Annotated in this window: 46 protein-coding genes; 29 read left to right on the top strand and 17 right to left on the bottom strand. The window is 74.0% G+C overall.

Going from position 1 to position 57671, the window contains the following annotated elements:
• Window positions 1-4 precede the first annotated feature (4 nt).
• The 4 genes from ABT092_RS22550 to ABT092_RS22535 all read right to left on the bottom strand — a co-directional run bounded on the left by ABT092_RS22550 (window position 5) and on the right by ABT092_RS22535 (window position 4072).
• Window positions 5-1183 (bottom strand): hypothetical protein, encoded by a 1179-nt coding sequence (locus ABT092_RS22550; protein ID WP_351246606.1) that lies wholly within the window; start codon window positions 1181-1183, stop codon window positions 5-7.
• Entirely contained in the window at window positions 1165-1947 is a 783-nt protein-coding gene (locus tag ABT092_RS22545) for an ABC transporter ATP-binding protein (RefSeq protein WP_351246604.1), read from the bottom strand. Before ABT092_RS22545 ends, ABT092_RS22550 begins: the two co-directional genes overlap by 19 nt.
• A 233-nt stretch (window positions 1948-2180) precedes the next feature.
• A complete protein-coding gene (locus tag ABT092_RS22540) occupies window positions 2181-3575 on the bottom strand; it encodes an aspartate aminotransferase family protein (RefSeq protein ID WP_351246602.1) in 1395 nt (464 codons plus the stop codon).
• Complete coding sequence (locus ABT092_RS22535; protein ID WP_351246600.1) at window positions 3560-4072, bottom strand: Lrp/AsnC family transcriptional regulator; 513 nt, start codon at window positions 4070-4072, stop codon at window positions 3560-3562. The genes ABT092_RS22540 and ABT092_RS22535 overlap by 16 nt, the downstream gene beginning before the upstream one ends.
• Window positions 4073-4252: 180 nt before the next feature.
• Between ABT092_RS22535 and ABT092_RS22530 the strand changes: the two genes are divergently transcribed.
• Complete coding sequence (locus ABT092_RS22530; RefSeq protein ID WP_351246598.1) at window positions 4253-5692, top strand: gamma-aminobutyraldehyde dehydrogenase; 1440 nt, start codon at window positions 4253-4255, stop codon at window positions 5690-5692.
• A gap of 124 nt (window positions 5693-5816) precedes the next feature.
• Here the strand turns inward: ABT092_RS22530 and ABT092_RS22525 are convergent, their stop codons facing one another.
• A complete protein-coding gene (locus ABT092_RS22525) occupies window positions 5817-6965 on the bottom strand; it encodes a serine hydrolase domain-containing protein (RefSeq protein ID WP_351246596.1) in 1149 nt (382 codons plus the stop codon).
• 234 nt (window positions 6966-7199) lie between these two features.
• On the bottom strand, window positions 7200-8231 hold the full coding sequence (locus ABT092_RS22520) for an adenosine deaminase (RefSeq protein ID WP_502968485.1): 1032 nt from the start codon (window positions 8229-8231) through the stop codon (window positions 7200-7202).
• A 135-nt stretch (window positions 8232-8366) separates the two neighbouring features.
• On the opposite strand from ABT092_RS22520, the gene ABT092_RS22515 reads away from it, so the two are divergent.
• The 9 genes from ABT092_RS22515 (at window position 8367) to ABT092_RS22475 (ending at window position 19417) form a co-directional block, all read left to right on the top strand.
• Window positions 8367-9101 carry a DUF4190 domain-containing protein gene (locus ABT092_RS22515; protein WP_351246592.1) on the top strand — a complete coding sequence of 245 codons (735 nt, stop codon included), beginning with the start codon at window positions 8367-8369 and terminating at the stop codon, window positions 9099-9101.
• A 316-nt stretch (window positions 9102-9417) separates the two neighbouring features.
• A complete protein-coding gene (locus tag ABT092_RS22510) occupies window positions 9418-10941 on the top strand; it encodes a gamma-aminobutyraldehyde dehydrogenase (RefSeq protein WP_351246590.1) in 1524 nt (507 codons plus the stop codon).
• A 146-nt stretch (window positions 10942-11087) separates the two neighbouring features.
• Window positions 11088-12329: a polyamine ABC transporter substrate-binding protein gene (locus ABT092_RS22505; protein ID WP_351246588.1), complete on the top strand. Its 1242-nt coding sequence runs from the start codon at window positions 11088-11090 to the stop codon at window positions 12327-12329.
• Window positions 12330-12413: 84 nt separating this feature from the next.
• Complete coding sequence (locus ABT092_RS22500) at window positions 12414-13565, top strand: ABC transporter ATP-binding protein (RefSeq protein WP_351246586.1); 1152 nt, start codon at window positions 12414-12416, stop codon at window positions 13563-13565.
• Window positions 13562-14482, top strand: a complete 921-nt coding sequence (locus tag ABT092_RS22495; protein ID WP_351246584.1) for an ABC transporter permease — start codon at window positions 13562-13564, stop codon at window positions 14480-14482. Before ABT092_RS22500 ends, ABT092_RS22495 begins: the two co-directional genes overlap by 4 nt.
• Complete coding sequence (locus tag ABT092_RS22490; RefSeq protein WP_351246582.1) at window positions 14482-15282, top strand: ABC transporter permease; 801 nt, start codon at window positions 14482-14484, stop codon at window positions 15280-15282. The genes ABT092_RS22495 and ABT092_RS22490 overlap by 1 nt, the downstream gene beginning before the upstream one ends.
• A 75-nt stretch (window positions 15283-15357) precedes the next feature.
• On the top strand, window positions 15358-16776 hold the full coding sequence (locus ABT092_RS22485) for an NAD(P)/FAD-dependent oxidoreductase (protein ID WP_351246580.1): 1419 nt from the start codon (window positions 15358-15360) through the stop codon (window positions 16774-16776).
• Window positions 16777-16938: 162 nt separating this feature from the next.
• Window positions 16939-17394 (top strand): hypothetical protein, encoded by a 456-nt coding sequence (locus ABT092_RS22480; protein WP_351246578.1) that lies wholly within the window; start codon window positions 16939-16941, stop codon window positions 17392-17394.
• Window positions 17395-17584: 190 nt separating this feature from the next.
• Window positions 17585-19417 (top strand): chitinase, encoded by a 1833-nt coding sequence (locus ABT092_RS22475; RefSeq protein WP_351246576.1) that lies wholly within the window; start codon window positions 17585-17587, stop codon window positions 19415-19417.
• Between the two features lie 50 nt (window positions 19418-19467).
• On the opposite strand, the gene ABT092_RS22470 is transcribed toward ABT092_RS22475, so the two are convergent.
• Window positions 19468-20061: a phosphatase PAP2 family protein gene (locus ABT092_RS22470; protein WP_351246574.1), complete on the bottom strand. Its 594-nt coding sequence runs from the start codon at window positions 20059-20061 to the stop codon at window positions 19468-19470.
• A 405-nt stretch (window positions 20062-20466) separates the two neighbouring features.
• On the bottom strand, window positions 20467-21801 hold the full coding sequence (gene gabT, locus ABT092_RS22465; RefSeq protein WP_351246572.1) for a 4-aminobutyrate--2-oxoglutarate transaminase: 1335 nt from the start codon (window positions 21799-21801) through the stop codon (window positions 20467-20469).
• Window positions 21802-22170: 369 nt separating this feature from the next.
• Here gabT and ABT092_RS22460 point away from each other — a divergent pair, with 369 nt between their 5' ends.
• The 11 genes from ABT092_RS22460 to ABT092_RS22410 all read left to right on the top strand — a co-directional run bounded on the left by ABT092_RS22460 (window position 22171) and on the right by ABT092_RS22410 (window position 38384).
• A complete protein-coding gene (locus ABT092_RS22460; protein ID WP_351246570.1) occupies window positions 22171-24363 on the top strand; it encodes an ATP-binding protein in 2193 nt (730 codons plus the stop codon).
• A gap of 98 nt (window positions 24364-24461) precedes the next feature.
• Complete coding sequence (locus ABT092_RS22455) at window positions 24462-26066, top strand: PucR family transcriptional regulator (protein ID WP_351246568.1); 1605 nt, start codon at window positions 24462-24464, stop codon at window positions 26064-26066.
• Between the two features lie 145 nt (window positions 26067-26211).
• Window positions 26212-27657, top strand: a complete 1446-nt coding sequence (locus ABT092_RS22450; RefSeq protein WP_351246566.1) for an aldehyde dehydrogenase family protein — start codon at window positions 26212-26214, stop codon at window positions 27655-27657.
• Between the two features lie 240 nt (window positions 27658-27897).
• Window positions 27898-29835 carry an acyl-CoA dehydrogenase family protein gene (locus ABT092_RS22445; protein ID WP_351246564.1) on the top strand — a complete coding sequence of 646 codons (1938 nt, stop codon included), beginning with the start codon at window positions 27898-27900 and terminating at the stop codon, window positions 29833-29835.
• Window positions 29836-29933: 98 nt separating this feature from the next.
• The gene (gene dxr, locus ABT092_RS22440; RefSeq protein WP_351246562.1) at window positions 29934-31211 is read left to right on the top strand and encodes a 1-deoxy-D-xylulose-5-phosphate reductoisomerase; all 1278 of its coding nucleotides are present in this window, start codon (window positions 29934-29936) and stop codon (window positions 31209-31211) included.
• A complete protein-coding gene (locus tag ABT092_RS22435; RefSeq protein ID WP_351246560.1) occupies window positions 31208-32509 on the top strand; it encodes a M50 family metallopeptidase in 1302 nt (433 codons plus the stop codon). The genes dxr and ABT092_RS22435 overlap by 4 nt, the downstream gene beginning before the upstream one ends.
• Window positions 32510-32662: 153 nt before the next feature.
• The gene (ispG, locus tag ABT092_RS22430; protein WP_351246558.1) at window positions 32663-33820 is read left to right on the top strand and encodes a flavodoxin-dependent (E)-4-hydroxy-3-methylbut-2-enyl-diphosphate synthase; all 1158 of its coding nucleotides are present in this window, start codon (window positions 32663-32665) and stop codon (window positions 33818-33820) included.
• 147 nt (window positions 33821-33967) lie between these two features.
• A complete protein-coding gene (locus tag ABT092_RS22425; RefSeq protein WP_351246556.1) occupies window positions 33968-34831 on the top strand; it encodes a siderophore-interacting protein in 864 nt (287 codons plus the stop codon).
• 100 nt (window positions 34832-34931) lie between these two features.
• Window positions 34932-35780 carry a GNAT family N-acetyltransferase gene (locus tag ABT092_RS22420; protein WP_351246554.1) on the top strand — a complete coding sequence of 283 codons (849 nt, stop codon included), beginning with the start codon at window positions 34932-34934 and terminating at the stop codon, window positions 35778-35780.
• A 228-nt stretch (window positions 35781-36008) separates the two neighbouring features.
• Window positions 36009-36590, top strand: a complete 582-nt coding sequence (locus tag ABT092_RS22415; RefSeq protein ID WP_351246552.1) for a GNAT family N-acetyltransferase — start codon at window positions 36009-36011, stop codon at window positions 36588-36590.
• A gap of 99 nt (window positions 36591-36689) precedes the next feature.
• Window positions 36690-38384, top strand: coding sequence for a proline--tRNA ligase (locus ABT092_RS22410; RefSeq protein ID WP_351246550.1), 1695 nt, complete (start codon window positions 36690-36692; stop codon window positions 38382-38384).
• A 42-nt stretch (window positions 38385-38426) separates the two neighbouring features.
• On the opposite strand, the gene ABT092_RS22405 is transcribed toward ABT092_RS22410, so the two are convergent.
• The 3 genes from ABT092_RS22405 to ABT092_RS22395 are packed head-to-tail and all read right to left on the bottom strand — an operon-like array spanning window position 38427 to window position 40405.
• Window positions 38427-39350, bottom strand: a complete 924-nt coding sequence (locus ABT092_RS22405) for an aminoglycoside phosphotransferase family protein (RefSeq protein ID WP_351246548.1) — start codon at window positions 39348-39350, stop codon at window positions 38427-38429.
• Between the two features lie 42 nt (window positions 39351-39392).
• Window positions 39393-39872 carry a ferritin-like domain-containing protein gene (locus ABT092_RS22400; RefSeq protein ID WP_351246546.1) on the bottom strand — a complete coding sequence of 160 codons (480 nt, stop codon included), beginning with the start codon at window positions 39870-39872 and terminating at the stop codon, window positions 39393-39395.
• Entirely contained in the window at window positions 39869-40405 is a 537-nt protein-coding gene (locus ABT092_RS22395; RefSeq protein ID WP_351246544.1) for a hypothetical protein, read from the bottom strand. The genes ABT092_RS22400 and ABT092_RS22395 overlap by 4 nt, the downstream gene beginning before the upstream one ends.
• A gap of 177 nt (window positions 40406-40582) precedes the next feature.
• Here ABT092_RS22395 and rimP point away from each other — a divergent pair, with 177 nt between their 5' ends.
• The 8 genes from rimP (at window position 40583) to ABT092_RS22355 (ending at window position 48900) form a co-directional block, all read left to right on the top strand.
• Window positions 40583-41131: a ribosome maturation factor RimP gene (gene rimP / locus ABT092_RS22390; protein ID WP_351246542.1), complete on the top strand. Its 549-nt coding sequence runs from the start codon at window positions 40583-40585 to the stop codon at window positions 41129-41131.
• Between the two features lie 2 nt (window positions 41132-41133).
• The gene (gene nusA, locus ABT092_RS22385) at window positions 41134-42129 is read left to right on the top strand and encodes a transcription termination factor NusA (RefSeq protein WP_351246540.1); all 996 of its coding nucleotides are present in this window, start codon (window positions 41134-41136) and stop codon (window positions 42127-42129) included.
• Window positions 42130-42224: 95 nt separating this feature from the next.
• On the top strand, window positions 42225-42527 hold the full coding sequence (locus ABT092_RS22380) for a YlxR family protein (RefSeq protein ID WP_351246538.1): 303 nt from the start codon (window positions 42225-42227) through the stop codon (window positions 42525-42527).
• A 146-nt stretch (window positions 42528-42673) separates the two neighbouring features.
• Window positions 42674-45772 (top strand): translation initiation factor IF-2, encoded by a 3099-nt coding sequence (infB, locus tag ABT092_RS22375; RefSeq protein WP_351246536.1) that lies wholly within the window; start codon window positions 42674-42676, stop codon window positions 45770-45772.
• 195 nt (window positions 45773-45967) lie between these two features.
• On the top strand, window positions 45968-46261 hold the full coding sequence (locus tag ABT092_RS22370; RefSeq protein ID WP_351246534.1) for a DUF503 domain-containing protein: 294 nt from the start codon (window positions 45968-45970) through the stop codon (window positions 46259-46261).
• Between the two features lie 91 nt (window positions 46262-46352).
• Window positions 46353-46841, top strand: coding sequence for a 30S ribosome-binding factor RbfA (gene rbfA / locus ABT092_RS22365; protein WP_351246532.1), 489 nt, complete (start codon window positions 46353-46355; stop codon window positions 46839-46841).
• The gene (truB, locus tag ABT092_RS22360; RefSeq protein WP_351246530.1) at window positions 46838-47743 is read left to right on the top strand and encodes a tRNA pseudouridine(55) synthase TruB; all 906 of its coding nucleotides are present in this window, start codon (window positions 46838-46840) and stop codon (window positions 47741-47743) included. The genes rbfA and truB overlap by 4 nt, the downstream gene beginning before the upstream one ends.
• Window positions 47744-47949: 206 nt before the next feature.
• Window positions 47950-48900 (top strand): bifunctional riboflavin kinase/FAD synthetase, encoded by a 951-nt coding sequence (locus ABT092_RS22355; RefSeq protein ID WP_351246528.1) that lies wholly within the window; start codon window positions 47950-47952, stop codon window positions 48898-48900.
• Between the two features lies 1 nt (window position 48901).
• On the opposite strand, the gene ABT092_RS22350 is transcribed toward ABT092_RS22355, so the two are convergent.
• The 6 genes from ABT092_RS22350 to ABT092_RS22325 all read right to left on the bottom strand — a co-directional run.
• Entirely contained in the window at window positions 48902-49909 is a 1008-nt protein-coding gene (locus ABT092_RS22350; protein ID WP_351246526.1) for an ABC transporter ATP-binding protein, read from the bottom strand.
• Complete coding sequence (locus ABT092_RS22345; protein WP_351246524.1) at window positions 49906-50991, bottom strand: ABC transporter ATP-binding protein; 1086 nt, start codon at window positions 50989-50991, stop codon at window positions 49906-49908. The genes ABT092_RS22350 and ABT092_RS22345 overlap by 4 nt, the downstream gene beginning before the upstream one ends.
• A complete protein-coding gene (locus ABT092_RS22340) occupies window positions 50988-51950 on the bottom strand; it encodes an ABC transporter permease (protein WP_351246522.1) in 963 nt (320 codons plus the stop codon). The genes ABT092_RS22345 and ABT092_RS22340 overlap by 4 nt, the downstream gene beginning before the upstream one ends.
• Entirely contained in the window at window positions 51947-52966 is a 1020-nt protein-coding gene (locus ABT092_RS22335; RefSeq protein WP_351246520.1) for an ABC transporter permease, read from the bottom strand. Before ABT092_RS22335 ends, ABT092_RS22340 begins: the two co-directional genes overlap by 4 nt.
• Window positions 52959-54824: an ABC transporter substrate-binding protein gene (locus ABT092_RS22330; protein ID WP_351246518.1), complete on the bottom strand. Its 1866-nt coding sequence runs from the start codon at window positions 54822-54824 to the stop codon at window positions 52959-52961. Before ABT092_RS22330 ends, ABT092_RS22335 begins: the two co-directional genes overlap by 8 nt.
• A gap of 341 nt (window positions 54825-55165) precedes the next feature.
• A partial coding sequence (locus ABT092_RS22325) for a MinD/ParA family ATP-binding protein (protein WP_351246516.1) occupies window positions 55166-57671 on the bottom strand: 2506 nt, incomplete at its 5' end.

Raw genomic sequence — 57671 nt, 5'->3', positions numbered from 1 at the left:
TCCGTCAGCGGGCCAGGGGAGCCGCGGCGAGTTCCGCGATGACCCAGGTCAACGGCGCGAACAGGGCGCACAGGGCGGCGGCGCGCAGCGCGGCGGCCGTGCGCAGGGCCGCCACCGGAGCCCCCTGCCGCAGCAGGGCCGCGGTCACCAGCGCCCGGTCCTGCCGGGCCTCGACCGCGGCGAGGGCGAGCGCGGCCAGGGTGCACCCCACCACCAGCCCCGCGCCGAGGGCGCTCAACGGACCGGTGTCGGGCTCCGACCCGGTGTACAGGGTCGCCGCGGCGAAAGCGCCGGCGACGACCGCGCACACCACCCCGAGCGGACGGCCCACGCGCTGCGCCTCCCGTTGCAGCACCCGCCCCGCCAGCAGCCGTACGGCGCCCGGGCGCAGCGACTGGAGGGCCCGCCCGCAGAGGTGGACCAGACCGGGGCCGGCCAGCGCCAGCCCCACCGCGGTGAGCGCCCAGCCCACCAGCACGCTCAGCGAGCCGCCGACCAGCCCGCCGGGCAGTCGCAGCCCGGGGGAGGGCGCCGATCCGCCGGCGTACGCCTCGACGGCCAGGCCCGCCGCGAGCAGGGCCACACCCCAGGGCAGGTCGCCGGGGGACCCGGCGTCGGGTGCGGCGCCCTCGGTGCCGTCGTCGTCATCGCCCTCGTTCGGGGCGCCCGCGTAGCTGGCCGGGCGCAGCAGCAGCGCGGCCGTGCTGGAGGCGGCGGCGGGCACCAGGGCGAGCAGGGTCAGCGTCCCGGCGAGGGGGAGGTCCCAGCCGGCGGCGAGCAACCCGGCGGCGGCGCCGGCGAACGGGAGGAGGTCGAGGTCCCCGCGCAGGTACAGGAAGAGGAGCAGGGCGAGGAGCGAGCCCGTGGTGGTGGCCGCGGCGGTGGACACCGCGGCGAGCGCCGCACGACGGCCCGGGCCGAGCCCCACGGCGTCCAGTCCGGCGCGCGGGCGGGTCGCCGGATCGGTGCGGGCCACCGCCACCGCCAGGTACACGGTGGCGGCGAGCGGCGCGGCGCACCAGGCCAGCCGGAGCGAGGAGCCGAGGGCGGCGGCGGGGTGCCCCAGTGCGTAGCCGAAGGTGCACAGCAGCAGGAGCCCGGTGCCGGTGGCCGCGGCGGTGACCAGGAGTCGGCGGGCCCAGACCGCGGGCCGGGCGCCCCGGGCTAGACGGAGAGCGAGCACGCGGCCCGACCTTCCGTGCTGTCGGGCGCCGTGCGGGCGCTCCGGGACAGCCGTCCGTCGACCAGCAGCACGGACCGGTCGGCGAGGGCCGCGGTGTCCGGATCGTGGGTGGCGAGGACGACGGTGATGCCGTGCGAGCGGGCGGCGGCGGTCAGGGTGCGCAGGACGTGCGCGCGGTCGGCGCGGTGCAGGGGCGCGGTCGGCTCGTCCGCGAACACCACGGACGGTTCGCCGATCAGTGCCCGGGCGAACGCCACCCGCTGGCGTTGGGCCCGGTGCAGGGCGTGCGGCCGTTTGCGGGCGAGGTCGGCGATGTCCAGCCGGGCCAGCCACTCCAGGGCGGCGGCCTTCGCCGCCCGCCGGGGGACCTTGGCCAGCAACAGCGGCAGGGCGGTGTTCTCCCAGGCGTTCAGTTCGGGGACGAGGCCGGGGCGCGGGTCGATCCAGCCGAACCGGTCGCGGCGCAGCCGCTCCCGGGCGAGGGCGCTCATGGTGTGCACGGGGGTGCTGTTGAACCACACCTCGCCGCCCTGCTCGGGGAGCACCTGGCCGGAGAGCAGGCGCAGCAGGGTGGTCTTGCCGCTGCCGCGGAGCCCGGTGACGGCGAGCACCTCCCCCTCGCGCACCCCGAGGGAGACGCCGGTGAGGGCGGGCGAGCCGTCGTGGGCGTAGCCGAGCGAGCGGGCCCAGAGCACGTCGTTGTCCGGTGGGGCGGACGAGCCCGAGGGGGGCGACGGGGGTGACGGGGAGGACAGGGCCGCCATGGTGTGCACCTCGGTTCAGTTCGGTTCCGTTCCCCCGTACGAGGGAACGAAGCCGGGGCCGATCGGTCACTGGGCACCGTAGGCGGGGCCGCCGCCGCTCTCCGTCCAGCACGCGGCCCGGGTGCCCCCTTCTCACTCGGAAGGGGGCACCCGGGCCGTATGACGTGCAGCTCATCGGAGGAGTGCGCCGATGGCGGGATGGTGAAACGAGTAACCGGATGCGGGGGCCGCGCCTACAGCAGGGTCCACGCCTCCTGGAGGACACCGCGGATGATCTGCTCCATCTCGTCGAAGGTGGACTGGTCGGAGGTGAGCGGCGGCGAGAGCTGGATGACCGGGTCACCGCGGTCGTCGGCGCGGCAGTACAGGCCGTTCTCGAAGAGCTTCTTGGAGACGTGGCCGTACAGGATGCGCTCGGACTCCTCGTCGTCGAAGGACTCCTTGGTGGCCTTGTCCTTGACGAGTTCGATGCCGTAGAAGTAGCCGTTGCCGCGGACGTCGCCGACGATCGGCAGGTCGTTGAGCTTCTGGAGGGTGGCGAGGAACGCGCTCTCGTTGTCGAGGACGTGCTGGTTGAGCTTCTCCCGCTCGAACAGGTCGAGGTTGGCGAGGGCGACGGCGGCGGAGACCGGGTGCCCGCCGAAGGTGTAGCCGTGCAGGAAGGTGTTGTCGCCCTTGTAGAACGGCTCGGCGATCCGGTCGGAGACGATGCAGGCGCCGATCGGGGAGTAGCCCGAGGTCATCCCCTTGGCGCAGGTGATCATGTCCGGGACGTAGCCGAACTTCTCGCAGCCGAACATCGTGCCCAGTCGGCCGAAGGCGCAGATGACCTCGTCCGAGACGAGCAGCACGTCGTACTGGTCGCAGATCTCGCGCACCCGCTGGAAGTAGCCGGGCGGCGGCGGGAAGCAGCCGCCCGCGTTCTGGACCGGTTCCAGGAAGACCGCGGCCACGGTCTCGGGCCCCTCGAAGAGGATCTGCTGCTCGATCTGGTCGGCGGCCCAGCGGCCGAAGGCCTCGGGGTCGACCCCCGAGCCGTCGTCGAGGAACGAGGGCGCCCGGTAGATGTTGGTGTTCGGCACCTTGTGGGCGCCGGGCACCAGCGGCTCGAAGGGGGCCTTCAGGGCGGGCAGGCCGGTGATGGACAGGGCGCCCTGCGGGGTGCCGTGGTAGGCGACCGCACGGGAGATGACCTTGTGCTTGGTGGGCTTGCCCTGGAGCTTGAAGTACTGCTTGGCGAGCTTCCAGGCGGTCTCGACGGCCTCGCCGCCGCCGGTGGTGAAGAAGACCTTGTTGAGGTCGCCGGGGGCGTGGTGGGCGATGCGCTCCGCCAGCTCGACGGCCGCGGGGTGGGCGTAGGACCACACGGGGAAGAAGGCCAGCTCGCGGGCCTGCTTGAAGGCGGTCTCCGCCAGTTCGGTGCGGCCGTGGCCGGCCTGGACGACGAACAGACCCGCGAGACCGTCCAGGTAGCGCTTGCCCTTGTCGTCGTAGATGTAGGTGCCCTCGCCCCGCACGATGGTGGGAACGGGCGCGTTCTCGTACGACGACATGCGCGTGAAGTGCATCCAGAGGTGGTCGTACGCGGTTCGGCTGAGGTCCTTGCTCACGGTTATCGGGTTCCCCACATGTATGTCTGCTTCTTGAGCTTCAGATAGACGAAGCTTTCGGTGGAGCGCACCGCGGGAAGGGCCCGGATGCGTTTGTTGATCACTTCGAGCAGGTGGTCGTCGTCCTCGCAGACGACCTCCACCAGGAGGTCGAACGAGCCCGCGGTCATCACCACGTACTCGACCTCGGGCATCTCGCCGAGCGCATCCGCCACCGGGTCCAGGTCGCCCTCCACGGTGATGCCCACCATCGCCTGCCTGCGGAAGCCCACGGTGAGCGGGTCCGTGACGGCGACGATCTGCATCACGCCCTGGTCGAGCAGCTTCTGCACCCGCTGGCGCACGGCCGCCTCCGACAGGCCCACGGCCTTGCCGATCGCGGCGTACGGCCTGCGGCCGTCCTGCTGGAGCTGTTCGATGATGGCGAGGGAGACGGCGTCCAGAGCGGGAGAACCGTTTCCGCTCCGGGGGTCCCTGGGATCTGCGCTACGACTGGCCACGCCCCCACTGTGCATGGGTCTCGTCGGTTCCGCAAGGCTGAATCGATGAAATTCGTTGCGAACGGCTTTTCGTCTCACGGATTTCGTAGCCAATGGCCGGTAGGCATGTGGAAAGCGATAGTCACCGGTTAGCATCGGACATAGGTGGGCGTCTCACCCACCGGACATGTGAGCACCTGACTGGAGGGCCTGGCAGTGAGCACCGAACTGCGTCGTCTGCGCAACTACATCGACGGAGCGTTCCGGGACGCCGCCGACGGACGCACCACCGACGTGGTCAACCCCGCCACCGGCGAGACGTACGCGACCGCCCCGCTGTCCGGGCAGGCGGACGTGGACGCCGCGATGGCCGCCGCCGCGGCGGCCTTCCCCGCCTGGCGCGACCTCACGCCCGGCGAGCGCCAGCGGGCCATCCTCAAGATCGCCGACGCGATCGAGGAGCGCGCCGAGGAACTGATCGCCGCCGAGGTGGAGAACACCGGCAAGCCGATCGGCCTCACGCGCACCGAGGAGATCCCGCCGATGGTCGACCAGATCCGGTTCTTCGCCGGTGCGGCCCGGATGCTCGAAGGCCGTTCCGCCGGCGAGTACATGGAGGGCCTGACCTCCATCATCCGCCGCGAGCCCATCGGCGTCTGCGCCCAGGTCGCCCCCTGGAACTACCCGATGATGATGGCCGTGTGGAAGTTCGCGCCGGCGCTCGCCGCGGGCAACACGGTGGTGCTCAAGCCGTCCGACACCACCCCCGCGTCGACCGTGCTGCTCGCCGAGATCATCGGCTCGATCGTGCCCAAGGGCGTGTTCAACGTCGTCTGCGGCGACCGGGACACCGGCCGGGCCATGGTCGAGCACCCGACCCCGGCCATGGCGTCGATCACCGGCTCGGTGCGCGCCGGCATGTCCGTCGCCGAGTCCGCCTCGAAGGACCTCAAGCGCGTCCACCTGGAGCTGGGCGGCAAGGCGCCCGTCGTGGTCTTCGAGGACACCGACATCGCCAGCGCCGTCGAGGGCATCTCCACCGCCGGCTACTTCAACGCCGGCCAGGACTGCACGGCCGCCACCCGGGTCCTGGTCCACGAGTCCATCCACGACGAGTTCGTCACCGAACTGGCCAAGGCCGCGGCGGCGATCAAGACCGGCCAGCCGGACGACGAGGACGTGCTGTACGGCCCGCTGAACAACCCCAACCAGCTGAAGCAGGTCGCCGGGTTCATCGAGCGGCTGCCCGCCCACGCCAAGGTCGAGGCGGGCGGCGAACGGGTCGGCGACCAGGGCTACTTCTACGCGCCCACCGTGGTCTCCGGCCTCAAGCAGGACGACGAGATCATCCAGAACGAGGTCTTCGGCCCCGTCATCACCGTCCAGTCCTTCACCGACGAGGCCCAGGCGATCGCCTACGCCAACGGGGTGGAGTACGCCCTCGCCTCCTCCGTGTGGACCAAGGACCACGCCCGCGCCATGCGGATGTCCAAGGCCCTCGACTTCGGCTGCGTGTGGATCAACACCCACATCCCGCTGGTCGCCGAGATGCCGCACGGAGGCTTCAAGAAGTCCGGCTACGGCAAGGACCTCTCCGCCTACGGCTTCGAGGACTACACCCGCATCAAGCACGTGATGACCTCGCTGGAGGGCTGAGCGCGTCACCACACCCCGTGGCGCGGGAGGGGCGGCGCGGTCCGGGAACGGGCCGGCGCCGCCCCTCCGGCGTTCCCGCCGCCCTTCGCAGTCCCCGGCGTCCCGGACCGGATGCCCCCCGGCGTCACAGGCCGAAGGTCGCCTTGAGGACCGCCTCGCCCACCCGGTCCATCCCCGGGCCCTTGGCGTCGGTGCTGGTGACCGCGTACGCCAGGGAGCGGCGGTGGTCCTCGCCCACCGCGAGCGCGCAGTGGTAGCCGTACCGGCTCCCCGTCTTCACCCACACCACCCGCCCGGTGGTGGGGCTCACGTACCGCTGGAGGCCCGCGCTCATCGTGGCGCCCGCGGGATCGCCCACCTCCGGGACGGTGAACATCTCCCGCACCTGGGGCCTGGGGACCACCTCGCCCCGCACCAGCCCGCGGACCAGTCGTTCCAGGTCGGCGGTCGTGGAGATCATGTCGCCGGCGGCGAACCGGTCGTACTGGTTCCACCGGGTCACGTCGACGTGCTCGACGGCTCCGTTCGCTCCCCGCACCACCTGGTAACCACGGTTGTGCGGACCGGGGACCTCCGGGTCGGTGCCGGGGAAGGAGGTGTGCCGCATGCCCAGCGGGCGGAGGACCAGTCGCTCCGCTTCCCGGGCGTACGGCCGGCCCGTGACCTCCTCGACGAGCATGCCGAGGATCGTGTAGTGGATGTTGGAGTACCGCTGTGCGTACCCCGGTTCGTGCGCGGGCCCCAGGGCGATGCCGGCGGCCACGTGCTCGCGGTAGTCGACGGTGTGCAGCCGTTGCGCGTACTCCTGCGCCCAGGGTTTGCCGCCCGCGGACCGGATGCCGCTGGTGTAGGTGAGTAGGTGCCGGACGGCCACCGGCCTGAACCTCGGGGACAACAGTCCCGGCAGGTACTCCTGGACGGGCGCGTCGAGGTCGATGCGCCCGTCGGCGACGAGCCGGAGCACCAGTGCGCTGGTGACGACCTTCGTCGTGGACCCCGCGCGGAACCGGCCGCCGGACAGGGCGGGCCGGCCGGTCGCCAGGTCCCGGACGCCGGACGAGCCGTGCCACACCGCGTCCCCGCCCATCCGCACCGCGGCGGACGTCGCGTGGGCCGCGGGCAGCCCCGCGACGGCCGCCCGCAGCGCCGTGCGGTCCGGCCCGTCCCCGCCCGCCGGTCCACCACGGGCCGGGGCGGCGGCGCAGGGCAGTGCCAGCGGTCCCGCGGACAGGGCGATGCCGACCAGCGACGCGAGGTGGTTCCTACGGTTCACGGTGTCCTCCGGAGACGGTCCGACGCAGCCGTGGCCATGCTCTCCGGACGACGGTGCGGTGCGCGTCCTCGTGGTGGAGGAGTCCGCCCCCGGTTCGCATAGGGGGCGGACGCGAGGTGACGGGGGGTCAGCTCCGGGTTTCCCCTGACGGACGGCGGCCGGGGCGGGTACGGCCTGACGCACCGCGGTGCTCACGGCCGCCCACCGGCCCCCGGTCCGCTCCGGCGGCCACCGTCAGGGCGTCAGCCACTGCGCGGTGTAGGCGTCGATCTCCGCGGCCAGCAGGCTCTTGCCCGCGGGGTCGAGGAACGACGCCTCGACGGCGTTCTTGGCGAGCTCGGCGATGCCCTGCTCGTCGAGTCCCAGCAGCCGGGCGGCCACCGCGTACTCGCCGTTCAGGTTGGTACCGAACATCGGGGGGTCGTCGGAGTTGATCGTGACGAGGACCCCGGCCTCCACCATGGCCGCCAGGGGGTGCTCCTCCAGACGGGGCACCGCCCGGGTGGCGACGTTCGAGGTCGGGCACACCTCCAGCGGGATCCGGTGCTCGGCGAGGTGCGCGAGGAGCCGCGGGTCCCGCACCGCGCTGGTGCCGTGTCCGATCCGCTCGGCGCGCAGCTCGCGCAGCGCGTCCCAGATGGTGTCGGGGCCGGTGGTCTCCCCAGCGTGCGGCACCGAGCGCAGACCGGCCGCGATGGCCCGGTCGAAGTACGGCTTGAACTGGGGCCGCGGCACGCCGATCTCGGGCCCGCCGAGCCCGAACGACACCAGGCCCTCCGGCCGCAGCCCGTCGGTGACGGCGAGGCGGAGGGTCTCCGCGGCGGACTCCAGCCCGGCCTCCCCCGGGATGTCGAAGCACCAGCGCAGCACCACGCCGAACTCGGTCTCGGCGGCCTTGCGGGCGTCCTCGATCGCCGCCATGAAGCCGCGCTCGTCGATGCCGCGCCGCACCGAGGAGTACGGGGTGACGGTGAGCTCGGCGTACCGGACGTTCTGCCGCTGGAGGTCGCGGGCCACCTCGTAGGTGAGGAGCCGGACGTCCTCGGGGGTGCGGATCAGGTCCACGACGGAGAGGTAGATGTCGATGAAGTGCGCGAAGTCGGTGAAGCAGAAGTAGTCCGCGAGGGCCTCGGGGTCGGTGGGGACCTTGGAGTCCGGGTGCCGGGCGGCCAGTTCGGAGACGATCCGGGGAGTGGCGGAGCCCACGTGGTGGACGTGGAGTTCGGCCTTCGGCAAACCCGCGATGAAGGCGTGTGGAACGGTCAAGGGTCTCTCCCCGGGACGGGCGCCGCCACGGGCGCGGTGATCGGCTGATCGGTGGTACGCGGCCATCGTAGGCGGCACCGGGGGGCGGGTGCGGCGGGCCGTAGCATGGCACCACCGAGGACGAAGGGGGACGGCATGACCGGGGAACGGTACGCCGCGGGGGAGGGGAACGGGCCCGAGGAGGGGCGCGCGGCTCGGGAGCCGCAGGCCCCCGTGCCCGACCCCTGGGCCCCGCCCGCGGGCGGGCAACCGCCCTCCCTGCACACCCAGCCGACCCTGGCCGGCCTCCCGCTGGCGCCCGGCCCGGGCCTCCCGACGGGTGCCCCTTCGCCGTTCGCCCCTCCGCCCTCGCCGGTGAAGAGCCCGGTCCCCCCGCCGCCGGTGGGCCCCGAGGGCCCGGGCCCGCAAGCGCCCGCACCGTACCCGATGCACCCGATGCACGTCGCGCACCCGATGCACGGGGCCCACCCGACGCATCCGGGGCATCCGCATCCGGGGTATCCGGTGCCCGGGGGCGCTCCGTACCCGGTCCCCGGGTGGGGCGGCCATCCGCTGCCCCCGCAGAACGGGCTCGGCGTGGCCTCGATGGTGCTCGGGATCGTCGCCCTGGTCCTCTTCTGCGCCTGGCCGCTGGCCATCGTGGTCGGCATCCTCGCCGTGGTCCTCGGCGGGGTGGGGCGCTCCCGGGCGAACCGGGGCCTGGCCTCGAACCCGGGCCAGGCGCTCGCCGGAATCATCTGCGGGGCCGCCGGCACGGTCCTCGCGGTCGCGCTGCTGGTCGTGCTCATCGTCAGCCCCGGCACGTTCCCCGACGACGCGACCGAGGACACCCCGGACGCCCCGTCCGTGCGGGCTTCCGCCGCCCGTTGACCGGGGGCGCCCGACCCGAGCGAGGGCGCGGCCGCCGAGGGCTCGCGCGCCGGTGCGCCGCCGGGGGCCGCGGCTCTCGCGCCCGGCGCGCGCACCCCGGCCTCCCCCCTGCACGTCACCGGGCCGCGCACCACGGGCATTCCGTCCCGGGTTTCCTCCCGGAACTCGACACCTGGTCGACAGATTCCGTCGCGTAACCAAAAGGCAACAACGGAATCCCTTGTTGGAGTCGGGACCCCATGTCAGGATCTGCACTCAAATCCAGCCGAAGCTACGCCACATCCCCCGGTCGGGGAGTGGGCGGAGGAGAGTGCCGATGCACCACCCGGGTCACCGCTTCGCGGCACAGGACCGTTTCGCCGACGGCGCCCAGTACATCGGGGGCCGCCTCGCCGCCGGCACCTCCGGGCGCACCCACACGGTCGTCGACCCGGCGACCGGCGACCCGGTGTACACGTACGAACTGGCGGGCGCCGAGGACGTCGACGCCGCGGTCGGGGCCGCCGCCCGGGCACTGCCGCAGTGGGCCGGGGCCACCCCGGGCGAGCGCTCCGACGCGCTCCACCGGTTCTCGGCCGTCCTCGCCGAACGCGCCGACGAGTTGGCCCGAGCCGAGTCCCTCCAGTGCGGCAAGCCGATCAAGCTCAGCCGGGAGTTCGACGTGCCCGGCACCATCGACAACACGGCCTTCTTCGCCGGCGCGGCCCGTCACCTCCAGGGCCAGTCGGCGGGCGAGTACTCCGGCGACCACACCTCCTACGTGCGCCGGGAGCCCATCGGCGTCGTCGGCTCGATCGCCCCCTGGAACTACCCCCTCCAGATGGCGGCCTGGAAGGTCCTGCCGGCGATCGCCGCCGGCAACACCATCGTGCTGAAGCCCGCCGAACTGACCCCGTTGACCTCGCTGATGTTCGCCTCCGCGGCGACCGAGGCCGGCATCCCGGACGGGGTCGTCAACGTCGTCACGGGCACCGGCCCGGCGGCGGGAGAGCACTTGGTGGGCCACCCGGGCGTGGCGATGACCTCGTTCACCGGCTCCACCGCGGTCGGCAAGCGGGTCGCGGAGATCGCCACCGCCACCGTGAAGCGGCTCCACCTGGAACTGGGCGGCAAGGCGCCCTTCGTGGTCTTCGACGACGCCGACCCGGAGGCCGCCGTGCACGGCGCCGTCGCCGGGGCGCTCATCAACTCCGGCCAGGACTGCACCGCCGTCACCCGCGCCTACGTCCAGCGCCCCCTGTACGAGGCGTTCGTCGCCGGGGTCGCCGACCTGATGGCGACGGTCCGCCTCGGCGACCCCTTCGACCGGGCCACCGACCTGGGTCCCCTGGTGTCCCACGCCCACCGCGACCGGGTCGCGGCCTTCGTGGACCGGGCCCGCGGCTACGCCCGGATCGTCACCGGCGGCGAGGCCCCGGGCGGGGACCTGTCGAGCGGCGCCTTCTACCGGCCGACCCTGATCGTGGACGCCCCGCAGTCCAGTGAGGTGGTCCAGTCGGAGGTGTTCGGCCCGGTGCTGGTGGTGCTCCCCTTCGACACCGACGACGAGGGCCTCCGACTCGCCAACGACACCCCCTACGGCCTGGCCGCCTCGGCCTGGACCCGGGACGTCTACCGGGCCGGCCGCGCCACCCGCGAACTGGGGGCCGGCTGCGTGTGGGTCAACGACCACATCCCGATCATCAGCGAGATGCCGCACGGCGGACACCGGGCCTCCGGCTACGGCAAGGACATGTCCGCGTACTCCTTCGAGGAGTACACCCAGCTCAAGCACGTCATGTACGACAACACCGCGGTGGCCAGGAAGGACTGGCACCGCACCGTCTTCGGGGACCGCTGACCCGCCCGCCGGGTCCCGTCGCCCCGCCCCGTCGCCCCGCCCGACCGTCCGCCACCCGCGCACGGTCCCCCTGCCGACCCCTGACGCCCCTGCGGGCCGTCATCCGCGCCCCTGCCGACGGGGCACCACCGAAAGGGCACCCGCGCATGCCGTACCAGCCCGAACCCCTCTCCCCGGCGCAGGCGGCCGCCGCGCGGCGCAGCCTGCGCAACGGCCGGGGCGCCCTCTCCCGGCGCACCCTGCTGCGCGCCTTTGCCGGGGGCGCCTTCGCGGTCGGCGGCGCCGCGGCGCTGGCCGGATGCGGCATCCCACCGGCGGCCAAGCCGCAGGGCGCCGGTTCGGAGGACCACTCGGACCGGGAGAAGCGCGTCGTCTTCTCCAACTGGACCGAGTACATGGACGTCGACGAGAGCGGCAAGCGCCGCCCCACCCTGGAGACCTTCACCGAGCGCACCGGGATAGCCGTCAAGTACACCGAGGACATCAACGACAACGTCGAGTTCTTCGGCAAGGTCAAACCCCAGCTCGCCGCCGGCCAGGACATCGGACGGGACCTGATCAACGTCACCGACTGGCTGGCCGCGCGGCTGATCCGGTTCGGCTGGGTGCAGAAGCTGGACCCGGCCCACCTGCCGCACGCCTACGCCAACCTCTCGCAGCAGTTCCGCAGCCCCGACTGGGACCCGGGGCGGGCGTACTCCTACCCGTGGACGGGCATCCCGGCGGTCATCGCGTACAACCGGAAGGCCCTCGACGGCGTGGAGGTGCGCTCCCTGGGCGACCTGCTGGACCGGCCGCAGCTCAAGGGACGGGTCTCGCTGCTGTCGGAGATGCGCGACACCATGGGGCTGACCCTGCTGGACCTGGGCAAGGACCCCGGCAAGGTCACCGGCGACGACTTCGACGCGGCGATCGCCCGGGTGCAGAAGGCCGTCGACCGGGGGCAGATCCGCCGCTTCACCGGCAACGACTACACCTCCGACCTCTCCAAGGGCGACATCGCCGCCTGCGTGGCCTGGGCCGGTGACGTCGTCCAACTCCAGGCCGACAACCCCGACATCGGCTTCGTCATCCCCGACAGCGGCTACATGATCGCCACCGACAACCTGTTGGTGCCCCACCGGGCCCGCCACAAGCGCAACGCCGAACGGCTCATCGACTACTACTACGAGCCGGGCCCCGCCGCCCGCCTCGCCGCGTACATCAACTACGTCTGCCCCGTCGACGGCGTCAAGGCGGAGCTGGCCAAGCTCGACGCGGACGCCGCCGCCAACCCGTTGATCATCCCCGACCGGGAGATGGCCGCCAAGTCCCACGCGTTCCGCTCGCTCTCCGCCAAGGAGGAGACCGCGTACGAGGCGAAGTTCGCCCAGCTCACCGGCGCCTGACCGGCGCCGCGTCCCCGGCCCTCCCGCCGCACCGGGAACCCGCCGGGACCCGCCCCGTCCCACCCCCGACCCCCGGGACCCACCATGACGACCGAACACGGCGGCGACGTCCGCCTCACCGGGATCAGCAAGTCCTACGGTTCCTTCACCGCCGTCCACCCGCTGGACCTGACCGTGCCCGAGGGCTCCTTCTTCGCCCTGCTCGGCGCCTCCGGCTGCGGCAAGACCACCACCCTGCGGATGATCGCGGGCCTGGAGGAACCCACCACGGGCACCGTCGTCCTCGGCGACCAGGACGTCACCGCACTGCCGCCCTACAAGCGGCCGGTGAACACCGTCTTCCAGTCCTACGCGCTCTTCCCGCACCTCGACATCTTCGAGAACGTCGCCTTCGGGCTGCGCCGGCGGGGCATCCGCTCGGTGAAGAAGCAGGTCGGGGAGATGCTCGACCTGGTGCAGCTCGGGGACCTCGCCCGCCGCAAGCCGCACCAGCTCTCCGGCGGGCAGCAACAGCGGGTGGCGGTCGCCCGGGCGCTCATCAACCACCCGCGGGTGCTGCTCCTGGACGAGCCGTTGGGCGCCCTGGACCTCAAGCTGCGCCGGCAGATGCAGCTCGAACTCAAACGCATCCAGACCGAGGTGGGCATCACCTTCGTGCACGTCACCCACGACCAGGAGGAGGCCATGACGATGGCCGACACGGTCGCGGTGATGAACGGCGGCCGGGTCGAGCAACTCGGCGCCCCCGCCGACCTGTACGAGCACCCGAGGACCGCCTTCGTGGCGAACTTCCTCGGCACCTCCAACCTGATCGCCGGCTCGGTCACCGCCCGGGAGGGCGAGGACCTGGTCGTCGCCGCGGCCGGCGAGGTGCTGCGGCTGCCCGCGGCCCGCTGTCCGGACGGCCTCGCCCCGGGCGGGCGCCTGCTGGTGGGCATCCGGCCCGAGAAGGTGTCCCTGGCCCACGCCGAGGACGCGGCGGACCTCCCGGCCGGCCGCAACCGGGTCGCCGGGACCGTCACCGCGACCAGCTTCATCGGCGTCTCCACCCAGTACCGGATCAGCGGTCCGGCCGGGCCCGACCTGGAGGTGTACGTCCAGAACGTGGAGCGGGACGGGCGGCTGGCGCCCGGCGCCCCGGTCGTCCTGCACTGGAACCCGGCGCACGCCTTCGGGCTGGACGCGGCTGGCGACGGGGCCGAGGCGGGCACCGGGCCGACGGAGGAGGCGGCATGACCGCCCCCACCGGCCCGTCGACGGCCCCCGTCGCACCGGCGCCCGCACGCCGCGGGCGCGGCCGGCTCGTCCCCTACTGGCTGCTACTGCCGGGCGTGCTGTGGCTGCTGGTGTTCTTCCTGCTGCCGCTGGTGTACCAGGCGTCGACCTCGGTGCAGACCGGCTCCCTCGAAGAGGGCTTCGAGGTCACCTGGCACTTCGCGACCTACACCGACGCGCTCGCCGCCTACTGGCCCCAGTTCGCCCGCTCGGTGCTGTACGCCGGCGCTGCCACCCTGCTGTGCCTGCTGCTCGGCTATCCGCTGGCGTACCTGATCGCGTTCCGCGCCGGGCGCTGGCGCGGACTGATCCTGGTCCTGGTGATCGCCCCGTTCTTCACCAGCTTCCTGATCCGCACCCTGGCCTGGAAGACGATCCTCGCCGACAGCGGGCCGCTGGTCGAACTCCTCGGCACCCTGCACGTCCTGGACGTGACCGCCTGGCTCGGCATGACCGACGGCGACCGGGTGCTGGCCACCCCGCTCGCCGTGGTCTGCGGTCTGACCTACAACTTCCTGCCGTTCATGGTCCTCCCGCTGTACACCTCGCTGGAACGGATCGACGGACGGCTGCACGAGGCCGCCGGCGACCTGTACGCGTCCCCCTCCACCGCCTTCCGCAAGGTGACCTTCCCGCTGTCGCTGCCGGGCGTCGTCGCCGGCACCCTGCTCACCTTCATCCCCGCCTCGGGCGACTACGTCAACGCCGACCTGCTGGGCTCCACCGACACCCGGATGATCGGCAGCGTCATCCAGACGCAGTTCCTGCGCGTCCTCGACTACCCGACCGCCGCGGCCCTGTCGTTCCTGCTGATGGCCGCCATCCTGCTGATGGTCACCTTCTACATCCGCAAGTCCGGGACGGAGGAACTGGTCTGATGGCCCTGCTGCGCTGGATCCGCCGTCGTCTCGTCGTCATCGCGGGACTGCTGACGCTCGCCTACCTGCTGCTGCCGAACGTCGTCGTCACCGTGTTCTCGTTCAACGAACCGAAGGGCCGCTTCAACTACGAGTGGCAGAACTTCTCCACCGAGGCGTGGCGCGACCCGTGCGGGGTCGCCGACCTGTGCGGCTCGCTGGCGCTCAGCCTCCAACTCGCCGGCTGGGCCACCCTCGGGGCCACCGTGCTCGGCACGATGATCGCGTTCGCCCTGGTCCGGTACCGGTTCCGGGCCCGGGGCGCGGTGAACTCGCTGATCTTCCTGCCGATGGCGATGCCCGAGGTGGTGATGGCGGCCTCGCTGCTGACCCTGTTCCTCAACATGGGCGCCGAACTCGGCTTCCGGACCGTGCTGATCGCCCACGTCATGTTCTGCCTGAGCTTCGTGGTGACCGCGGTCAAGGCCCGGGTCATGTCCATGGACCCGCGGCTGGAGCAGGCCGCACAGGACCTGTACGCGGGACCGGTGCAGACCTTCCTCCGGGTGACGCTGCCCATCGCGGCCCCCGGCATCGCGGCGGGCGCGCTGCTCGCCTTCGCGCTGTCCTTCGACGACTTCATCATCACCAACTTCAACGCGGGGTCCACCGTCACCTTCCCCATGTTCGTCTGGGGCTCGGCCCAGCGCGGAACGCCCGTTCAGATCAACGTCATCGGCACGGCGATGTTCCTGTTCGCCGTAGTGTTCGTGCTGATCGTCACGGTGCTGGGCCACCGCCGCAGGAAGCAGCGGGCCTGACGGCCCCCGCTGGACACCGGCCGCACCGATCCGGGCGGCCGCACACCGGTACGACCCTGGTAGGGAGTTGACATCATGGCCCCAGGCGCCATGAACCGCTGGACCGCGTCCCTCGCCGACGCACGCCCCCTCTCCTTCTGGCTGGACGACCCCGACCGCCCCCCGGTGCTGCCGGCGCTGACCGGCACCGAGCAGTGCGACCTGCTGGTGGTCGGCGGCGGCTACAGCGGGCTGTGGACCGCGCTGATCGCCAAGGAACGCGACCCGGACCGGGACGTGCTCCTGATCGAGGGGCGCGAGGTGGGATGGGCGGCCTCCGGCCGCAACGGGGGCTTCTGCGACGCCTCGCTCACCCACGGCCTCGACAACGGCCTCTCCCGCTGGCCGCGGGAGATCGGCCGGCTGGAGGAACTGGGCGCCCGCAACCTCGACGCGATCGAGGAGGCCGTCGCCCGCTACGGCATCGACTGCGCCTTCGAACGCACCGGCGGGATCGACGTGGCCACCGAGCCCTACCAGGTCGAGGAGTTGCGCACCCGACACCGCGAGGCGCAACGGCTCGGCCTCGACGGGGGCGTCGAGTTCCTCGACGAGGACGAGGTGCGCGCCGTGGTGCGCTCACCGCTGTTCCGGGCCGGGCTCCGGGACCGGCACGGGGTGGCGATGCTGAACCCCGCCCAGCTCGCCTGGGGACTCAAGGCCGCCTGCCTGGAGCGGGGCGTGCGCATCCACGAGCGCACCCCCGCCCTGTCCCTGGTGCCCCGGGGCACGGGCATGGGGGTGCGCACCCCGTACGGCAGGGTGTCGGCCCGGCACGTGGCCCTGGGGACCAACGTCTTCCCCTCCCTGGTCAAGCGGGTCCGCCCGTACACGGTGCCGGTGTACGACTACGCGCTGATGACCGAGCCGCTGACCGCCGGGCAGCGCGCCGCGATCGGCTGGCACGGCCGGGAGGGCCTCAGCGACACCGCCAACCGGTTCCACTACTTCCGCCTCACCGCGGACGACCGCATCCTGTGGGGCGGCTACGACGCGGTCTACCCGTACGGCGGCCGGGTCCGGGCCGAGCACGACGACCGCCCGGAGACCTACGCCCGGCTCGCCGAGCACTTCTTCCGGTACTTCCCCGCACTCGAAGGGCTGCGCTTCAGCCATGCCTGGGGCGGTGCGATCGACACCTGCTCCCGGTTCTCCGCCTTCTTCGGCACCGCGCACCGGGGGAGGGTCGCCTACGCGGCCGGCTACACCGGGCTCGGCGTGGGGGCCACCCGGTTCGGTGCCGAGGTGATGCTCGACCTGCTCTCCGGCGAGCAGACCGAGCGGACCGCGCTGGAGATGGTGCGCAGCAAGCCGCTGCCCTTCCCGCCGGAGCCCTTCGCCTGGGCGGGGATCTCCCTGACCAAGTGGTCGCTGGCCCGGGCCGACGAGAACCGGGGGCACCGCAACCCGTGGCTGCGGACGCTGGACCGGTTGGGGCTCGGATTCGACAGCTGAACCGCCGCGAGGGGGCGGGCCGGTGACCCGTCCCCCCTGATCAGCACCTGTGACGCAGTTCACTACCGACTGGTAGCGTCAACCCGCGTAATGCTCCGCCCGCTCCCCTCCTCTCCCCAGCGAACCGCACCCGCGGTTCCTGAGAGACGCGGAGGACACGACATGACCGGGCCTTGGGCCGCGGCGGCGGAATGGCTGCTGGCTGCGGCGCCCCAACCCGACGCCACCCGCTGGGAATGGGAACGCAACCCGTTGGGGGTCGTCCTGCTCCCGGCGGGCCGCGTGTGGGACGTGCTCATCCTGCCGGGCGAACTCGGCCACCCCACCCTCGACGTACTGCTGCGCCTGATCGACCGCCCCGGTCCCGTCCTCACCGACTTCGGTGACGGGCGGATCGGCTTCTTCGTGCCGCCCGGCACGGTCGGCCGCTGGCTCGGCACCGGGGTGCGCGGCGCGGGCCGGGGCACCTGGATCGTGGTGCCCTACCCCGGCCGGGTGACGGGACGGGTGCGGTGGCTGGTCCCGCCGGACGGCACCGGCACCCTCACCGACCCGATCCTGCTCGAACTCGCCCTGCACGAGGCGGCGGCCGACCTGGCCCGCGGAAACGGGGGCTGACGGAGCGTCGGCTCCGCCGCGGGACGGGTCGGCTCCGGACCCCGTCCCGCGGCGGAGCGACCCCCCTCGCACGGTCGCCGAAGGCGACGGATGCGTGCGGGAGGTCTTGACAAGCGAATTGGTCTGAACCAGGTTGAGCGCGCTCCACGACACCGTCCTGCTTCACCTTCCCCCATGTTCGGAGGATGTAGTGGAACGCACCAGACGACACGTCCGTCCCCCCGCACGAGGAGTCCGCGCCCGACTCCTCGCCGTGCTCGCGGCCACCGCACTGGCCGTCCTGCCCGGCCTCACCGCCACCGCCACCGCGGCCCCCGCCGTCGACGCCGACCTGGTCCGCAACGGCGGATTCGAGGCCGGCCTCGACGGCTGGACCTGCTCCGCCGGCAGCGGAGCCGCCGTCACCACCCCGGTGCGCACCGGCACCTCGGCGCTGCGCGCCACCCCCTCGGGCGGCGACCACGCCCGCTGCACCCAGAGCGTCACCGTCAAACCCGACGCCCAGTACACCCTCACCGGCCACGTCCGGGGCACGTACACCTACCTCGGCGTCACCGGCACCGGGACCAGCGACGGCTACGACTGGACCCAGTCCGCCGCCGACTGGAAGCGGCTGAGCACCACCTTCCGCACCGGCCCCACCACCACCAGGGTCACCCTCTACGCCCACGGCTGGTACGGCACGCCCGCCTACCACGTCGACGACGTCACCCTCGTCGGCCCCGCCGTCGACCCCGGCCAGCCGCCGGTCAAGCCCACCGGCCTGCGCACCGATTCGGTCGGCCCGCACAACGCCACGGTCGCCTGGGACCCGGTGCCCGGAGCCACCGGCTACACCGTCCAGGTCGACGGCGCGCGGGCCTGGACCGGCAGCGCGACCAGCGCCTACCTGGCCGGCCTCAGCCCCGGCAAGCAGTACCGGGTCGAGGTCGCCGCCACCAACGACGCCGGCACGTCCCCCCTCTCGGCCGCCCTCCTGGTGACCACCCCGCTCGGCGAGGGGGACCCGCTCCCGCCGAAGGCCCTCGTCGGCTACCTCCACGCCAGCTTCGCCAACGGCTCCGGCTACACCCGGATGGCCGACGTGCCCAACAGTTGGGACGTCATCCACCTCGCCTTCGGCGAACCCACCTCCGTCACCTCCGGGGACATCCGCTTCACCCGCTGCCCGGTCACCGAGTGCCCGAACGTGGAGAGCGACGCCGAGTTCAAGGCGGCGATCAAGGCCAAGCAGGCACAGGGCAAGAAGGTGCTGATCTCCATCGGCGGCCAGAACGGTCAGGTCCAGCTGAACTCCACCGGCGCCCGCGACGCCTTCGTCACCTCCGTCTCGAAGATCGTCGACGAGTACGGGCTCGACGGCCTCGACATCGACTTCGAGGGCCACTCCCTGTCCCTGAACGCCAACGACACCGACTTCAAGAACCCCACCACCCCGGTGATCGTCAACCTCATCCAGGCCGTCAAGACCCTCAAGGCCGCGTACGGCCCCCGGTTCATGCTGACCATGGCGCCGGAGACCTTCTTCGTGCAACTCGGCTACCAGTACTACGGCACCGGTCGCTGGGGCGGCCAGGACCCGCGCGCCGGCGCCTACCTGCCGGTCATCCACGCCCTGCGCAACGACCTCACGCTGCTGCACGTCCAGGACTACAACTCCGGCTCCATCATGGGCCTGGACAACCAGTACCACTCGATGGGCGGTGCGGACTTCCACATCGCCATGACGGACATGCTGCTCACCGGGTTCCCGGTCGCCGGCGACGCCACCAACGTGTTCCCCGCGCTCCGCCCCGAACAGGTCGCCATCGGCATGCCCGCCTCCACCAACGCCGGCAACGGCCACGTCTCCGGCACCGAGGTCAACAAGGCCCTCGACTGCCTCACCAAGGGCACCGGCTGCGGCAGCTACCGGACCCACGGCGTCTGGCCGGGGCTCCGCGGCCTGATGAGCTGGTCCATCAACTGGGACCGGCACAACAACACCGAATTCTCCCGCAACTTCGACACCTGGCGCCGCTGACCGTCCGCCCCGGGCCCCTCGACGAGCGGGCCCGGGGCATCCCCTCGGCCTCAGCCGCCCGGGGTGCCCCGCCCGCCCCACCGGTGCAGGAACAGCACGTACCCCACCCCCAGCGCCCCGAACAGCGCCGCGCTGGCCACCACGTCCAACGGCCAGTGGTAGCCGCGGCGCACCAGCCCGTACCCGGTGCCCGCGACCAGGACGAGCCCGGCGCACCCCAGCGACCACCGCAGCCCGGCGCTCCGCACCCGGCACCACAGCAAGGCCACCGCCGCCCCGTACGCCACCACGGCCGTCGCCGTGTGCCCCGAGGGGTAGTACCCGGTGCCCGGCATCGGCGGCGGCCCCGGCCGGGCGAGCCACGCCTTCAACGGCACCACCAGCAGCGGCACCAGCACCAACAGCACCCCCGCCCCCGCCGCCCCGGCCCACCACCGGGGCACCCCCGTCCGCCGCGCCCACCAGGTGCAGACCCCCGCCACCACCGCCAGCACCGGCACCGCGACCACCACCGCACCGAGATCGGCGAGCACCTCGGCGACCCCGTCCGGCAGGCCGCCGGAGCGCAGCCGCGCGGACAGGGCGACGTCCCGCTCCAGCAGCGGGCCCCGCACCGCGACCTGCCAGGTCACCAGGGCGAACACGAGCGAGGCCAGCGCGACCAGCGCCGCCGGGAACGCGTACGGCCGCCTCGGAACAGGGGGGGTGGTTCCGAGGCGGCCGGGGGGACCGGCGGACCGCGGGCCCCGGGAGATGCGGGGCGGTCGGTCGGCCGGTCGGTGAGGAGTTCCGGGGCCCGGGGCCCCGGGGGGACGGGCGAAGCCACCACCGGCACCCGACCGGGGAAGCCGGGGACCGTACTCGTCCGGGGACCGCCCCGGACGGGGTGTTTCGCTCATCTGCCGCCGAACCTACGTCAGGGAATGCCGCCGGGACAGCGCGAACGGTACCCCGACATGGGCCCCGCACAGCTTCTTCACAGCCTCTGCGACGGGTGGCGGGGGAGCGCCTCGGCGCCCCCGCCACCGGGTGCGGTGCGGGCCCGACCGTCAGATGCGGCCGAACGCGTCCTCGATGATGTCGAGGCCCTCGTTCAGCAGGTCCTCGCCGATGACCAGCGGCGGCAGGAACCGCAGCACGTTGCCGTAGGTGCCGCAGGTCAGCACGAGCAGGCCCTGCGCGTGGCACGCCTTCGCCAGGGCGGCGGTGGCCTCGGCGTGCGGCTCCTTGGTGGTGCGGTCCTTGACCAGCTCGATCGCGATCATCGCACCGCGTCCGCGGACCTCGCCGATGACCTCGAACTTCTCGGCCATCGCGGTCAGCCGGGCCTTCATGACCTCCTCGATGCGCCGGGCCCGCGCGTTGAGGTCCAACTCCTTCATCGTCTCGATCGCGCCGAGCGCACCCGCGCACGCCACCGGGTTGCCGCCGTAGGTGCCGCCGAGGCCGCCCGCGTGCGCGGCGTCCATGATCTCGGCGCGGCCGGTCACGGCGGCCAGCGGCAGTCCGCCGGCGATGCCCTTCGCGGTGGTGATCAGGTCCGGGACGATGCCCTCGTCCTCACAGGCGAACCACTGGCCGGTGCGGCAGAAGCCGGACTGGATCTCGTCCGCCACGAACACGATGCCGTTCTCGGCGGCGAACGCGCGGATCGCCGGCAGGAAGCCCTTCGCCGGCTCGATGAAGCCGCCTTCGCCGAGCACCGGCTCGATGATGATCGCCGCGACGTTGTCGGCGCCGATCTGCTTGGTGATCCGGTCGACGGCCTCGGCCGCGGCCTCCGGGCCGGCGTTCTCCGGGCCGGTCGGCCAGCGGTACGCGTAGGCGACCGGCACCCGGTACACCTCGGGGGCGAACGGGCCGAAGCCGTTCTTGTACGGCATGTTCTTCGCGGTCAGCGCCATCGTCAGGTTGGTCCGGCCGTGGTAGCCGTGGTCGAAGACCACCACCGCCTGGCGCTTGGTGTACGCCCGGGCGATCTTGACGGCGTTCTCCACGGCCTCGGCGCCCGAGTTGAACAGGGCGGACTTCTTCGCGTGGTCGCCCGGGGTCAGCTCGGCGAGCGCCTCCGCCACGGCCACGTACCCCTCGTAGGGCGTGACCATGAAACAGGTGTGCGTGAAGTCGGCGAGCTGGGCCGAGGCCCGGCGCACCACGGCCTCGGCGGAGGCGCCCACGCTGGTCACGGCGATGCCGGAACCGAAGTCGATCAGCCGGTTGCCGTCGACGTCCTCGATGATGCCGCCACCGGCCCGGGCGGTGAACACCGGGAGCGTGGAGCCCACGCCCGCCGCGACCACGGCGGTGCGCCGGGCCTGGAGTTCCTGGGACTTCGGGCCGGGAATGGCGGTGACGACGCGGCGCTCCTGCGGCAGTGCGGTCATGGCGGGCTCCTGTGGGGTGTCACGGGCGCACGGGGGCGGCGGTGCCGTGCCCGGGCCGCGCGGCGCGACCCGATCGGCCACCTGTTCCGCACCGGGCGTACGGGCCGGTGGGCGGGGGATTCCCGGGGTTCTTCGGGGTGTCCTTCGCAGGCTAGGGCCGGTGTGGGAAGGTGGGCATGCTCCACCGGGGAGTTGTTCGAGCGGGCGTTTGTCCGCCATGGACATACTGCCCCGACCCGCCCGCCGGGGCGCGTCGGACACCTCGCACGGGCTCCCCGAGGGCGCGGTGAGCGGTGAAGTGCCCCCGTCGGGGCACTAGATTGACGCCCGGAACGCAGGGGACCGGCAGGCGCAGGGGGCAGAGGGTCCATGAATCGCGACGGACACGACGGCGGCGAGACCGCACAGGACGCCCGCGGCACGCACGCGGCACCACTGCCGCATCCGACCCCGCCGGCCCCCGCCGGCCCGCCCGCGCGGCCCCCGGTGCCGCCGCGCCCGAGCGCCGCACCCGGCACCACCCCCGCCCCGGCCGGCCCGCCGCCGCCCCCGGACGGCGGCGCCTTCCTGCGCTGGCTGCGCACCCCCCGCCCCGAGGCGGCCCCCGGCGTGTGGCGGTACGGCCATGTGCCCCGCCCCGACGAGGAACCCGAACTGACGCCCGCCCGGCAACTCTTCACCGGAGCGCTGATCGCCCTCCTGGTGGGCTGGCTGTTCTGGTCGCTGCTGTGGAACGGATACCTCGGCAGCTACTGGTTGTGGCCGCACCGCGTGCTCACCCCCGAGGAGTGGAACGATCCGGCCACCGCCGCTGAGGGGGAGGCCGCTGCCATTTCCTGGCGGGTGTACTACCTGCTGGTCGGCGGCGGCATCCTGGCCGCCGTGGCCCGGCTGGGCCGGTGGGCGGAGATCGGGCGCCGCTACGTCGTCCCCCGCCTGCGGCGCCCCGAGCCCGCACCCGGCGCCGCCCCGGCCAGCGCCGAGGAGGACCCCGCCCAGTGGCCGCAGTTGCGGGAGGCCGGACTCACCGGGGCCGCCGACCGGCTGGCCGCCGACGCGCGGGCCGGACTGATGCGCGACGTGGACCACGCCCGGATCGCCCACGCCTGGCAGGGGGTGCGCGGCGGCCGGCACGGCATGGCCGACTTCTCCGCCGCCGTTGCGCAACGCGGTGCCGCCGCCTGCCCGCACCCCTCCGGCGTCCGCGACCTGCCCGGCCGGGCCGCCCGCCACGACCTGCTCACCGGACAGGTCAGGATCGGCACCGCGGCCGACGACCCCCGCAACCCGTACCGCTTCCGCGGCGTCGGCCTCGGCCTCGGCACCGACCTGCTCGGCACCTCCCTGCTCGCCGTCGGCCCCGCCGGCGCCGGCAAGACCGGCCACCTGGTGTGGCCGGTAGCCGAGTCGCTGTGCCTCCAGGCGCTGGCCGGCCGGGCCGCCGTGGTGGTGGTCGGGGGCGCGGGCGCCGGGCTGGGCGCCACCGACGCCTACGACGTGGTGATCCGCGTCGGCCAGCCCGACTCCGTCCACGACCTCGACCTCTACGGCGGCACCACCGATCCCGACGAGGCCGCCGCGGTGCTCGCCGAAGCCCTCGTCGGCGACCTCGCCGCACCGCACTCCGGCGGAGACACCCGCCGGGCCACCACCGTCCTGGCCCAACTGCTCGGCCCGTTCCGTGCCGTCCACGGCCGCTTCCCTGCCGTGCCCGAACTGCGCGGACTGCTGGACGGCGCCCCCGGCCCGCTCGCCGAGCTGCGCCGTGCGCTGACCGCCGCCGGGCAGGAGGCGATGCTGCGGGAACTGGACGCCCGGGAACGCCAGACGGCCCATCCGGGGGACGTGGGCGGCACCCTCGCCGACCGGATCGCGCTGTTGGACCGGCCCGCGTTCGCCTCCTTCTTCGACACCCGGGGCGAGGGCCGGCCGTTCTCCTTGCGCGCCCTCGACCATCCGGTGCGGGTGCGCATCGACCTGCCGCAGCGCGGCCACGCCGACGCCTCGCAGATCATCGCCCGCCTGGTGCTCGCCCAGTTCACCGCCGCCGTCGCCGCCCGCGAGGACCGTTCCCTGTTCGCCTGCCTCGTCCTCGACGACGCCACCGGTGCGGTCACCCCCGAGGCCGTGCGCGCCCTCCAACGGCTGCGCTCCGCGCACGCCGGCGTGGTCCTCACCCTGCGCACCCTCGACGACGTGCCCCGCCCGCTGCGGGGCCCGCTGCTCGGCGCGATCGGCTGCCGGATGGCCCTCTCCGGGCTCACCCCCTGGGACGGCCAGGACTTCGCCGAGGTCTGGGGGAAGGAGTGGACCGAGGCCCGGGACGTCACCGACCGGCAGATCATCGCCGAGACCCCGCTCGGCAAGGGCGCCCACGCCCTGCGGCGGGTGATCACCGGCCGGGCCCCGACCGCCCGTGCGGTCACCGTCCGGCAGGTGGAGCGCGAACGCTGGTCCGCCTCCGAACTCGCCCACGCCGTCCCCCCGGGGCACGCGGTGCTCTCCCTGACCACCGTCCGCGGGGAGCACGCCCCCCCGCTCCTGGTGGACCTGCGCAGGTGAGCCTGTCGCCGCGGTGAGGCAGAATCGAGGGTGACCGTCCCGTCACGGCGGGCGCCCGCCCGCCCCTCGCGCGGGCGACGCCGCCGCTTGAAGGTCCCATGTCCCTCACCCTCGCCTCCCTCGTCCAGCACTCGGCGCTCCGGCTCACCGTCCGCGCCGGCGCGGACCGGTTGGACGCCCTGGTCCGCTGGGCCCACGTCAGCGAACTCGCCGACCCGGTGCCCTACCTGGAGGGCGGCGAGTTGCTGCTGATCACCGCGTTGAAGCTCGACGCGGAGGACCCCGACGAAATGCGCCGGTACGTGCGCCGACTGGCCCGCGCCGGGGTCGTCGGCCTCGGTTTCGCCCTCGGCGTCCACTACGACGACATCCCCGAGGCACTCGTCGACGCGGCCCGCACCGCCCGCTTCCCGCTGCTCGCCGTACCCCGGCGCACCCCGTTCATCGCCATCAGCAAGGCGGTGTCCGAGGCCAACGCCCGCGAGCAGTACCGCGCCGTCACCGCCGGGTTCGCGGCCCAGCGCGAACTCACCCGGCGGGCCCTCGCCGACGGCCCCGAGGGCGTCCTCGCCTCCCTCGCCGCCCAGGTCGACGGCTGGGCCGCCCTCTACGACGCCACCGGGGCGCCCGCCGCCACCGCCCCCGCCTGGGCCGTCCGCCGGGCCGGCCGGCTCAGCCCCGAGGTGGAACGCCTGCGCCAGGGCACCGCCACCGCCAGCGCGGTCGTGGAGGGCGCCGGGGACCGGGTGGAACTGCACGCCCTGGGCACCGGCCGCGGCCCCCGCCCGGCCCTCGCCGTGGGCACCGCGGCCCCGCTCGGCACCGCCGACCGGTACGCCGTCCACGCGGCGATCGCCCTGCTCACCCTCACCACCGAACGCTCCCGAGCCCTGCACGCCGCCGAGCAGCGGATCGGGGCGGCCGTCTGGCGGATGCTGCTCGCCGGGGAGCCCGAGCACGCCCGGGCGGTCGCCGGGGACCTGTACGGGGCCCTGCTGGACGCCCCGTTCCGCATCGTCCTCGTCGAACCGGACACCCCGCCGGAGCCCGCCCCGCCCGGGCCCGCGGCGTCCGCCGGGCTCTCCGCGCTCTCCGAGGACGTGGAGACCGCGGCCGCCCGGGCCGGGGAGACCGTGCTGGTCGTCCCGGAGGAACACCGACTGGTCCTGCTCGTCGTCGACGGCGGGGCCGCCGCCGCGGCCTGCGCCGCCCGCGCCGACGGCTCCCCTCCGGACGGCCCCGGAGAGGAGGACGGACCGACCGGCTCCGCGGAGGGGCGCCCGGTCGCCGGGGTGTCCGCGCCCACCGGCCCCGCCGGAGCGGTGGAGGCCCACCGACAGGCCGAACGGGCCCTGGCCGTCGCCCGCCGGCTCGGCCGGGAGCGGGTCGCGTTCGACGAGATGACCACCGGGACGCTGGCGGCCCTGCTCTCCGACGACGCGGTGCGGGCGTTCGCCGAAGGGCTCCTGCGCGGCCTGCGGGCCCACGACGCCACCGGCCGGGGCGACCTCGTCGCCTCGCTGCACGCCTGGCTCTCCCGGCACGGCCAGTGGGACGCCGCCGCAGCCGACCTCGGGGTGCACCGCCACACCCTGCGCTACCGGATGCGGCGGGTCGAGGAGATCCTCGGCCGCTCCCTCGACGACCCCGACGTCCGCGCCGAGCTGTGGCTGGCCCTCAAGGCCACCGAAGCGTCCGACTGACCGGCCCCGCCCGCGACCGCGGTTGCGACGAAGTGGTGTGCGACGGATTCCGCTTCATACGCGGCGGACAAACGACCCGCCGGGTGCCGCGCCCTACCGTGGGGAGCGACACCGCACCCCGACAGGGAAGGGCCGGACTCCGGACATGACCTCCACCCACGCCTTCTGGCTGGCCGGCCGACCGGCCACCGGCGACAGCACCTTCGACGTCACCTCCCCGTGGGACGGCCGCCCGGTCGGCACCGTGAGCGTGCCCACCGAGGCCCAGGTCGAGGAGGCCGTCTCCGCGGCCCACGCCTCCCTGGAGCGGTTCGCCGCCACCCCCGCCCACACCCGCGCCGCGGCCCTGCTGCACGTCTCGGAGCGGCTCGTCGAGCGCACCGAGGAGATCGCACGGCTCATCTCCGCGGAGAACGGCAAGCCCGTCAAGTGGGCCCGCGGCGAGGTCGGCCGCGCCGCCTCTGTCTTCCGCTTCGCCGCCGAGGAGGCCCGCCGCTTCAACGGCGGCGAGGCCCAGCGCCTCGACACCGACGCCGGCGGCCAGGGACGGCTGGCGCTCACCCGCCGCTTCCCCAAGGGCGTGGTGCTCGGCATCGCCCCGTTCAACTTCCCGCTGAACCTGTGCGCCCACAAGATCGCCCCGGCCATCGCCGCCGGCGTCCCGATCGTCCTCAAGCCCGCCCCGGCCACCCCGCTCTCCGGGCTGCTCCTGGGCGAACTGCTCGCCGAGACCGAACTGCCCGAGGGCTCCTGGTCGATCCTCCCGGTGCCCAACGACCGCATGCCCGCCCTCGTCCAGGACGAGCGGCTGCCGGTGATCTCCTTCACCGGCTCCGAGACCGTCGGCTACGCGATCATGGACTCGGTTCCGCGCAAGCACTGCACCCTGGAACTGGGCGGCAACGGCGCCGCGGTCGTCCTCGCCGACTGGTCCAGCGACGCCGACCTCGACCTGGCCGCCCAGCGCATCGCCACCTTCTCCAACTACCAGGGCGGCCAGTCCTGCATCTCGGTGCAGCGCGTGATCGCCGACGCCAGCGTCTACGACCGGCTGGTCCCGCGGATCGTGGCCGCCGTCGAGGCGCAGGTCACCGGTGACCCCTCCGACGCCGCCACCGACGTGGGCCCGCTGGTCAACGAGGCCGCGGCCATCCGCGTGGGGTCCTGGGTCGAGGAGGCCGCCGCGGCCGGCGGCCGGGTCCTCACCGGCGGCGAGCGCGACGGGGCCAGCTACGCCCCGACCGTCCTCGCCGAGGTCCCCGAGCAGGTCACCATCGCCCGCGAAGAGGTCTTCGGACCGGTCCTGCTGGTCCAGAAGGTCGACGGCGAGGAAGCGGCCTTCGCCGCCGTCAACTCCTCCAAGTACGGACTCCAGGCCGGCGTCTTCACCCACGACGTGCAGACCGCCTTCCGCGCCCACCGCGCCCTGGAGGTCGGCGGCGTGATCATCGGTGACGTGCCCTCCTACCGTGCCGACCAGATGCCCTACGGCGGCGCCAAGCTGTCCGGCGTCGGCCGCGAGGGCGTCCGCTACGCGATGGACGACTACACCTACGAGCGGGTCCTGGTCCTCACCGGCCTGGCCCTGTGACCTGACCCCGGGCGGCCCACCCACGCCGCCCCTCCCCACCGGACCCACCCCGTCGGCGGACGGGCGAGGTCCGGTGCGACGGCCGGAGCCCCGTGCGGGGGCTCCGGCCGTCGCCGCACGCCCGCCCGGGCCCCGTGGGCGTGCGGCCGGCCCCGCCGGGGCGCACGGTGGGTACGGCCCGACGCGTGCGCGTCGGGCACCCGTGCCCGTGCTCCACCGACCCGCGGCGAGGTGTCCCGCATGACCGCATCACCCACCCGACCGGCCGTCACCGCCCGCGAGGCCCGCCAGGTGGCCGAGGCCGCGCGGGAACAGGACTGGCGGGGCCCCAGCTTCGCCCGGGAACTCTTCCTCGGCCGCTTCCGGCTCGACCTGATCCACCCGCACCCGGTCCCCGGCGAGGACGCCGTCCGGCGCGGCGAACAGTTCCTCGCCCGGCTCCGCGACTTCTGCGCCCACGAGGTCGACTCCGCCCGCATCGAGCGGGAGGCCCGCATCCCCGACGGGACGATCGCCCGGCTCCGCGAACTCGGCGCCTTCGGCATGAAGATCGACACCCGGTACGGCGGCCTCGGCCTCACCCAGCTGTACTACAACAAGGCGCTCGCCCTCCTCGGCACCGCCAACCCCGCGATCGGGGCACTGCTCTCGGCCCACCAGTCGATCGGCGTACCGCAGCCGCTGAAGCTGTTCGGCACCCCGGAACAGCGCGAGGAGTTCCTGCCCCGCTGCGCCCGCGGCGAGATCTCCGCGTTCCTGCTCACCGAACCCGACGTCGGCTCCGACCCGGCCCGGCTCGCCACCGCCGCGGTGCCCGACGGCGACGACTACGTCCTGGACGGGGTGAAGCTGTGGACCACCAACGGGGTGGTCGCCGACCTGTTGGTGGTGATGGCCCGGGTGCCGCGGTCCGAGGGGCACCCGGGCGGCATCACCGCCTTCGTGGTGGAGGCGTCCAGCGAGGGCGTCACCGTGGAGAACCGCAACGCGTTCATGGGACTGCGGGGCATCGAGAACGGCGTCACCCGCTTCCACCGGGTGCGGGTGCCGGCCGCCCACCGGATCGGCGCCGAGGGCGCCGGCCTGAAGATCGCCCTGACCACCCTGAACACCGGCCGGCTCTCGCTGCCCGCGATGTGCGTCGGCGCCGGCAAGTGGTGCCTGAAGATCGCCCGGGAGTGGTCGTCCATCCGGGAGCAGTGGGGCGGTCCGATCGCCCGGCACGAAGCGGTCGGCGAGAAGATCGCCTTCATCGCCGCGACCACCTTCGCCCTGGAGGCCGTCCTGGACCTGTCGTCCCAGTTGGCCGACGAGAACCGCAACGACATCCGCATCGAGGCCGCCCTCGCCAAGCTGTACGGCTCCGAGATGGCCTGGCGGATGGCCGACGACCTGGTCCAGATCCGCGGCGGGCGCGGCTACGAGACCGCCGAGTCGCTGGCCGCCCGCGGGGAGCGGGCCGTCCCCGCCGAACAACTCCTGCGCGACCTGCGGATCAACCGGATCTTCGAGGGCTCCACCGAGATCATGCACCTGTTGATCGCGCGGGAGGCCGTCGACGCCCACCTCTCCGTCGCCGGCGACCTGATCGACCCGGACACCTCGCTGCCCGACAAGGCGCGGGCCGGGGCACGGGCCGGCGGCTTCTACGCCCGCTGGCTGCCCGGACTGTTCGCCGGCCCGGGGCAGCTCCCCACCTCCTTCGCGGCCTTCCACCCCACCGGCCACGCCGACCTCTCCGGCCACCTGCGGTACGTGGAGCGCACCTCCCGGCGGCTGGCGCGGTCGGTGTTCTACGGGATGTCCCGCTGGCAGGGCCGGTTGGAGAAGAAGCAGGGCTTCCTGGGGCGGATCGTGGACATCGGCGCCGAACTGTTCGCGATGAGCGCGGCCTGCGTGCGCGCCGAGCACCTGCGGGCCGGCGGGGGCCGGGGCCGGGAGGCGTACGAGCTCGCCGACGCCTTCTGCCGACAGGCCCGGGTCCGTGCCGACGAGCTGTTCCGCCGACTGTGGACCAACGCCGACGCCTCCGACCGCCGTCTCCTGGGCGCGGTGCTGGACGGCGCCCATGCCTGGCTGGAGGACGGGATCGTGGACCCCAGCGGCGAGGGCCCCTGGATCGCGGACTCCACCCCGGGTGCCGGCACCCGGCCCGACCTGCGCCGGCCCGTCCCCTGAGCGGCCCCGCCCCCCGGACCCCGGCCGGTATCCGCCCCCGGCGTCCGACGGCCGGGGTCCGGGCACGCACACCCCCCGCGACCCGTAAGAATGGGGGAATGACCGACAGCCCCGCCCCCCTCGCAGACCCGCACGTCGTCTTCGACGCCGGCCCGGACCACGGCCGCCGGGACATCGTGATCCTCGGCGCCACGGGATCGATCGGCACCCAGGCCATCGACCTGGTCCGACGCCACCCCGACCGCTTCCGGGTCACCGCCCTGTCCGCCGCGGGCGGCAACGTGGGGCTCCTCGCCGAACAGGCCCACGAACTCGACGTGGCCACCGTGGCGGTGGCCCGCGAGGACGCGGTGCCGGCGCTGCGCGAGGCGCTGACCGCGCGCTACGGGGCGGGGCGAACGCTGCCCGCGGTCCTCGCCGGTCCGTCCGCCGCGGCCGAACTCGCCGCCTCCGCGTGCCACACCGTGCTCAACGGCATCACCGGCTCGATCGGGCTGGCCCCGACCCTGGCCGCCCTGGAGGCGGGGCGCACCCTGGCGCTCGCCAACAAGGAGTCCCTGATCGTCGGCGGTCCCCTGGTCAAGGCGCTGGCGAAGCCGGGACAGATCATCCCCGTCGACTCGGAGCACGCCGCCCTCTTCCAGGCGCTGGCCGCCGGCACCCGGGCCGAGGTCCGCAAGCTGGTCGTCACCGCCTCGGGCGGGCCGTTCCGGGGCCGCACCCAGGCCGAACTGGCCGACGTCACCCCCGCGGACGCGCTCGCCCACCCCACCTGGGCGATGGGCCCGGTCATCACGGTGAACTCCGCGACCCTGGTCAACAAGGGCCTGGAGGTGATCGAGGCCCACCTGCTCTACGACATCCCGTTCGACCGCATCGAGGTGGTGGTGCACCCCCAGTCGTACGTGCACTCCATGGTCGAGTTCACGGACGGTTCCACGCTCGCCCAGGCCACCCCGCCCGACATGCGCGGCCCCATCGCCATCGGCCTGGGGTGGCCGGCCCGGGTGCCGGACGCCGCGCCCGCCTTCGACTGGAGCACCGCCTCGACCTGGGAGTTCTTCCCCTTGGACACCGAGGCGTTCCCCTCGGTGGGCCTGGCCCGGCAGGTGGGGGCGCTCGGCGGTACGGCCCCGGCGGTCTTCAACGCCGCCAACGAGGAGTGCGTGGACGCGTTCCTGAACGGCGCCCTGCCCTTCAACGGCATCATGGAGACGGTGACCGAGGTCGTCGCCGAGCACGGCACCCCCCGCGCGGGAACTTCCCTCACGGTGACGGACGTCCTGGAAGCGGAGACCTGGGCCCGGGCCCGGGCCCGTGAGCTGACGGCCCGGGCGACCACCACAGCGAAGCAGATCGCGGAGGCGCGTGCATGACCCTGCTGATGACCGTTCTCGGGATAGTGGTCTTCGCCATCGGCCTGCTGATCTCGATCGCGTGGCACGAACTCGGTCACCTGTCGACCGCCAAACTCTTCGGCATCCGCGTTCCGCAGTACATGGTCGGCTTCGGCCCGACGCTGTGGTCCCGCAGGAAGGGGGAGACGGAGTACGGCATCAAGGCGATCCCGCTCGGCGGGTACATCCGCATGATCGGGATGTTCCCGCCCGGCGCGGACGGCCGGGTGGAGGCCCGCTCCACCTCGGCGTGGCGCGGCATGATCGAGGACGCCCGCTCCGCCGCGTACGAGGAGCTGGAGCCGGGCGACGAGAAGCGCCTGTTCTACACGCGCAAGCCGTGGAAGCGCGTCGTCGTCATGTTCGCCGGGCCGTTCATGAACCTGGTGCTGGCGGTGGCCATCTTCCTCGGGGTGCTGATGACCTTCGGCATCGAGCAGCAGACCACCTCCGTGGGCGCGGTCTCCGACTGCGTGATCCAACAGAGCGAGAACCGCAGCAAGTGCGCGGCGGGCGACCCGGCGGCCCCGGCCAAGCAGGCGGGGCTGGAGCCCCGCGACAAGATCGTCGCCTTCAACGGGGTGCCGGTCGACGACTGGTCCACGCTCCAGTCGCGCATCCGCGACACGGTCGGCCCGGCCACCCTCACCGTGGAGCGCGACGGGCGGCCCGTCGAGCTGAAGGCCACCCTGATCGAGAACCAGGTGGGCAAGACGGACGGCGAGGGCGGCTACGTCGAGGGCGAGTACGTGACCGCCGGCTTCCTCGGCTTCACCCCGGCCAGCGGCATCGTGGAGCAGTCCTTCACCCAGTCCGTGGACCGGATGGGCGACATGATGGTCAGCGGCGTGGAGTCGCTGGTGGCCCTGCCCTCCAAGGTGCCGGCGCTGTGGGACGCGGCCTTCGGCGACGGGCCCCGCGAGCCTGACTCCCCGATGGGCGTGGTGGGCGCGGCCCGGGTGGGCGGCGAGGTGCTGAACCTCGACATCCCCCCGGAGAACCAGGTGGCGATGATGCTGTTCCTGGTCGCGGGCTTCAACCTCTCGCTGTTCCTGTTCAACATGCTGCCGCTGTTGCCGCTGGACGGCGGGCACATCGCCGGCGCGCTGTGGGAGTCCGTACGGCGGACCACCGCCCGGGTGTTCAAGCGGCCCGATCCCGGTCCGTTCGACGTCGCCAAGCTGATGCCCGTCGCCTACGTGGTGGCCGGCGTGTTCGTGTGCTTCACGATCCTCGTGCTGATCGCGGACCTCGTGAACCCCGTCAGGATCTCCTGACCCACGCGTCAACGGGCGGTCGGACAGCACAGGTGTCCGACCGCCCACTCGCGCGGTGGCGCGATGTGCTTGGCACGGCGGGCGTACCGTAATCTCGGAAACGGAGCCCGCTGATGACGGGACCTCGATCCACACCTTGGGGTTGCACAGCAGATGACTGCGATTTCGCTCGGCATGCCGTCCGTTCCGATCAAGCTCGCCGAGCGCCGGAAAAGCCGGCAGATCCAGGTCGGGACCGTTGCCGTGGGCGGCGAGGCGCCGGTTTCGGTGCAGTCCATGACGACCACGCGCACCTCCGACATCGGGGCCACGCTCCAGCAGATCGCCGAGTTGACGGCGTCCGGCTGCCAGATCGTCCGGGTCGCCTGTCCCACCCAGGACGACGCCGACGCGCTCTCCATCATCGCCCGGAAGTCACAGATTCCGGTCATCGCGGACATCCACTTCCAGCCGAAGTACGTCTTCGCGGCGATCGACGCCGGCTGCGCGGCGGTCCGGGTGAACCCGGGCAACATCAAGCAGTTCGACGACAAGGTCAAGGAGATCGCCAAGGCGGCCGGTGACGCCGGCACCCCCATCCGGATCGGCGTCAACGCCGGCTCCCTGGACCGTCGGCTCCTCCAGAAGTACGGCAAGGCGACCCCCGAGGCCCTCGTCGAGTCCGCCCTGTGGGAGGCGTCGCTCTTCGAGGAGCACGGTTTCCAGGACATCAAGATCTCCGTGAAGCACAACGACCCCGTGGTCATGGTCAACGCCTACCGGCAACTCGCCGCCCAGTGCGACTACCCCCTGCACCTGGGCGTCACCGAGGCGGGCCCGGCCTTCCAGGGCACCATCAAGTCGGCCGTCGCGTTCGGGGCCCTGCTCGCCGAGGGCATCGGCGACACCATCCGGGTCTCGCTCTCCGCGCCGCCGGCCGAGGAGATCAAGGTCGGCATCCAGATCCTGGAGTCGCTCAACCTGCGCCAGCGCAGGCTGGAGATCGTCTCCTGCCCCTCGTGCGGTCGCGCCCAGGTGGACGTCTACAAGCTCGCCGAGGAGGTCACCGCCGGCCTGGAGGGCATGGAGGTCCCGCTGCGGGTCGCCGTGATGGGCTGTGTGGTGAACGGTCCCGGTGAGGCCCGCGAGGCCGACCTCGGCGTGGCCTCCGGCAACGGCAAGGGCCAGATCTTCGTGAAGGGCGAGGTCATCAAGACCGTCCCGGAGTCCCAGATCGTGGAGACCCTGATCGACGAGGCCATGAAGATCGCCGAGCAGATGGAGAAGGACGGCGTCCCCTCCGGCGAGCCGACGGTCGCGATCGCCGGCTGAGCCGTGCGACCCGCTCCCCGGGGGCGGGGGAGGGCCGCCGCGGCGGACCGGGACCCTCCTACGTAAGGTGTGCCTTACTTACCGAGGGGGGCTCCGCGTCGACGCCGGGGGCGGGCGCGGGGCACCCGGAAGAAAGGGCGCACCTTCGTGATCCACGCCGAACTGCGCGTGACCGCGGTGACCGACGTCACCCCCGGCATGCGGCGCATCACCCTCACCGGCGAGGGGCTGGCGGACTTCGTCCCCCTCGCCCCCGACCAGCAGGTCAAGCTGTTCTTCGGTCGCGACGGGCGGGCGCCCCGGATGCCCGAACCGCCCGCCGACCGGGACCCGGTCACCTGGTACCAGCGGTACCTGGCCATCCCCGCACCCGAGCGGCCCTGGATGCGCACCTACTCGGTGCGCCACCACCGGCCCGACCGGCGGGAGATCGACGTGGACTTCGTGCTGCACGGCCCGCGGGGCGGCGAGGGCCCCGCCGCGCGCTGGGCGTACGCGGCCGGGCCCGGGGACGTGATCGGCCTGGTCGGCCCGGCCCTCAGCAACCTGCGCACCGCCGGGGCCCCGGACTGGAAGCTGTTCGTCGGGGACGAGACCGCGCTGCCCGCGATCGGCGCCCTGCTGGAGGACCTTGGCCCGGACGAGCACGCCCTGGTCATCGCGGAGGTCGCGGACGCCGACGAGGAGCAGCCCTGGAGCAGCCCGGCCCGGGTGGACGCCCACTGGGTGCACCGAGGAAACGTTTCCCCGGGTCGGTCCACCGTGCTGGTCGACGCGGTGCGCCGGGCGGTCTTCCCCCCGGGCGAGGTCTTCGCCTGGGTGTCCGGCGAGGCAGCGGCGGTCCGCGCCGTCCGCCGCCACCTGGTGGCCGACCGCGGCGTCGACAAGCGGCACATCGCCTTCACCGGCTACTGGCGCCTCGCCCTCGCCCAGGACGACGGCCTCACCACCGAGGACACCGCCGAACGCGAGGAGCTCCAGCGGGAGCTCGCCGAGGAACGCGGGGCCTGAGCCCGCCCCCGCCACCGGCCCGGAACGGCCCCGGCCGCCGCACCGCCGCGCCGGGTACAGTGCGAAGACCAGCAGCCCACCCGGTGAGGCCCTCACGCCCGTGTTGACGCAACCATCCACCCGGGTCCTCGAACCGAGCGACCTCGCAGCCGCCCTCGCGGTCCTCGACCGGGACCCGGTGGCGAACGCCTTCGTCATCTCCCGGGTCCAGGTCGCCGGCCTCGACCCCTGGCGCCTGGGCGGCGAGATGTGGGGCTGGTACGAGAACGGCGCGCTGGAGTCCCTCTGCTACGCGGGCGCCAACCTGGTGCCCCTGTGCGCGACCCCCCGCGCCGTGCGGGGCTTCGCCGACCGGGCCCGCCGCGCAGGCCGCCGCTGCTCCTCCATCGTCGGCCCGGCGGAGACCACCGCCACCCTGTGGCAACTGCTCGAACCGGCTTGGGGGCCGGCCCGCGAGGTCCGCCCCCACCAGCCGCTGATGGTCACCGACCGGCTCCCCGGGGACGTCGCCCCCGACCCGTACGTCCGACGCGTCCGCAAGGACGAGATGGACACGATCATGCCGGCCTGCGTGGCCATGTTCACCGAGGAGGTCGGCGTCTCCCCGCTCGCCGGCGACGGCGGCCTCCTCTACCAGGCCCGGGTCGCCGAACTGGTCGGATCCGGCCGCGCCTTCGCCCGGATCGACCCGGACGGCAAGGTCGTCTTCAAGGCCGAGATCGGCGCCGCCACCCCCCGCGCCTGCCAGATCCAGGGCGTGTGGGTGGCCCCCGAGTACCGGGGCCGGGGGTACGCGGCCCCCGGCATGGCCGCGGTGCTCCGCTACGCCCTCGCCGACGTCGCCCCCCTGGTGAGCCTCTACGTCAACGACTACAACACCGCCGCCCGGGCCACCTACCGCCGGGTCGGCTTCCAGGAGACCGGCGCCTTCATGAGCGTCCTCTTCTAATGGGCCTCGTCGGGCCGTAGGAGAGACTACGGCCCGTAGCCGCCAGCAGGCGAGCACTTCCATCTCCGGAGCCATCGTGAGCTCTGAGGGCAGACCCTGCCCGTGTGGACCTTGGCGAGGACCGACGTCCGCGTGCCGGGGATCCGCGCCACGGCGTGGCCGACGGCCCCGCTCCCGCCCGCGGGAGCACCTCCCGACCGGCGCGCGTACCCGGGGTACGCTCCCCCCATGCTGCGGATTCCCGGGTTCGGCGCGCGCACCCCCGACGACGTCACCATCGGGCCCCTCGACCTCGCGACCCGGGTGGACGAGGCGCTCGCCGTCCAGGCGGACGCCTTCGGACTGGGGCGGGACGAGATCAACGTCCGCCGACAGATCGTCCAGCGCCACATGAACCAGCCCGGGGCCCGGGCCTTCGGCGCCACCCTCCCCGGCGGCCGACTGGTCGGCTTCGTCTACGGGATGCCCAACGACCGCACCCACTGGTGGTCCAGCGTCGTCCAGCCCTACCTGCGGCTCCAGGGCAACGACGGCTGGCTCGACGACTCGTTCGTGATCACCGAACTGCACGTGCGCACCCGCCACCAGAACCGGGGCATCGGCAGATCGCTGATCACCGCCCTCACCGACACCGCCGCCGAGCCCCGCTCGATCCTCTCCGCGATCGACACCGACAGCCCCGCCCGCGCCCTCTACCAGGCGCTCGGCTACCGGGACCTGGCCCGCCGCGTCCACTTCCCCAGCGCCCCCCGCCCGTACGCGATCATGGGTGCCGCGCTGCCGCTGCTCCGCCGCGCACCGGCCCCCTGAGGCCCGGCCCCGGCCCCGGCCGGGCGCACCGCGGATTTCCGCGGGCCCGCAGGGCCCGGCTAACCTCCTGCCACCACCCTTTCCACGCAGGAGTTCACCATGGCCCAGGTCCAGCGCATGTCCCGATTGATGCTCAAGACACTGCGCGACGACCCGGCGGACGCCGAGACGCTCAGCCACAAGCTGCTGGTCCGCGCCGGATACGTGCGCCGCAACTCGGCGGGCATCTGGACCTGGCTGCCGCTCGGCAAGAAGGTCCTCGACAACGTCGCGCGGGTGGTCCGCGAGGAGATGGACGCCATCGGCGCCCAGGAGGTGCTGCTCCCCGCCCTGCTGCCCAAGGAGCCCTACGAGGCGTCCGCCCGCTGGGAGGAGTACGGCGACCTGCTGTTCCGCCTCAAGGACCGCAAGGGCGCCGAGTACCTGCTCGGCCCCACCCACGAGGAGATCTTCACCCTCGTGGTCAAGGACCAGGCGGCGTCCTACAAGGACCTGCCGATCATGCTCTACCAGATCCAGACCAAGTACCGCGACGAGGCCCGCCCCCGCTCCGGCGTGCTGCGCGGACGCGAGTTCCAGATGAAGGACTCGTACTCCTTCGACACCACCGACGAGGGCCTCGCCGAGTCCTACCGGCTGCACCGCGAGGCGTACCAGAAGATCTTCCAGCGGCTCGGCCTCGACTACCGGATCGTCTCCGCGGTCTCCGGCGCGATGGGCGGCTCCGCCTCCGAGGAGTTCCTGGCGCCCGCCGCCGCCGGCGAGGACACCTTCGTGGACTGCCCCTCCTGCTCCTACGCCGCCAACACCGAGGCCGTCACCTTCGCGCTGACCCCGGTCACCGACCAGGAGCACGGCCCGGTCGAGGAACTGGACACCCCCGACACCCCGACCATCGAGACGCTCGCCGAGCACCTGGGCGTCCCCGCCGCCGCGACCCTCAAGAACCTCCTGGTGAAGGTGGACGGCGAGATCGTCGCCGTCGGGGTGCCCGGCAACCGCGAGGTCGACCTCGGCAAGCTCGGCGAGCACCTCGCCCCGGCCGTGGTCGAACTGGTCACCGCCGAGGACTTCGAGGGCCGCCCCGAACTGGTCCGCGGCTACGTCGGCCCCCAGGGCCTGGAGAAGGTCCGCTACCTCGCCGACCCCCGGGTCGCCCCCGGCACCGCCTGGATCACCGGCGCCAACAAGCCCGGCACCCACGCCCGCAATGTCGTCGCCGGCCGCGACTTCACGGTGGACGAGTACCTCGACGTGGTCGTCGTCGAGGCCGGCGACCCCTGCCCCAACTGCGGGGCGGGCCTGAAGCTGGACCGCGCCATCGAGATCGGCCACATCTTCCAGCTGGGCCGCAAGTACGCCGACACCTTCCAGCTCGACGTGCTCGGCCAGCAGGGCAAGCCGGTCCGGGTCACCATGGGCTCCTACGGCATCGGCGTCTCCCGCGCGGTCGCCGCCCTCGCCGAGCAGTCCGCCGACGAGAAGGGCCTGTGCTGGTCCCCGGAGGTCGCCCCCGCCGACGTCCACGTGGTCGCCGCGGGCAAGGCCGCCCAGACCGAGCTGGCGCTCGACGTCGCCGAGCAGCTCGCCGCGCGGGGCGTGCGGGTCCTCGTCGACGACCGGGCCGGGGTCTCGCCCGGGGTCAAGTTCACCGATGCCGAACTGATCGGCGTGCCCACCATCGTGGTCGCCGGGCGGCGCACCGCCGAGGGTGTGGTGGAGGTCAAGGACCGTCGCACCGGCGAGCGCGAGGAACTCCCCGTCGCCGAGGCGATCGCCCGCCTCACCGCCTGACCGGCGTCCGGGGGCTCCCGCCGAGGGAGCCCCCGGACCGCCTCACAACCAGGTCGCGTACTCCATCAACAACTCCGCCTGCGGCCGCTGCCCCCGGGCCAGCGACCGCCGGGCGGACTCGACGGCCCGGAACAGCGCCCACCCCCGCACCCGCTCGGCGTCCACCTCCAGCGACTCCGCCAGCCGCCGCACCCGACGCCGGGCCGCGCTCGCCCCGGAGGCCGTCGCCACCAGGTCCTCGACCCGGTCCCGCACCAGCCGGGCCAGGTCGTACGCGGGATCGCCCACCACCGGCTCGGGCCCCACCGCCAGCCACGGCGTCCGCTCGCCGGCCAGCGCCTTGCTCTGGCGAAACGTTCCGTGCAGCAGCCGTTCCTCGACCGGCACCGCCACCAGCCCCTCCCGGGCCTCCAGCGCCGCCGTCACCAGGGCGTCGAACCCCTCCACCCCCGCGTCCGCCCCGGCCGCCAGCGCCGCCGCCTGCCGCCCGGTCACCTCGGTGACGGTCTCGAACGGGTGCTCGGAGGGCGGCGCGACCCACAGCCGGCGCAGCACCCCCGCCGCCTCCAACATCGCCTTCGCCTCCGGCAGCGAACGCACCGACACGTCGGGCCGCAACCGCTCCAGCAGCATCCCGCCCCCGGCCGGGCCCCCGGCGAGCACCCGGACGGCACCCGCGCCGCCCCAGTGCTCCAGGGCCGCCCGCTCCCGCTCCGGGTGCGCCCCCGGCGGGGCCAGCTTGCACACCGCCGGCGATCCGTCCGCGAGGGTCACCAGCACCACCAGGGAACTGCGCCCACCGGGCACCCGCACCCGCTCCACCGTCAGCCCGGCGCCGTCCACCGCCTCCTTCAGGAGCGCGGGCAACGCCCCGAGCCACGCCTCGTCGGCCGCCGCCTGCGGAGCGCCGTCCGCAGGTGCCCCGGCCAGCGCCCGGACCAGCCGTTGCGGCGCTTCGAAAACCATGAGCGGGGGTGTCCTTCCCTCGGAGACGTCGGCGGCGTGGGCCTACCGGGGTGCCCGGGAAGCCGCCGACGCGCCGCCGGGCGCCGCGGCCCGCTCGGCGAGCCCAGGGAAGGCTACGCTGCCGCCCCGCCAACGCGCGGCGCGGACCGCCGCCTCCCGCAACGCGTCCACCGCCGTGCGGCGCCGGGCGCCCCCACTGGCCCGCACCAGGTCCGCGTACGCCCCGGCCAGCCCGTCCTCCAGGCGGGCGGCCAGCCGGACCGCGCCCGCGGTGTCGGCGACCGGGAAGGGCAGGGCGTAGGCGGGCGCCGCGGCCTCCGGCTCGCCGCCCAGGTCGCGCACCGCGCGCACCAGTTCGTCGCGACGGGCCCGATGCGCCTCGTACGCGGTGCGGGCCTCGTCGCGCCGGTCCTCGTGCACCCGGCCGCCCACCACCCCGTACCCGTACACCGCGGCGTGCTCGGCGGCCAGCGCCGCCCGCAGCGCCGTCAACTCCGCCGCCTCGGCCCGCTGTTCCGTCACTTCTCGCCCTCCGTCAACAGATACACGTGCGCGGCGCCCGCCGCCGCCACCGAGGCGAGCAGCCGGGCCAGTTCGCCGGGCACCTCCAGGGCCCGCTCGGTCCGTGCTCCGGCCAGCTTCCGCTCCCGCTCGGCGAGCGCCGCGAGCGCGCCCCGCGGATCGTCCGGCACCGGTGGCGGGGCGGCCGGGGCCGATGCGCTCGGCGAGGGGGGCGCAGTGGGGGAGGGGGAGGCCCCGACGCGGGCGAAGGCCGCCTCGTGGCGGGCCACCGCCGCCCGCAACGGGGCCAGCCGCTCGGCGAGGGCCGGGTGGGCGGTGCCCACCCGGTCGTAGAGGGCGCCCAGGGCCCGGCTCTCCTCGGCGGTGGACCGCCGCGCCCGCTCCGCCGCGGACGACTGCTTCCTCGCCGCTCCCGCCGGGCCGTCGTCCCCGTCCGCCGTGCAGCCGGTGAGCAGCACGGTGCCCGCGGCGCCGGCGAGCAGGCTCCTCCGGCGTGGTCCGGACCGGGCACGCGACGGCAGGGGGAACGGCATGGCGGACGTCCTCGGGGGCTCGCGGTGGCGGAACGGGAAGGGGGCGCACGGCGCGCCTTGATCACCGTACCCGTCCGGGGCCGGGCCGCGGACGGCAACACCCTTCGGGAGCGGATACCCTGTGGACCGGACACAGGACCATCCCACAACAGCACACGCGGCCGAGGAGTCACCCGGATGAGCACCACCCAGAGCGAGAGGCTGCGAGAGCTGCTGGAACCGCTCGTGACCGCCCAGGACCTCGACCTGGAGGAGGTCAGCGTCTCTCCGGCCGGCAAGCGGCGGGTGCTGCGGGTGGTGGTGGACTCGGACGAGGGCGTGCTCCTGGACACCTGCGCGGAGCTGAGCCGCGCGATCTCGGACACCCTCGACGGCACCGACGCCATGGGCGCGGGCGAGTACGTCCTGGAGGTCACCTCCCCCGGCGCGGACCGTCCGCTGACCCGGCACCGGCACTACGTGCGGGCGACCGGCCGGCTGGTCCGTTTCCAGCTCGTGGCGGGCGGCGAGCTGACCGCCCGGGTGCTCGCGGTGGACGAGGAGGGGCTGGACCTCCAGGTCCCCGGCGTCAAGGGCCGCAAGCCCACCGTCCGCCGGCTCGCCTTCGACGAGGTCGCCAAGGCCCGGGTGGAGATCGAGTTCAACCGCAAGGCCGGCGAGGCCGACCACGGCGACGACAACAACGGCAACAAGAGCGACAACAGCACGGAAGAAGAGGAGGCGTAGTCGTGGACATCGACATGAGTGCCCTGCGGGGGCTGGTGCGCGAGAAGGAGATCTCCTTCTCGCTGCTGGTCGAGGCGATCGAGTCGGCCCTCCTCATCGCCTACCACCGCACCGAGGGGAGCCGCCGCCGGGCGCGCGTCCAACTCGACCGCGAGAGCGGTCACGTGACCGTCTGGGCGAAGGAGGACCCCGAGGACCTGGAGGAGGGGCAGGAGCCCCGCGAGTTCGACGACACCCCCTCGGACTTCGGGCGCATCGCCGCCACCACGGCCAAGCAGGTGATCCTCCAGCGGCTGCGGGACGCCGAGGACGACGCCACCCTCGGCGAGTACGCCGGCCGGGAGGGCGACATCGTCACCGGCGTGGTCCAGCAGGGCCGCGACCCGCGCAACGTCCTGGTGGACATCGGCAAGCTGGAAGCCATCCTGCCGACGCAGGAGCAGGTCCCCGGCGAGGAGTACCCGCACGGGATGCGGCTGCGGTCCTACGTCGTCCGGGTGGCCAAGGGCGTGCGCGGCCCGTCCGTCACGCTCTCGCGCACCCACCCCAACCTGGTGAAGAAGCTGTTCGCGCTGGAGGTCCCGGAGATCGCCGACGGGTCCGTCGAGATCGCCGCCATCGCCCGCGAGGCCGGTCACCGCTCCAAGATCGCGGTCCGCTCCACCCGTTCCGGACTCAACGCCAAGGGCGCCTGCATCGGCCCCATGGGCGGCCGGGTCCGCAACGTCATGGCCGAGCTCAACGGCGAGAAGATCGACATCGTCGACTGGTCCGACGACCCCGCCGAGATGGTGGCCAACGCCCTGTCGCCCGCTCGGGTGACCAAGGTCGAGGTCGTGGACCTCGCGGCGCGCTCCGCCCGGGTCACGGTGCCCGATTACCAGCTCTCCCTGGCGATCGGCAAGGAGGGCCAGAACGCCCGCCTCGCCGCCCGCCTCACCGGCTGGCGCATCGACATCCGCCCGGACACCGAGCCGCAGCAGGAGTCGGGCGACTGACCCGGCGGCGCCCGCGCACCGGCGGGCGACGAAAAGCATCAGGTGAGTGGCCCGCCCCACGGGGATGGGGCCGGTACGGGGAGGTAGACTAGAGCGTGTCTGGCCGGACGCATGCCCGCGCATGCCCTGAGCGCACCTGTGTGGGGTGCCGGGAGCGAGCGGCCAAGACCGAGCTGTTGCGCATCGTGCGGGAAGGGGACGCCTGCGTCCCCGATCCACGCGGTACGCTGCCCGGTCGGGGTGCCTACCTGCATCCCGTTCCGGCCTGTCTCGATCTGGCGGTGCGCCGTCGCGCTCTCGTCCGGGCCCTGAAGGCCCGGGGTCAGCTCGACACCGAGGCGCTGAGCCGGATGGTCACGGGTGGGCCCGCCGCACCAGGCGAAGCACGCAACACGTAAGAAGAGGCGGCCGCACGACCCCGTGCGGCCCCGTACCTCGCGAGTGGGAAGTAGGTCGAGATTGCGATGAGCACTCGATGAGTACGCGATGAGTACGCCCATGAAGTAGCGACGGTCCGGCGTAACCCGGACCTCAAAGGAGCGAAGTGGCTAAGGTCCGGGTATACGAGCTCGCCAAGGAGTTCGGTGTGGAGAGCAAGGTCGTCATGGCCAAGCTCCAGGAACTCGGTGAATTCGTCCGTTCGGCGTCCTCGACGATCGAGGCGCCCGTAGTACGCAAACTGACCGACGCCTTCCAGGGCGGCGGCTCCGGCAGGTCCGGCGCCAAGCCCTCGGCACCCAGGAAGGCCACGCCGCGGCCCCCGATGCCCGCGGCGCCTTCGGCGACCCCGGGTGCGGCCGGTCAGACGGCCTCGGCGCCGGCGGCCCGTCCGGGCCCGCCGCGCCCCGCGGCGCCCAAGCCGCCCGCGGCGGAGCGTCCGGCCCCGCCGGCTGCCGGCCCGCGGCCCACCCCGGGCCCCAAGGCCGCGCCGCGCCCCGGCCCGGCGACGCCCGCCCCGGGCGTTCCGGAGTTCACCGCTCCGCCGGCCGCGCCCGCGCGTCCCGCGGACGGTCCGCGTCCCGGTGGCCCGCGTCCCGACGGCCCGCGCCCCGGTGGGCGTCCGGGCGGTCAGGGCCAGGGCCAGGGCGGCCAGCAGCGCGGCGACCGCTCCGGCGGTCCGCGTCCCGGTGGCCAGGCGCCCCGTCCCGGCGGTCAGGCCCCGCGTCCCGGTGCCCGCCCCGCGGGCCCGCGTCCGGGCAACAACCCGTTCACCTCCGGCGGTTCCACCGGCATGGCGCGCCCGCAGGCGCCCCGTCCCGGCGGTGCCCCGCGTCCCGGCGGCCCCGGTGCCCCCGGCGGCGCTCCGCGTCCGCAGGGCGCCGGTCAGGGCGGCCCCCGCCCGCAGGCCGGTCCCGGCGGTGCGCGTCCGACTCCGGGCGGCATGCCCCGTCCGCAGGCCCCGCGTCCCGGCGGCGGCCCCGGCGGCAACCGTCCGAACCCCGGCATGATGCCGCAGCGTCCGGCTGCCGGCCCCCGTCCCGGCGGCGGCCCCGGCGGTCGCGGTCCCGGCGGCGGTGCCCGTCCGGGCGGTGGCGGCGGCGGTCGTCCCGGTGGCGGCGGCGGCTTCGCCGGTCGTCCCGGTGGCGGTGGCGGCGGTGCCCGTCCCGGTGGCGGCGGCGGTTTCGCCGGTCGTCCCGGTGGTGGCGGCGGCTTCGGTGGCGGCGGTGGCCGTCCCGGCTTCGGCGGTCGTCCCGGCGGCCCCGGCGGTCGCGGTGGCACGCAGGGCGCCTTCGGTCGCCCCGGCGGTCCGGCGCGTCGCGGGCGCAAGTCGAAGCGGCAGCGGCGCCAGGAGTACGAGGCCATGCAGGCCCCGTCGGTCGGCGGCGTGATGCTGCCCCGCGGCAACGGCGAGACCATCCGCCTGTCGCGCGGTGCCTCGCTCACCGACTTCGCCGAGAAGATCGGCGCCAACCCGGCGTCCCTCGTCGCGGTCATGATGAACCTGGGCGAAATGGTCACCGCGACCCAGTCGGTGTCCGACGACACCCTGGTCATGCTGGCCGAGGAGATGAACTACACCGTCCAGGTCGTCTCCCCCGAGGAGGAGGACCGCGAGCTCCTGGAGTCCTTCGACCTGGAGTTCGGCGAGGACGAGGGCGGCGAGGAGTACCTGGTCTCGCGTCCGCCGGTCGTCACCGTCATGGGCCACGTCGACCACGGAAAGACCCGACTGCTCGACGCCATCCGCAAGACCAACGTCATCGCGGGCGAGGCCGGCGGCATCACCCAGCACATCGGTGCCTACCAGGTCGCCGCCGAGGTCAACGGCGAAGACCGCAAGATCACCTTCATCGACACCCCGGGTCACGAGGCGTTCACCGCCATGCGTGCCCGCGGTGCCAAGTCGACCGACATCGCGATCCTCGTGGTGGCGGCCAACGACGGTGTGATGCCCCAGACGATCGAGGCGCTGAACCACGCCAAGGCGGCCGACGTGCCGATCGTGGTCGCGGTCAACAAGATCGACGTCGAGGGTGCGGACCCGACCAAGGTGCGCGGCCAGCTCACCGAGTTCGGTCTGGTGGCCGAGGAGTACGGCGGCGACACCATGTTCGTCGACATCTCCGCCAAGCAGGGCCTGCACATCGACAGCCTGCTGGAGGCCGTCGTCCTCACCGCCGACGCCTCCCTCGACCTGCGGGCCAACCCGGAGCAGGACGCACAGGGCATCGCGATCGAAGCCCGCCTCGACCGGGGCCGCGGTGCCACCGCGACCGTCCTGGTCCAGCGCGGAACGCTGCGGGTCGGCGACACCATGGTCGTCGGCGACGCCTACGGCCGGGTCCGTGCCATGCACGACGACCAGGGCAACGTCGTCGCCGAGGCCGGCCCCTCCACGCCGGTCCAGGTCCTGGGTCTCACCAACGTCCCGGGCGCCGGCGACAACTTCATCGTCGTCGACGAGGACCGCACGGCCCGTCAGATCGCGGAGAAGCGCGCGGCGCGCGAGCGCAACGCGGCCTTCGCCAAGCGGGTCCGTCGGGTCTCCCTGGAGGACCTGGACAAGGTGCTCAAGGCCGGCGAGATCCAGCAGCTCAACCTCATCATCAAGGGCGACGCGTCCGGTTCGGTCGAGGCCCTGGAGTCCTCGCTGCTCCAGCTCGACGTCGGCGAAGAGGTCGACATCCGGGTCCTGCACCGCGGCGTCGGTGCGGTCACGGAGTCCGACATCGACCTGGCGATGGGTTCGGACGCCATCGTGATCGGCTTCAACGTGCGCGCCGCCGGGCGCGCGCAGCAGATGGCCGAGCGCGAGGGCGTGGACGTCCGCTACTACTCGGTCATCTACCAGGCGATCGAGGAGATCGAGGCGGCCCTCAAGGGCATGCTCAAGCCGGAGTTCGAAGAGGTCGAGCTGGGTACGGCGGAGATCCGCGAGGTCTTCCGCTCGTCCAAGCTGGGCAACATCGCGGGTGTCCTCATCCGCTCCGGCGAGGTCAAGCGGAACACCAAGGCCCGCCTGCTGCGCGACGGCAAGGTCATCGCGGAGAACCTCAACATCGAGGGCCTGCGCCGCTTCAAGGACGACGTCACCGAGATCCGCGAAGGCTTCGAGGGCGGTATCAACCTCGGCAACTTCAACGACATCAAGGTCGACGACGTCATCGCGACGTACGAGATGCGCGAGAAGCCGCGCGCCTAGTGCGCACGGTGGCCGCCCGGCACCCCGCCGGGCGGCCCGCGCGTTCCGGTCCGGGGTCGGTCGGCGGGGGAAATCCCGTCGAGCGGCCCCGGCCGTCGCGTGTACGGTTTCAGGTGCCCCCGCCGTGCGATCGGCGGGGTCGCCGGGCCGGTCGCACGGCCCACGAACCCGAACCGGCGGGACATCCGGACGCACATGTACGTGGGGACGCTCTCCTTCGACCTGCTCCTCGGCGACGTCCGCTCGCTCAAGGAGAAACGCTCACTCGTCCGACCGATCGTCGCGGAGCTCCAGCGCAAGTACGCGGTGAGCGTCGCGGAGACCGGCAATCAGAACCTCCACCGCAGGGCCGAGATCGGCCTCGCGGTCGTGTCCGGGGACACCGGGCACCTGTCCGACGTCCTCGACAGCTGCGAGCGGCTGGTTGCGGGACGGCCGGAAGTGGAACTGCTGTCCGTACGACGCAGGCTCCACCGGGACGACGACTGAAGGGTCGCCGGCGTCCCAGCGGCCCGGTCGACCGGCGCCGCACCCACCCAGCACACGCAGTACAGCGAGTTCTCACGAAGGAGACGGACCAGTGGCCGACAACGCGCGGGCCAAGAGGCTGGCGGACCTCATCCGGGAGGTGGTGGCCCAGAAGCTCCAGCGCGGGATCAAGGACCCCCGACTGGGCAGCCATGTCACCATCACCGACACCCGGGTCACCGGTGACCTGCGGGAGGCGACCGTCTTCTACACCGTGTACGGGGACGACGAGGAGCGGGCCGCCGCGGCGGCCGGACTGGAGAGCGCCAAGGGCGTCCTGCGCTCCGAGGTGGGCCGCGCCGCGGGCGTGAAGTTCACCCCCACCCTGACCTTCGTCGCCGACGCCCTCCCCGACACCGCCCGGACCATCGAGGACCTCCTCGACAAGGCGCGGACCTCCGACGCCAAGGTCCGCGAGGCCTCCGCCGGGGCCCGCTACGCCGGCGAGGCCGATCCGTACCGCAAGCCCGGGGACGAGGACGCCGCCGACGCCGAAGGCACCGACGCCGACGAGCAGAACGGCGGCGGCTCCCGGGCATGACCAGCAAGCACCCCGTGCCCGACGGCCTCGTCATCGTCGACAAGCCGTCGGGCTTCACCTCCCACGACGTGGTCGCCAAGATGCGCGGCATCGCCCGCACCCGGCGGATCGGCCACGCCGGAACCCTCGACCCCATGGCCACCGGGGTCCTGGTGCTCGGCGTCGAGCGGGCGACCAAGCTCCTGGGCCACCTGGCGCTCACCGAGAAGGAGTACCTCGGCACCATCCGGCTCGGCCAGGACACCGTCACCGACGACGCCGAGGGCGAGACCACCCGGACCGCCCCGGCCGACGCGGTGACCCGGGACGCCATCGACACCGCCGTCGAGGCGCTCACCGGGGACATCATGCAGGTCCCCTCCAAGGTCAGCGCCATCAAGATCGACGGCAAGCGCTCCTACAAGCGGGCCCGCGAGGGCGAGGACTTCGAGATCCCGGCCCGCCCGGTGACCGTCTCCTCGTTCACCGTGTACGACGTGCGGGAGGCCGTCGCCGAGGACGGCACGCCGGTCCGGGACGTCGTGGTCTCGGTGGTGTGCTCCTCCGGCACGTACGTCCGGGCGCTCGCCCGGGACCTGGGCGCCGCCCTCGGCGTCGGCGGCCACCTCACGGCGCTGCGCCGCACCCGGGTCGGCCCGTACAAGCTGGACGCGGCCAAGACCCTGGACGACCTCCAGCGCGAGCTGACCGTGATGCCGGTCGCCGAGGCCGCGGACGCGGCGTTCCCCCGCTGGGACGTCGACGCCCGTCGCGCCAAGCTGCTGCTGAACGGGGTGCGGGTGGAGATGCCCGACGAGTACACCGGCACCGGCGCCGTCGGGGTGTACGGCCCCGACGGCCGGTTCCTGGTGCTGGTCGAGGAGTCCCGGGGCAAGGCCAAGAGCCTCGCGGTCTTCGCCTGAACCCCGCCGTCCCGCCCCGCCCGGCCCGTGCCCCGCACGGAATGCCCGGGCGGGGCGGCGTCGTTCGCACGGATGCCGATGCCGGTCGGCGGGGCGGGACATGGCACTCTTAGACCTGCGGATTCGTCGGACACGGCGGGTCGGTGAGGACCGCGGTCACCGGACCGCCACCGGGTGCGACGAGAAATGCGACAAGGAGCGGCACAGTGCAGCGCTGGCGTGGCTTGGAGGACATCCCCGAGGACTGGGGGCGCAGTGTCGTCACCATCGGGTCCTACGACGGGGTCCACCGCGGGCATCAGCTGATCATCGGCCGTGCCGTGGAGCGCGCACGGGAGCTGGGCGTCCCCTCCGTCGTCGTCACCTTCGACCCGCACCCCAGCGAGGTCGTCCGCCCGGGCAGTCACCCGCCGCTGCTCGCCCCGCACCACCGCCGCGCCGAGCTGATGGCCGCGCTGGGGGTGGACGCGGTGCTGATCCTGCCGTTCACCGCAGAGTTCTCGAAGCTGTCGCCCGCCGACTTCGTGGTGAAGGTGCTCGTCGACAAGCTGCACGCCCGGGCCGTCGTCGAGGGCCCCAACTTCCGCTTCGGCCACCGGGCCGCCGGGAACGTGGGCCTGCTCACCGAACTCGGCCGGACCTACGACTACGAGGTCGAGGTCGTCGACCTGTACGTCACCGGAGGCGCCGGCGACGGCGAGCCGTTCTCCTCCACGCTGACCCGCCGGCTGGTCGCCGCGGGGGACGTGACCGGCGCCGCCGAGATCCTGGGACGCCCGCACCGGGTCGAGGGGGTGGTGGTGCGGGGCGCGCAGCGCGGGCGCGGGCTGGGCTATCCGACCGCCAACGTCGAGACCCTGCCGCACACCGCGATCCCCGCGGACGGGGTGTACGCGGGGTGGCTCCAGGTCGGCGAGGAGTCGATGCCCGCGGCCATCTCGGTCGGCACCAACCCCACCTTCGACGGCACCGCGCGGACGGTCGAGGCGTACGCCATCGACCGCGTCGACCTGGACCTGTACGGCCTGCACGTCGCCGTGGACTTCCTCGCGTACGTGCGGGGGATGGCCAAGTTCGACTCCGTCGACGACCTGCTGGTCGCCATGGCCGACGACGTGCGGCGGGCCAAGGACCTGATCGCCGGGGCCTCCTCGTAGCTCACCCCGCCCCGCCGGCCGCCGCCCAGTGGCAGGCCGGGGCGGCGGTCGGGGCCGCGGGCAGCACCGGCAGGTCACGGTTGCGGCAGTGGTCCGCCACCCCCGCCGCCGCGGCCCGGCCGTCGGCGAGCACCGGGCAGCGGACGTGGAACCGGCAACCCGCCGGGACGCGCGTCGGGTCGGGCGGCTCGCCGGCCAGCACCACCGGTTCGCCCGGGGCGTCGGGCAGCACCGAGAGCAGGGCCCGGGTGTAGGGGTGCCGGGGTGCCGTCAGCACCCGCTCCACCGGGCCCGTCTCCACGATCCGGCCCAGGTACATCACGGCCACCCGGTCGGCGATGTTCCAGGCCAGGCCCAGGTCGTGGGTCACCACCAGGGCCGCCAGCCCGAGTTCGGTGCGCAGTCGCAGCAGCAGGGCGAGGATCTCCCCGCGCACGGAGGCGTCCAGGGAGGCCACCGGCTCGTCGGCGACCAGCAGTTCGGGTTCCAGCACCAGGGCGCCGGCGATCACCACCCGCTGCCGTTGACCGCCCGACAGTTCGTGTGGGTAGCGCAGCAGGAAGCGCTCCGGCGGGCGCAGACCCGCCCGGGCCAGGGCCCCGGTCACCGCCCCCCGCTCGTCGCCCCGGTGACGGTGCACCCGCAGCCCCTCGGCCACCGCCTCGTACACCGTGTGCCGGGGGTTGAGCGCCCCGCTCGGGTCCTGGAGCACCAGTTGGGCTCGGGAGCGGTACGCCTTGAGGGAGCGTCCGTCGTACGCCAGCGGTGCGCCCGCGTGCCGGACGGTGCCCGCGGTGGGGCGCACCAGGCCCAGCAGGGAGCGGGCCAGCGTCGACTTGCCGCACCCCGATTCGCCGACCAGGGCCACGATCTCCCCGCGGTGGACGTCCAGGTCCACCCCGTCGACGGCCCGGGCCGGCGGTGCGCCCGGTCGGCCGGGGAAGACCACGCCCAGTCCGCGGGTGCTGAGCAGCGGCTCCGGGGCGGGGTCCTGCGGTGCGTCGGTCACGGGGTCGTCGCGCTCCTCACTCCGTCCTCGGGGTCGGGTCCCGGGGCGGTGCCGTCCCCGGTCCCGGGCGCGGCGGCGTCCAGGCCCTCCACGGCGGGGACGGCGCCCGGCCCGGGCACGTCCCCGACCCCGACCAGCAGGCAGGCCGCCCGCCGGGCGCCGGGGCCGGCGTCCCGCAGGGCGGGGTCGGTGCGGGCGCAGTCGTCGAAGGCCGCCGGGCAGCGGGGCCGGAAGGCGCAGCCCGGCGGCAGCGCGGCGGGGTCCGGCGGGTCGCCGGGCAGTCCGCGCGGGGCGAAGCGGGCGGCCCGGTCGCCGATCCTGGGGAAGGCCGCGGCGAGCGCCCGGGCGTAGGGGTGCAGCGGCTCCCGGCACACCTGTCGGGCGGGGCCCTCCTCGACGACGCGGCCCGCGTACATCACGGCCAGTCGGTCGCAGGCGTCCGCGAGCACCGCGAGGTCGTGGCTGATCATGATCAGGCCCAGCCCGCGGTCGGTGACCAGGCCCTCCAGCAGCCGGAGCACCTGCGCCTGCACCATCACGTCCAGGGCGGTCGTCGGTTCGTCCGCCACGATCAGCCGGGGATCGCAGGCCAGCGCCATCGCGATCATGACCCGTTGCCGTTGGCCCCCCGACAGCCGGTGCGGGTACTCCCGGGCCCGGGCGGCGGGCAGCCCGACCTGCTCCAGCAGTTCCGCGGCCCGGGCCCGGGCCCGCGCCCGCCCCATCCGCCGGTGCTGCACCAGGGGTTCGGCGATCTGGTCGCCGATCCGGTGCACCGCGTTCAGGGAGTGCATCGCCCCCTGGAAGACGATCGACGCCCCCGCCCAGCGCACCGCCCGCAGCCGTCCCCACCCCATGCCCAGCACGTCCTCGCCGTCCAGCAGCACCGAGCCGCGGACGGTGGCGCCGGGCGGCAGCAACCGCAGCAGGGCCAGTGCCAGCGTCGACTTGCCGCACCCGGATTCGCCGGCCACCCCCAGCCGTTGACCGGCCGCCACGGTCAGGTCCACGCCGCGCACCGCCGCCGCCCCGTCCGGGTAGGTGACCGTCAGTCCGCGCACCTCCAGCAGCGGGGCGCTCATCCGGACGCCCCCAGCCGGGGGTTGAGCACCGACTCCACGGCCCGCCCGCAGAGGGTGAACGCCAGTGCCACCGTCGCGATCGCCGCCCCCGGCGGCACCAGGTACCACCAGTGACCCGCGCTGACCGCTCCCGCCTCCCGCGCGTCCTGGAGCATCCCGCCCCAGGAGGTGACGGTGGGGTCGCCGAGCCCCAGGAACGCGAGGGTGGCCTCGGCCAGGATGGCCGCCGAGATGCCGAGGGTGGTCTGCGCCAGCACCAGCGGCATCACGTTGGGCAGCACGTGACGGGTCATCACGTGCCGGTGTCCGCCGCCCAGGGCCCGCGCCCGCTCGATGTACGGGCGGGACTCCACGGCCAGCGTCTGCGCCCGCACCAGCCGGGCGGTGGTGGGCCAGGTCGTGACCCCGATCGCCAGCACCACCGTGCCCAGGGACCGGGAGAGGACCGTGGCCAAGGCGATCGCCAGGACCAGCGTCGGCATCACCAGGAACCAGTCGGTGACCCGCATCGCCAGGGTCCCGTACCAGCCGCCGAAGTGGCCCGCGGTGATGCCCACCAGCGCCCCGATCGCCACCGACAGCACCGCCGCCAACAGGCCCACCAACAGCGACACCCGAGCCCCCCACACCAGCAGCCCCCACAGGTCCCGCCCGAACTGGTCGGTGCCCAGCCAGAACCGTGCGCTCGGCCCCTCCATCGGCCCCCCGGTCGCCCGGGTCACGCTGCGGACCTCCTCGCCGACCGTCCAGGGCGCCGACAGCGCGAGCAGGGCGCACAGCGCCAGCACCGCGAGCCCCAGCAGCCCCGAACGGTGGGTGCGGTAGCGGTGCCAGAACCGGGCGGCGCTCGCCCGGCGCCGTCGTCGGGCGAGCGCCCGCGGTCCCGGGCCGGGCGGTGGGGGAGCGGTGCGGCCGTCCGGTCCCTCGGTGTTCTCCGTGTTCTCCGTGTGTGCGGTCATCGGCCCACCCGGGGGTCGAGGAACGGGCAGAGCAGGTCGGCGGCGGTGTTCATCAGGATCACGGCCGCCGCGAACACCAGGAACAGGCCCTGCACCAACGGCAGGTCGGGCACGCTGAGCGCCTGGTAGAAGAGTCCGCCCAGGCCCGGCCAGGAGAACACCGTCTCCACCAGGATGGTGCCTGCGACGATCCGCCCCAGGTTGACGAAGACCAGGGTCACCGTGGGCAGCGCCGCATTGGGCACCGCGTGGCGCCGGCGCACCTGCACGTCCCGCAGCCCCTTGGCCCGGGCCGTCGTCAGGTAGTCGGCACCGACCTCGTCGAGCAGTGCCGAACGGGTCACCAGGAGCGTCTGCCCGTACTCCACCGCCACCAGGGTCACCACCGGCAGCACCAGGTGGTGGGCGACGTCGAGCACGTACCCGAAGCCCTCGGAGGTCCCCGACTCCATGCCGCCGGTGGGGAACAGCCCCGGCACCGGCCCCGCGCCCACCGCGAACACCACGATCAACAGCAGCCCCAACCAGAACGAGGGCACCGAGTACAGGGTCAGCGCCAGTCCGGTGTGGAACCGGTCGCCCGCCCCGCCCCGACGCCAGGCCGCCCGGGTGCCCAGGGCCACCCCGAGGGCGGTGTACAGCACGAACGCCGTCCCGGTGAGCAGCAGGGTGTTGGGCAGCGCCTCGGCGATCTTGTCGACGACCGGGGCGCGGAACTGGTACGAGGCCCCCAGGTCCCCGGCGAGGACCCGGCCGCAGTAGTCCGCGAACTGCTGCCACCAGGGCAGGTCCATCCCGAACTCACGACGGTAGGCGGCGAGTTGCTCGGCGGAGATCGGACGTCCGCCGGTCATGAACTTCACCGGGTCGCCCGGGATCAACCGGAACAGGAAGAAGCCCGTCACCAGCACCGCCACCAGCGACACCCCGGCGCCCACCAGTCGTCCCGCCGCATAGCGGGCGTAGCCCTCGGAGCCGGACCGGGCTCGGCGCAGCACCCCGGTCGCGCTACTCACGGTCGTCCGCCGTCGCCCGCCGGCGCAGGGCCACCGCGCCCGCGCCGCCCGCGAGCACCGCCCCCGCCGCCGCGAGGCCGGCGAGCACCCCGCCCGGTGCCGCGCCCGCGTCCGGCCGGTAGGGCCGGGCCGGGGCAGCCGACCACCAACTCCAGTAGCCGTCCTGGCCGTAGATGTTGCCCGCCGCCGCGGGCATCGTGGTGATCGAGCCGATCCGGTCCGAGCGGTACGCCTCCACCGCGTTCGGGTACGCCAGCACGTTCAGGTACCCGGTCCCGTACAGGCGCTCCTGCATCAGGCGCACCAGCTCCGCCCGTCGCTCGGGGTCGTACTCGGCGAGCTGGCGCGCGTACAGCGCGTCGTAGCGCCGGTCGCAGACGAAGTTGTCCGTCGCCCCCGGCACCCCCAGGGAGGCGGGCAGTGCCCCGCAGGTGTGCAGGGAGAGCACGAAGTCCGGGTCGGGGTTCACCGACCAGCCGTCGAAGGCCAGGTCGTACTCGCCGGCCGTCCACGGATCGGTGACGTTGTCGAGGCACTGCACCTCCACCCCGATCCCCAACTCCGCGTACCACTCCTGGAGGTAGCGTCCGATCGCCTTGTCGTTGGGGTCGGTGGCGTGGCACAGCAGCCGGTAGACGATCGGCTCCCCGTCCGCGCCGAGCCGTCGCCCCTGCCCGTCCCTGCGGTACCCCGCCCCGTCCAGCAGCCGGGCCGCGCCCGCCGGGTCGTACGGGACGCGCTGGTCGGCGCTCGGCCGCCAGTGGTAGGCGGCGAACCGGGGCGGCAGATAGCCCTGGCCGACCACCGCGTGCCCCTGGAACACCCGCTCCACCAGCAGCTCCCGGTCCACCGCCATGAACAGCGCCCGCCGCACCCGGGCGTCCAGCAGCGAGGGGTGCCCGTCCCCGAACCGCTGCCCGTCGCGGGTGCGGGCGCCCGGGTTGGTGGCCAGCGCGTAGAAGCGGCGACCGGGCGCGTCGTTGAGCGTGACGCCCGGCTCGTGCGCCAGCGCACCCGCCTGGGCCGGGGTCAGCCCCTGGACGAAGGAGACCTCGCCCTTGCGCAGTGCGGCCACCGCCGCGTCGCCGTCCTTGTAGTACGTCAGCAGCAACTCGTCGAACCGCGGCGCACCACGCCAGAACGTCGGATTGGCCCGCAGCCGGACGTAGCTGTCGGGCCGGTGGTCGACCAGGACGAACGGGCCGCTGCCGACGACCGGGAACCGTTCGGTGTTGGTGACGTCGGTGACCTCCGGGGCCTTCGCCCAGACGTGCCGGGGCACGATCGGCACGTCCAGCGCGGTCATGGTGGCCTGGGGCCGGTGCAGCCGGATCACCAGCCGGGTCGGCTCCGGGGCGCTGACCGCGCGGAAGTTGTCGACGAAGCTGCCGTTCGCGGCGCCCGCCGCTTCGTCGGTCATCATCGTCCGGAAGGTCCATGCCACGTCCTCGGCGGTCACCGGCACCCCGTCGGACCAGCGGGCGTCGCTGCGGATGGTGTACGTCCAGGTCAACTTGTCGGCGGACGCCCGCCATGCGGTGGCGAGCCCCGGCACCGCCCGGCCGTCGACCGGGTCGTAGCCGGTGAGGTACTCGTACATCAGCCGGTGCACGCTGGTGCTGATGAGCCGGGTGGCGAGGAAGGGGTTCAACGAGTCGACGCTCTGCGAGACGGCGACCTTCAGGGTGCGGGGCGCCCCGTCGTCCACGGCGGTCGCCGTCGCCGGGCCGACGGACGCCGCGGCGACGAGGGCGAGGGAGGCGGCCAGCGCGGCGCCGCGGGCCGGTCGGCCCCGCCTCCCGCGCCGCGCGCGACGGACGGTCGGCGGAGGGCCGCCACCGGGGGGATCGGGCTCCATGGTCGTGACCTCCCGTCAAGGCTCGCGGGGGGAACGGCAGGGTCGCGGGGAGGGCGGAGTGACGATCTGACCGTGAGGTCGGTCAGCCGTGTCTATCAACGCCGACTCCACGGGTCAATGACCGCCATACCCCGTGTACCCCCCTTGGCCTGCGCATCCACGGTGGGGCGCACGGAAGCGGACGATGCGTGGGGGGCGTGCGGACGGTGTGCACGGGCGCGTGTGCGCCCTGTCGTGGGGGCTCGTTCCTCGCCGCGGGGGAGCGCGGAACGCGAAAGGCCCCGCTCCGCATCGGGACGACCGTGCGGAACGGGACCTAGCGGACCACGGCGCGCGCGGGCCTACTGCGGGGGCGGCCCGGCCGGAGCACCCTCCGGGGCGCCGCCGGCGCCCGAAGGGCCCTGCGGCGGGGGCGTCGGGCCGGGCGCGCCCGGCCACTGACCCGGCACCGGCGGGACCCCCGGCTGCCCGGGCTGCGCCGGCGGCCACCCCTGCGGAAAGCCGTAACCGCCGGGCTGGCCCGCCCCGGCGGGGGGCGGGGCGGCGGCCGGCTGCCCGGGGACGGGCTGCTGCGCCGGGTGCTGCTGCGGCGGCCAGCCGTACGCACCACCGGCGGCCGGCGGCTGCCCGGGCGGCGGCCCGCCCGGCGCCGGCGGCTGCGGGTACGGCTGACCCGGCGCACCCTGCCCGGGGGCGCCGGGCTGCCCGGGGAACACCGGACCGGCCGCCGCCTGCTGGGGGAACTGGCCGGGCATCGGCGGAGCCAACTGCGGCGGAGGGTTGCCGTCGGAGGTCCACAGGCCCTGCGCCTGCTGGGCGCGCACGAAGTCCTCGGCGACCAGCGCCGACAGGTTGAAGTACGCCTCCCGGACCTTGGGCCGCATCATGTCGAGGTCGACCTCGGCGCCCGCCGCGAGGTGCTCGTCGAAGGGCACCACGATGACCCCCCGGCACCGTGTCTCGAAGTGGCTGACGATGTCCTCCACCTTGATCATCTTGCCGGTCTCGCGGACCCCCGAGATCACCGTCACCGAGCGGGACACCAGGTCCGCGTACCCGTGCGCGGTCAGCCAGTCCAGGGTGGTGCTCGCACTGCTCGCCCCGTCCACCGAAGGGGTCGAGACGATGATGAGCTGGTGCGCCAGGTCCAGCACCCCGCGCATGGCGCTGTACAGCAGCCCCGTGCCCGAGTCCGTCAGCACGATCGGGTACTGCTTGCCCAGGACGTCGATCGCCCGCCGGTAGTCCTCGTCGTTGAAGGTGGTCGACACCGCCGGGTCCACGTCGTTGGCGATGATCTCCAGACCCGAGGGGGCCTGCGAGGTGAACCGCCTGATGTCCATGTACGAGTGGAGGTACGGGATCGCCCCCACCAGGTCCCGGATGGTCGCTCCGGTCTCCCGGCGCACCCGGCGCCCCAGGGTGCCGGCGTCCGGATTGGCGTCGATCGCGAGGATCTTGTCCTGCCGCTCGCTGGCGAGGGTCGCGCCGAGCGCGGTCGTGGTGGTCGTCTTGCCGACGCCGCCCTTCAGGCTGATGACGGCGATCCGGTAGCAGGACAGCACCGGGGTGCGGATCAGGTCGAGCTTGCGCTGGCGCTCCGCCTCCTCCTTCCGGCCGCCGAGCCGGAACCGCGAACCGCCCCCGGCCGGCCGGCCGCTCTTGGCCCGCTGCTTCCGGCTGTTCAACAAGCGGTCCGAGGAGAGCTCCATCGCCGCCGTGTACCCGAGCGGAGTGCCCGGCGCGGTCTGCTCCCGCTGGTCGTGCTGGAGCGGCTGGGGCCACGCCGCACCGGACCGCGGGTCCGCCGCCGGGTGCTGCGGCGGCGCGTACGGGGCCGGTGCGCCCTGCGGCGGCTGCGGGTCGGGCGCGCCCGGCACCGGATGCGGATAGGGCTGCTGCGGGGGAACCGCCGCAGCGGGCTGGGCCGGCGGCGGGGGGAACCCGTAGCCGCCGGGCGGCAGATGGGGCGGCGGTGCGGCGTGGGGCGGCTGGTGGGGGCCGGAGGCCACCGGGCCGGGCTGCGCGGGCACCGGCGCCGTGGGAGCGGGCGGCGGTGGGAAGCCGTACCCCGGCACCGGCTGGTGCCCGGGCGCACCCCAGGCGGCGGGCGCGGCCGGCGGTGCCTGCGGGGCCGAAGGCTGCGCGGGCACCGGTGCGGCGACCGGCGGCGGAGGCTGCGCGGCCGGTCCGGGCAGCGGCACGGGGGGCGCCTGCGGAGCCCCGGGGTGCTGCGGCGCGACCTGCCCGGGCCACTGTCCCGCCGGCCCGGGCGCGGGCGCGGCCGGCTGGAAGGCGGGGGGCAGCGGCGGCAGCCCCCCGGACGGGGCGGGCGGCGGTGCCCAGACGGGGGGAGCGTCGGCCGGGACGCCGGGCGGGTCCGCCGGGTCCTGCGGCGAGGGACCGGGCTCCACCGGGACCGGGGGCACGGCGTCCCGCGGCGCGGAGTCCTCGGGCGCGGCGGACGCGGCGGTCCTCGGGCCGGCGCCGTCCGCCGCCGCGTCGGCGGTCGGGGCGGTCGGGCCGGCGTCCGTCCTGGTGCCGGCGGGCTCCTCGGCGCCGGCCACGGGTCCGGGGTGCGCGACGTCGGCGGGTTCCTGGAGCCGGTCCTTGAGCGAGGAGAGGGAGAAGCGCATCGTGGCGCCGCTCTCCAACTCCCCGCCGGCCGGGACGTGGGCACCACCGGGCGGGTCGGCCACCGGCGCGCCCGCGGTGCCGTCGGCACCCGCCGGCCCGGCGGCGGGCCGGAAGCCGCCGTCCGCGGGAAGACCGGGCACCCCGACCGGGTCCCCGCCCCCCGCCAGCGGGACGCCCGGCGGGGGCGGCAGCGGCAGGGCCGGGCCGGTC

Source organism: Streptomyces sp. NPDC002490, from assembly GCF_040296045.1.
GTDB lineage: Bacteria > Actinomycetota > Actinomycetes > Streptomycetales > Streptomycetaceae > Streptomyces.
The sequence above is the reverse complement of the archived record's forward strand: the minus strand, read 5'-3'. Positions and strand labels throughout refer to the sequence as shown.

What these genes read in the sequence shown, in the direction of transcription:
- ABT092_RS22505 (WP_351246588.1), top strand. Translation starts at nt 11,088, where the DNA reads ATGCCGTACCAGCCCGAACCCCTCTCCCCGGCGCAGGCGGCCGCCGCG.
- ABT092_RS22495 (WP_351246584.1), top strand. Translation starts at nt 13,562, where the DNA reads ATGACCGCCCCCACCGGCCCGTCGACGGCCCCCGTCGCACCGGCGCCC.
- ABT092_RS22395 (WP_351246544.1), bottom strand. Translation starts at nt 40,405, where the DNA reads ATGCCGTTCCCCCTGCCGTCGCGTGCCCGGTCCGGACCACGCCGGAGG.
- ABT092_RS22535 (WP_351246600.1), bottom strand. Translation starts at nt 4,072, where the DNA reads ATGCACAGTGGGGGCGTGGCCAGTCGTAGCGCAGATCCCAGGGACCCC.
- ABT092_RS22370 (WP_351246534.1), top strand. Translation starts at nt 45,968, where the DNA reads ATGTACGTGGGGACGCTCTCCTTCGACCTGCTCCTCGGCGACGTCCGC.
- ABT092_RS22480 (WP_351246578.1), top strand. Translation starts at nt 16,939, where the DNA reads ATGACCGGGCCTTGGGCCGCGGCGGCGGAATGGCTGCTGGCTGCGGCG.
- ABT092_RS22330 (WP_351246518.1), bottom strand. Translation starts at nt 54,824, where the DNA reads ATGGAGCCCGATCCCCCCGGTGGCGGCCCTCCGCCGACCGTCCGTCGC.
- ABT092_RS22490 (WP_351246582.1), top strand. Translation starts at nt 14,482, where the DNA reads ATGGCCCTGCTGCGCTGGATCCGCCGTCGTCTCGTCGTCATCGCGGGA.
- ABT092_RS22435 (WP_351246560.1), top strand. Translation starts at nt 31,208, where the DNA reads ATGACCCTGCTGATGACCGTTCTCGGGATAGTGGTCTTCGCCATCGGC.
- ABT092_RS22340 (WP_351246522.1), bottom strand. Translation starts at nt 51,950, where the DNA reads ATGACCGCACACACGGAGAACACGGAGAACACCGAGGGACCGGACGGC.
- rimP (WP_351246542.1), top strand. Translation starts at nt 40,583, where the DNA reads ATGAGCACCACCCAGAGCGAGAGGCTGCGAGAGCTGCTGGAACCGCTC.
- ABT092_RS22450 (WP_351246566.1), top strand. Translation starts at nt 26,212, where the DNA reads ATGACCTCCACCCACGCCTTCTGGCTGGCCGGCCGACCGGCCACCGGC.
- dxr (WP_351246562.1), top strand. Translation starts at nt 29,934, where the DNA reads ATGACCGACAGCCCCGCCCCCCTCGCAGACCCGCACGTCGTCTTCGAC.
- ABT092_RS22545 (WP_351246604.1), bottom strand. Translation starts at nt 1,947, where the DNA reads ATGGCGGCCCTGTCCTCCCCGTCACCCCCGTCGCCCCCCTCGGGCTCG.
- truB (WP_351246530.1), top strand. Translation starts at nt 46,838, where the DNA reads ATGACCAGCAAGCACCCCGTGCCCGACGGCCTCGTCATCGTCGACAAG.
- ABT092_RS22500 (WP_351246586.1), top strand. Translation starts at nt 12,414, where the DNA reads ATGACGACCGAACACGGCGGCGACGTCCGCCTCACCGGGATCAGCAAG.
- ABT092_RS22515 (WP_351246592.1), top strand. Translation starts at nt 8,367, where the DNA reads ATGACCGGGGAACGGTACGCCGCGGGGGAGGGGAACGGGCCCGAGGAG.
- gabT (WP_351246572.1), bottom strand. Translation starts at nt 21,801, where the DNA reads ATGACCGCACTGCCGCAGGAGCGCCGCGTCGTCACCGCCATTCCCGGC.
- ABT092_RS22460 (WP_351246570.1), top strand. Translation starts at nt 22,171, where the DNA reads ATGAATCGCGACGGACACGACGGCGGCGAGACCGCACAGGACGCCCGC.
- ispG (WP_351246558.1), top strand. Translation starts at nt 32,663, where the DNA reads ATGACTGCGATTTCGCTCGGCATGCCGTCCGTTCCGATCAAGCTCGCC.
- ABT092_RS22410 (WP_351246550.1), top strand. Translation starts at nt 36,690, where the DNA reads ATGGCCCAGGTCCAGCGCATGTCCCGATTGATGCTCAAGACACTGCGC.
- ABT092_RS22345 (WP_351246524.1), bottom strand. Translation starts at nt 50,991, where the DNA reads ATGAGCGCCCCGCTGCTGGAGGTGCGCGGACTGACGGTCACCTACCCG.
- ABT092_RS22455 (WP_351246568.1), top strand. Translation starts at nt 24,462, where the DNA reads ATGTCCCTCACCCTCGCCTCCCTCGTCCAGCACTCGGCGCTCCGGCTC.
- ABT092_RS22485 (WP_351246580.1), top strand. Translation starts at nt 15,358, where the DNA reads ATGGCCCCAGGCGCCATGAACCGCTGGACCGCGTCCCTCGCCGACGCA.
- ABT092_RS22405 (WP_351246548.1), bottom strand. Translation starts at nt 39,350, where the DNA reads ATGGTTTTCGAAGCGCCGCAACGGCTGGTCCGGGCGCTGGCCGGGGCA.
- ABT092_RS22415 (WP_351246552.1), top strand. Translation starts at nt 36,009, where the DNA reads ATGCTGCGGATTCCCGGGTTCGGCGCGCGCACCCCCGACGACGTCACC.
- ABT092_RS22510 (WP_351246590.1), top strand. Translation starts at nt 9,418, where the DNA reads ATGCACCACCCGGGTCACCGCTTCGCGGCACAGGACCGTTTCGCCGAC.
- ABT092_RS22445 (WP_351246564.1), top strand. Translation starts at nt 27,898, where the DNA reads ATGACCGCATCACCCACCCGACCGGCCGTCACCGCCCGCGAGGCCCGC.